Genomic DNA, 57,671 nt, shown 5'->3' with positions numbered 1-57,671 from the left:
ATTTTGCGCTTGTTAAGGCGTGGAAGGCTGACACACTTGGAAATCTGGTGTACCGCAAGACGGCTATGAACTTCAATCCACTGGCTGCAACTGCTGGTAAAATTACGATTGCAGAAGTAGAGGAAATCGTTGAAGCTGGCGAACTTACTCCGGAAGAAATTGATACGCCGGGTATTTATGTTCAGCGTGTACTTCTTGGGACAGATTATGAAAAGCGCATTGAACGCCTAACAGTGAGAAAAGCGTAAAAAGGAGAGATGAACATGACGGAAACACGAAATACGATCGTAAAACGTGCGGTAGAGGAAATTCAAGATGGTATGAACGTGAACCTTGGAATCGGTATGCCCACACTAGTAGCAAATGAAATACCTGATGGCATGACGGTATTATTACAGTCTGAGAATGGGTTGCTTGGTATCGGACCTTATCCGGTAGAAGGGCAAGAAGATGCGGATTTAATCAATGCGGGAAAAGAAACTATTACGACAGTTCCCGGTTCATCCTTCTTTGATAGTGCGGAATCGTTCGCGATGATCCGGGGCGGACATATCGACTTGGCGATTCTAGGTGGTATGGAAGTTTCTGAACAAGGAGACTTGGCCAACTGGATGATTCCGGGGAAAGTTGTGAAAGGAATGGGCGGCGCGATGGATTTAGTTGTTGGCGCTAAACGCGTGGTAGTCATCATGGATCATGTCAATAAACACGGTGAATCAAAGGTTAAGTCTACGTGTTCGTTACCGTTAACAGGTCTAGGCGTTGTAGATCGACTTATCACTGACTTGGCTGTATTTGATTTCACGGATGATGGTATGGTACTGGTTGAAACGTTTGCTGGTGTTACTATAGACGAGGTCAAAGAAAAGACAGAAGCATCCTTTACGATTTCATCTGATTTTAAGACTAGATAATATAAGTGGACGATACCCTTTAGTGCAGGTATCGTCCTTTGCATTCAAGTAATGAGTAGGGGGTAGACTATGGAAAGAATAGCGATTATAGGCTCCGGAACGATGGGTCATTCCATTGCTCTAAGTGCTGCATGGGCTGGATACGATGTGACAATGTACGGTATAGCTGTTAAAGAACTAGAGCATGCTCTTGCAAGTATCGATAGCAAGTTGCAAGTGCTAACAGATAATGACTTATTGGCAATTGAAGAAGTGCAGTTAGTAAGAGACAGAGTAACTATAGTCACAACAATGGAAGAAGCGATAAAAGATGCGACGTTCATTATCGAAGCAGTACCTGAACGTTTGGAGTTGAAGCAGCAGATTTTTAAACAATTGGACGAGCTTTGCGATCTGACAGTTATTTTGGCAAGTAATACATCAGCAATCAGTCCCACTGATATCGCTTCTAAAACCAAACATCCTGAACGTACGGTGATCACGCATTTTTGGCACCCCGCACATTTAATCCCATTAGTTGAAGTAGTTCGCGGGTCGAAAACAAATGATGAGACAGTCGAACGTTCTATGATGTTAATGACCGAGATGAATAAAAAGCCCATTGAGGTCAAAAAGGAAGCACCCGGTTTCGTAGGGAATCGTTTGCAGTTCGCTTTGTTACGTGAAGCACAGCATATTTTAGAAGAAGGCATCGCGACAAAAGAAGATATCGATGCAGCGGTGCTTTACAGTATCGGTAGAAGATTACCTATCACCGGACCATTTCTATCTGCAGATATGGGTGGCTTAGATGTGTACACGGATATATCGAATTATTTATACAAGGATTTGTCGAACACAAAACAATCTGCGTCTAGTATGCAAGAATTATTGGATGCAGGTGATCTTGGAAGTAAAACGGGCAAGGGATATTATGAGTGGAGTGCCGAATTTACGGAAGAGAAGAATACAGAACGAGAAAAAGAACTGATTCGTTATGTTAAAAAGGATCGAGGGATATAATGAAAACGCCAGAACTCCCATAAAGGGAATACTGGCGTTTTTCATTTCTTCAGCAATAAATAGCAAAAATACGGTGCGCCGATCAATGATACGATGATACCCGCGGGAATACCGCTAGGATCCAGAATGTTTCGTCCGATCGTATCAGCAAGCAATAGCAGAAAACTACCAAGTAGAATTGCGATAGGTAAATTTATGCGATGGCGCGGTCCGACCAGTGATTTGGCAATATGGGGTGCCATCAGTCCGATGAACGCTATGCCGCCTGTTACGGATACCGCAGAGGCCGCAAGAGCTACTGCAGTGAGTAATAACACAATACGCTCGCGTTCGATGGATACGCCAATTCCTGTAGCGACCGCTTCATTCAATCCCAACATATCGAGTCGATGTGCTTTAAACAAAGCGAAAGGAATCAAGAGTAGTAACCAAGGAGCAAGCGCCCATATATAAGGCCAATCAGTTCCCCAAATGTTTCCTGCTATCCATCTTGATATGAAATCTACCTTTTCCTGATCTGCAGAAGAAGTTAGTACGACCATCACGCCTGAGAGTGCCATCGAGAATCCAATACCAACCAACACCAGTCGCATAGGCTGTAAACCGGTTTTTCGGCTATACGCGAAAAGGTAAATTAGAATAGACGTGATAATTGCTCCAGCAAATCCTACTAACGGTAGCAAATAAGCAAATGCACCGGCTTCGATCGGAACAAACAGGAAGAAGATCGCAATCGCGACCCCAGCTCCGGAGTTAATGCCGATAATACCGGGATCCGCGAGGTCATTCCGTGTAATGCCTTGTAAAATAGCACCTGACAAAGCGAGAGCCGCACCAGCGAGTAATGTGATGATTATCCTTGGTAGGCGAATAGAAAACAGCACAAACTCCTCTTTAAACGTGCCTTGGCCGAAAAGGGTAGGAAGTAACCGACTCCACTCAATAGATGCATAGCCTAAACCAATAGCAAGAATACTTAAAGAGATAATTAACGCAATGAACACGACAACTAGAATTCGCTGCTTTCTTTTGACATATGGAAGAATCATGAGAAAGCACGACCTCCCTTGCGTACGATCAATAGGAAGAACGGTAATCCGATCACTGCGATCAACGCGGCGACAGGCGTTTCAAACGGCGCTTGCAACATGCGTCCGACCGTATCGGCAAGCAACATGAATGCAGCACCGATAATTGCTGAAACAGGGAGGATGAATCGATAATCTGTTCCTACAATAGCCCGCACGATATGAGGAATCATCAAACCGACAAACGCCAAGTTGCCGGCCAACGCCACAGCAGCCCCAGCCAATAAAATAATAATGATAAACAACATGACTTTTATTTTGAACGTGTTTTGTCCAAGCCCAATCGCTACTTCTTCATTTAGGCTTAACAATGTCAATTGACGTGATAATAGGAGTGCAACGAGAATTCCAATCATAATAACAGGTGCAATCGTCTGAAGTTGCCCCCATGATGTGCCGATCAATCCACCAGCCGTCCACATTGCCACGCCCTTTGAAATCTTAAAATACAAGCCAACACCTTGTGCAATGGCAAATAGAAATGTAGAAACCGCTGCTCCAGCTAATACGAGGCGAATGGGTGCAAAGCCCCCACGCTTTGCGGATGCAATGCCGAAAACGATCAGCGCACCGACAGCAGCCCCTATGAAGCAAGCCGTCATGATGCCGAAGTAATTAATCGTTGGAATGAATGCAAGTGCAATCGCAAGTGCTGCATTCGCTCCAGCCGTCAGCCCGAGCAATCCAGGATCGGCCAATGGGTTTCGTGTCATGCCTTGCATGATAGCTCCAGAAACGGCCAAAGCAGCACCTACAAACACGGCACCAACTTCACGTGGGAAACGAATTTCTTTCAGTATCAAAATGTTACTCTCTTGACTTGTCGTGAATGAAAGCAAGACGTCTTGCCATGAAGTGTGAGCGGCACCAAGCTTCATGGCAAATAAGAAACTGATTAGTAATAGTATTGCACTGGCAAAAAGTTTGAGACTAAACGGAATAGCTTTTCTAACCGGTTTTTCCATCCTTTTTATCCGCTCCTTTCTTGTCATGAAAAAAGGGGTTCTTCAATGAAGAAGAGCCCCATCTTGTTTAATTACTTAGTTCCTAAAAAGCTTTCGATAAAGAAATCGAGCTGATTATCAAGTGTATAGGCGTCGTTGAATGAGAATTCTGCTGTGTTTACCTGATAGACTTGATCGTTTTTGACAGCGGGAATACTCTTGTATGTTTCTGTTTCCAAGAATGAATTATCACCTGTGTCGCTTTTACTCAAGATGATATAATCTCCAGCAAATTCAGGCAAAACTTCTGCAGATAGCGCATAATATCCGTCTTTCTCAGTCATCTCTTTTACTTTTTCAGGCATAGCCAACTTCATTTCCTGATAGAGAATTTCTGTTCCTCTACCCCAGTTATCGCCGAAGACGTAAATTTGTTTGTCGAACTCTTCGATAACGGAAACCGTCGTATCTTCTCCGATCTTCGCTTTAATATCTTCTCCAGCTTGCTTAGCACGTGCTTTAAATGCATCTACCCATTCTGTCGCTTCTTTTTCTTTGTTCAGTAATTTACCGATTTCAATCTGTTGTGTTAAGTAGTCTACTTTGCCATATGTATACGTAACAGTAGGCGCGATTTCTTTGAATTTATCAATGTTCTTGATAGTAGATAGTCCAATGATTAAATCAGGATCTAGTTCGATGACTTTTTCGACATTCTCATCCGAAACTTCTTCAACATCTTTCAGGAATGAATCAAAAGCAGGATTATCTTTTGACCAAGATTCTGCTCCTACTAAGTTAACACCCAATTCATGCACAGTACCAGCAAAACTAGACAATACGACAACGCGTTGTGGATCGGCCGGTACCTCTACTGGACCTTCCTCAGATTCATACGTAATTGTGCTGCTTGTTCCTTCTTCTTTTGCAGGTGTATCTTCTTTCGCAGGTTCTTCCTGTTTATTGCCACAAGCTGCCAACGCAAGTACGATGAGCAAAAGGACAGGTAATAAAATTTTCTTCAACTGTTATTCGTCTCCTTTTAGTAGATCATATGTGATGCATAACGGTTTACCCGTTCGTGGATCCGTTCCAATTTCCGCGTCGATGCGAAATACTTCCCGCAAGATATCGGGGCGTATAACATCTTCGCACATGCCCGCACGAATAATTTCTCCGTCTTTCATCGCAATGATGAAATCGGCGAAGCGTGCTGCCTGATTCAAGTCATGTAATACCATGACGATCGTGCGTTGCTGTTCTCTATTAAGCTTTTGTAACAGTTCAAGAACTTCTAGCTGATGTGCCATATCCAAATAGGTAGTGGGCTCATCGAGGAATATAATGTCTGTCTCTTGGGCAAGAGCCATTGCAATCCAAACGCGCTGACGTTGACCTCCAGATAATGCGTCGACTTGACGATGTTTAAAATCTGTCGTATTGGTAACTTCAAGCGCCCAGTTGATGACATCCATATCGCGCGGAGTTAGACGTCCCATGGCATTTTGATAAGGAAATCTACCGTAGGAAACCAATTCTCCAACCGTCAATCCGCTGGCGGCTTCTTGTGTTTGAGGAAGAATCGCCATCTTTTGTGCAAGTTGTTTCGTCTTTTGTTTGACGATACTTCCGCCATCCAGCACGACCTCTCCAGCTTGATGTGGAATTAAGCGAGTAACGGCTTTTAAGAAAGTGGACTTGCCACATCCATTTGCTCCAATAATGGCAGTTACTTTCTGGTCAGGTATTCTTACCGATAGCCCTTTGACGATGAGGCGGTCATCATATGAAACTTGCAGATTTTCTGTGTACAAGCGAACCATTTTATGGGCTCCTACCTTTCCTACTAAATAATCATTGATAATGATTATCAGTATCAGTATAATGAAAACTATAAAATGAAATGCCAACGTTGTCAATTATTTTTTAAAGGGAGAAGATGGAATGAAACGAGATCAGCTACTGGATGTAACGGTAATCGGCGGTGGACCTGCAGGATTATATGCTACTTTTTACAGTGGATTGCGGGAAATGAAGACGAAAATCATTGAATACCAGCCGCAACTCGGTGGGAAAGTCCATGTCTACCCAGAAAAAATGATTTGGGACATCGGAGGTATTACTCCTGCGCCAGGTGCACAGGTAATCGAGCGTCTTGTGGCCCAAGGATTAACATTTGATCCTGAAGTAGTACTCAATGAAAAAATTATTAAAATTGAAAAGACAAAAGAAAACTACTTTGCTTTGCATGGTTCTTCCGGTACGATTCACTACAGTAAGACAGTAATAGTAGCGACAGGAACAGGTATATTAAATCCCCAGAAGATCGAAGTGGAAGGTGCGGAACGCTTTGAAGTATCGAATTTGAACTATACGGTAAAGTCTCTAGGACGTTTCAAAGACAAAACTGTTCTCATTTCGGGTGGCGGTAACGCAGCGATCGATTGGGCAAATGAATTACAACCGATAGCTAAAGAAGTATATTTAACTTATCGGAAAGACAATTTAAATGGCCATGAAGCGCAAGTGCGACAACTTTTGGAGAGTGGTGTTGTCTGCCACTTCAATACGAATATCACTCGGTTCATTGCGTCTGAAGATCATAGTGCGATCGAGAAAGTTGAACTGCAACATAATGACGATGGGACAGTCGTAACGATAGCAGTGGATGAAGTGATCATCAATCACGGCTATGAGCGCGATACCTCATTGATTGGCGATCAGCAGCTAGGTGTGGAGCTAACAGAGCACGACCAGATTGCAGGTACTTGCACGAGCGCTACGTCCATAGAAGGAATGTATGCGGCTGGTGATGTGCTAAGCCATGATGGCAAGTTGCACTTAATCGCGGGAGCATTCCAAGATGCAGCCAATGCCGTGAACTGCGCCAAGAAGTATATTGATCCTGAAGCGAACCAGAACGGCATGGTCTCTTCTCATAATGAACTCTTTAAAGAACGAAATCGTGAATTAGTGAAACAACTTATATAATAGAAAAAAGAACGAACCAACGATTTATCGTGTGGTCCGTTCTTTTTTAGTAGTCTGTAACTTTTCCAAACGTTTTATCAGCATATCTTTCCACTCGTCAGCTAGCGCATCGACGGCTAAAATTCGTTTTAAACCGTCCTGGTCTTTCGGACGTTGAAAGTATACTTCGTTAGCGTAAAGAATGGACACGTTGTTTGGATCACGTTGCAATAACGTAATTATAGAATTTGAATGAACGATTCCTTCTTTAACGACACGACATAAATAGCCTGTAAGTCCAGTTTTAATCATCTCTTTCATCAGACCAGGCAAACCTGTACGCTGACTGATTGTGTTACAAGGAACACGACCTTGTGTCACTTGAATGACCGCATTTCCCACTTGATAGATATCCCCTATACATACTTCATCCTCAAGCATTCCGCCTACTGTGAGATTTTCTCCAAATGTAGATGGAGACAATGTACAAGAAAACTGTTTTTCCCAAAGCGCATAGTGTTCATCTGAATACATACAGACTGCGCGGTCAGGTCCTCCATGATGCTTCGTATCCGCAATCCCGTCTCCATTGAAACCGTCCACTGAGAGAAATGCTTCATCTGCAGCCTGTTTACAAATGGCGCTCACAAAGTCTTTTCCGTCCCCTGTTTTTAATGACCGTGGCATCCCGATTGATAGCGCGTGCAATGTTCGTGCATTATTCAATCATAACCCCTTCTTTCCGCGTATTGATACAAGTAGTATACAACAAATAATAGGTATAGAAGGGGTGTTTATACGCCTGTTAGATTGCGGCCAAAATCAGCCAGAATATATGAACGAATAGCACTGTAATATAAAGAAACAATGCAGTTGTTAGCGAAATCCGTACAATTATACCCGATGCACGAATCGCCAAAATATATAAAAGAAGTAAAGGTAAGCCCAATTTCACTATATAAAATAAAGCAATACTTTGATCATACATAAACGCTACTAGCAGATTGGCTTCCTCTATATAACCGAGTCGCAGACCACAATCGGTGAAAACGGCGTCTAATAAACATAAGCAAACTAATAGAAAGGCTACATTCAATAATCTATTTCGCTGAATAGGAAAATCTTTTACTGTATTCATTTCATCCTCTCCTTACATACAGTATAAATAGCTAGCATGTGCAGAAAATGAAGCTTTTATTCATTGATCGTACTGTTTGCCAATATTTTTGTACTTTGGGATGCAAGGTCTTGAGCCTTGCATTTTTTATATTCATTTGCAAACTACTATAAAAACGAGTATAGTACATTACAACAGTAATGTACTGGGTAACCTAAAGGTGGTGAAGCTCTTGATCGACATGGATGGAGAAAAGCCGATTTATATACAAATTGCAGAATGGTTAGAGACAGAAATTATTGATGGTACGTTACAAGCGGACGATAAAGTGTACTCGCAGTATCAGTTGGCAGAGCTATTCAATATTAATCCTGCGACTGCGGGGAAGGGGTTGACAATTTTGCTGGATGCGGAACTTATTTATAAAAAACGGGGACTCGGTACATTTGTCTCCGCAGATGCACGCAATAAACTGCTAACGAAACGTAAAGACGGAACGTTGCGGCGGTTAGTACAGGAACTGCTGAATGAAGCCGCGTTACTCGGTTTGCAAGATGAACAGCTGATCGAATTAATTCAAGCAGAGCGAAAGGAGAGATCGTGATGCCGGTCATTACTCTAGAAAACGTAACAAAACGGTATCGTTCTACTACGATATTGGATCAATTGAATTTGGAGATTCGCGAAAACACCATTACAGGCTTAATAGGGCGCAACGGTGTAGGGAAGACAACACTCATGAAGATGATTGCAGGCTTCATCAAAGAGTCGGATGGGGAATTACGTGTGTTTGGCGAGCGTCCCTTTAATAGCCTTTCCGTTTCTGCAAACATGATATTTGTTGACGACATGATGGGCTTCCCCGACGCGATGACGCTAGAAGACTTACTTTTGGAGTTTAATCGCTTCTATGAAAACTGGGACGGCGAACTCGCTAAGCGTCTACTCAAATATTTTAGGCTGCCGTTAACATTGAACCATCGCGTACTGTCTAAAGGAAAACGTAGCACATTCAATGCAATCGTCGGGATCGCAGCACGTTGTCCATTGACGATGTTTGATGAACCGATTACAGGAATGGATGCCGGAGCCCGCAGTGATTTCTACCGAGCATTATTAAAAGATTATTTGGCTCACCCAAGAACCATCCTGTTATCAAGTCATCATATGGAAGAGATGGAAGACTTGCTTGAAGATATTTTATTGATCGAAGGAAAAGGCATTGCATTTCATAGTTCCATAACTGAACTACAAGAGAAGTTCATCAAGTTTCAAGGTAAAGAAAACGTATTGAAGCAGTATGCGAATCAATACGCTGTAATCCATCGAACTTCAACAGGTCCGTTGACAGAATGGATAGTTGACAATGAACATACGAAAGCAGAACTAACTGAATTAAAGCAGGCTGGAATCCGTGTGTCGGCCGTTTCAGCGAGTGAAGCGTATCTTGCTATGACAGGTCAGACGAGAGGAGGTGTAGATGATGTATTCGACACAATGGAGTATGAATGAACTTGCCACACGACAGTTTTTATTCAAACTGAATGCCAATGGCGCAATTTTCACGATGCTGATTATATTGCAGATTTTAGCCACTGTGTTCATCAGCGGTGCATTTACATCTACTTACACGAACGATTGGGGAGAGCCGATTTCCTTCGACTTCACTTCCATAACGAACGACAGTCAAGTAGGACTCACACTATTCTGGGCATTCATAGTCGGTTTCCTGTTGACGTCTGCCGCACAGCGAAATGAATCCTTTTCGTTTGTGACCAATCGTTTGACGTTTCAACTAGCTAATTTCTACTTCTTCTGTACTGCCGCGTTACTCGGCGGTGTAACGACCGTTTTACTTGGGTCGGTGATGAAGATTGTAGCGATGTTCCAAGATAATATGATTATTGAAACGTCGGGATTACTATCTTCACCACTGGATTTCTTTTCACGTATTTTTGCTATGACGGCTTATACGCTATTGCTTATGCTAGTTGGGTATACGCTCGGATCACTCATCCAATGGAGCAAATTGTTTGTCGCGCTGTTTGGAGTGATGTGGTATGCATTTACGCAGAGCACATTTGGTATAGCAGACAATGAGAATAGTGGATTGCTGTATTTCTTCCATGGGGAAACATCGATTCTATTATTCACATTGAAGATAGTAGGAGCCATTGCTGTTCTGTTTGCTATTAGCTTCTTCGTCACAAATCGCTTGGAGGTGAGGAACCCTTGATGCTTCTTACTATACTAGTACCCATAGTCCTTCTTCTAGGAGTATTGACGATTATACTGGTAACAAGGAATATGGGACGCGTACGGATAAAAAGATCCTTTCATTGGAAGTTTATTATTGGATACCTAGTGTTGTTAATAATTGGACTTGGCGTAGCGGAAACGATGGAACGGAAAGTAAAGGGTGTTAATCTTCCTGAGGCAGTGGAAAACGAAGTGGGATTTGATCTATATAGTGCGATTGTAGAAGAGTTACCAATTCCTGATAACTTAGTATTAGCAAAACGGTCGCATGAGGTGGAGGGGGAATTTTCCATCCCTTCTTTCTCCGGTGCGCATGTTCTGATCAAGCGTACACCGAGTACCAGTCGGATCATAGAAGAAACAGTCTATTCTCCCGAATTGATAGCCACGTTCAATGATGAAGAAAATACGTATTACGATTTATCCGATCAACTCAAAATCAATCTACCTGTCTGGGATAGCAAGTCCATGTCTATTCCGAAACAACCTAAAAACCATTTGGTATATACGTTTTATCATGACTCAAACCTCTTGAATCAGTTTACTGGCGAAAAGACATCTGGGTATTCCTCTGGTACTGTATCGGGTGTTATGACGGTTCACTTGTTGATTCCTGAATCAATTGAGATCGATATACCTGAGCTAGACGATGACCAAAATTACTATATAGACCTACTGGAATGAAAAAGACTGAAGCTTAATCGCCACGAACATTATGTGGGATGGGCTTCAGTCTTTCATTTTATCCGCGTTCTACCGGCATGGAACAACATCTGAACGAACCGCCTGATTTAATGATTTCAGAAAAGTCGACTTCAATGACTTCGAAACCATGTGCGCGTAAATCTTTATTCACTTGTTTGTTTTGAGGCAAACTGAATACTTTATTATTGCCTATTGAAAGTACGTTCGTACCAAGCGAGAATTGCTCATCTTCAGCGACTTCAATTAGTTCGTACGACGCGGCTAATTGATCGATCGTGTCTTGATCAAATGCTGCGGGGAAGTAGAGAGCCTTTCCTGAAGACAGGAGATTGAATACACAGTCCAAGTGCAAGTAGCGTCCGTCAAACGGAATTCGCTTGATGTAATGATCGGGCAGTTTTTCTTCGAGATTGCTGACTGCTTCCTCGGATGTACGGCTACTGATGCCGATGTAGATCGTATCGCGGTCAACAATGATGTCGCCGCCTTCCATTCGATCCGTCGCGGACTGATAGGGGATGTCTTGCGCAATAAGCCATTCTTTTAGCGTGATCTCTTCACCTTTTCGAATATTTGCGGCCAAATCGGCTATGAATACTTCATTGCCGATTGTGAAACCGATATCCCTCGTGAAGACTTGTTCTGGATATTTTTCAGAAGTAGGAAGTGTGATAACTTCTACTCCATTTTCTAGCAATAGTTTTTCAAATTCCGCATGCTGTTTCATCGCACGGGCTTTATCGATATTTTCATCTTCATACTTTTTCTGTACTTCGTTAATCACTTCGTCAATTGCCATAAACTCTGGCGGGCACAAAATGACTCTGCGTAACGTATCGTATTCCGTTATACATTTTATCGTATCTGTTTTTTGGACATTAGCTGTCAATGGCAGCGCGCCTCCCATTCTTGAAAGTACTTTATAGTATTCCCGTTATCAAAGTTTTATAAACGTATTCTATGTGAAGGGTTCGTGACTTCAGAAAACGCTTACAAATTTTGCGTTGACAAGTAATTCAGAAAACGCTTACTATAGATTAAACGACCATATAACGACATTTCGGAATTATCAGAAGATGGGTGGGGTGAATTATGGAAGCGAAAAGAGAAAAAAGAGAGATAGGTTTTTGGTGGGCTATACTGCCACTAGTATTGATGATTATAGTGATGCTTATCACCGTGGTGAAGCTAGAGCAAGGACCACATATGCCGTTAATAGTAGGTACTTCCATTGCGGCACTCGTCGCTTGGCGTTACGGTTACTCCTGGAAAGAAATCGAAGAAATGATGTACAAAGGTATTCGTTTAGCACTTCCTGCCGTCATTATCATTATGCTCGTTGGATTAGTGATTGGTTCGTGGATGGGTGGTGGGATCGTTGCTACGATGATATTCTACGGATTGAAGATCATTACACCATCTTGGTTCCTAGTTGCAATTGCGTTAATTTGTGCGCTTGTTTCGTTAGCAATTGGTAGTTCGTGGTCCACGATGGCAACGATCGGTGTAGCAGGTATGGGCATCGGGTTAAGTATGGGAATTCCAGCAGGTATGGTCGCGGGTGCTGTTATTTCAGGTGCGTATTTTGGTGATAAAATGTCCCCTCTTTCGGATACGACGAACCTTGCAGCAGGGCTGACGGGGACAGATTTATTCGATCATATTAAGCATATGTTGTATACAACGATTCCTGGTTTACTCATTGCATTGGCTGTGTTTACCTTCTTGGGAAGAAAGTTTGGATCGGGTGAAGCAGAATTATCATCGATTGCGAAAACATCACAAGTCATGCAAGAAAGCTTTATTATTTCACCTTGGTTATTGCTTGTTCCGTTGGCCGTCATTGTCATGGTCGCGTTAAAGATTCCTGCGGTACCCGCGTTAATTATCGGTATTGTGTTAGGGTTCATTTCGCACATAACTATTCAGGGCGGGACGTTTGCAGACGCTCTTCATGCTTTACAGAGCGGATTTGCTATTGAAACGGGCAATAAATTAGTTGATAACTTATTCAATGGCGGTGGACTCGATAGTATGATGTATACCGTTTCCATGACGATTGTGGCGATGACATTTGGTGGAATCCTTGAGTATTCCGGAATGCTACGTGCAATCATGCAACAATTGTTGAAAGTCGTGAAATCTACGTCATCATTGATTATTTCGACGATCGGTGCGTGTGTTCTAACCAACGCTACGTGTTCAGAGCAATACGTTTCGATTGTAGTGCCTTCTAGAATGTTTAGTAAAACCTATAAAGACATGGGATTAAGCTCCAAGAACCTGTCGCGTGCGCTTGAGGATGGTGGAACTCTGACTTCCGTATTCATTCCATGGAATACATGTGGTGTGTTTATTTTCGGTACACTTGGTGTCAGCGTTGTAGAATATGGTCCGTACGCTATTTTGAATTTCGCAGTTCCGTTATTGTCGATTGTGTATGCATTAACCGGCTTCAGCATTGTAAAAATGACATCGGAAGAAGTCGTAGAGATGAATGAACAAGAGGCACGGTTGGAGCCCGAAGTGCAAGTGGAATAATATAAAAAAGAAAAGCCGAGATTATTTCTACGGCTTTTCTTTCATTATGGATGGGGGAGTTTCATTTCATATAGAGCACGGGGGCGGCCTTGCGAATACGTCATTTCTTCACCAACTGCCTGTATGAATTGATGATCCATCAGCTTCTTGATCGTCCGTTCTGCGGTTCTTCTTGAAACGGCTAAATATCCGGCTAGATCATGTGCAGTAAAAGAAGTGGATTGCCTGAATTGATTGAACTGAATGATCTTGGAAATGACTGCAGGACTGAGAGTAGTCTTCTTGCTGATTGCTAGTAACTTAGGTCCCTCGAGCTTCATGGCGATGGAGGTGTTCGTAGAAGGCAACGGGCCGTGTAGCTGTTTATGTTCATCTAGCATAAAAATGCCTTCGTTTGAAGCGAGTTGCAGCGCACTCCATGCATTGTCGCTAGCTTCTACAATAGTTTGACCCAATCCAAAAGATAAAGAAGCTTCGGGTATAGAGTTGATAAATAGAACGAATGATTCCAGTGCCAACACGAACTCCACAGTACCTAGCGAAGTGTAGAAGTAATAGAAACCTTCACTTTCCGACCATTTTGCCTGTAAGTAATTGGCTAGTTTCACTACTGTTTCATGAGAGAGTTTCTGCTTATTATGAACTTTCAACAATCCGACTGCGATTTTGGTTGCTTTACTTCTTTCAAGACTTGCTTGGTGTGCAGCTTGTTCAAGCGCACGTAAAGTATTACTGACGGGATCGAGCATACGAAAAGCGGGAATCCCTGCTGCTTTCAGTTGGTTATAGACGGCATGCACACTGGTCACTGCCATTTTAGATTGCCCGCTTCTGAAGTGTTCCACGTGAAAGTTTACAATCGCTTGTAAATCACTGTTCCTCTGCAATTCATGTATAGCGGGTTTCTTACTAGGCGATAAAGTGTCTAGGTCACGCAAAATATGTTCAATATGAGAACGATCTTTTATATCGATAGAAATATCGTAAATCGCTAAATTCTTTTCTGAAGCAAGGTATAATAATGTAACAGCGATAGTATGTTCATTTTGTTGAAGATAAAGTACAGGAACGGAGATGGTCTTAAGAACATGCTCAGATGCCTCATACGGCAAGGATCCAGAAAACAGAATCGCATGACAAGGCTTCATCGTGTCGAGCAAACTCGGTGCTTCTGAAGGATTACGGTATTGATAACAATCAATACGGATGTTTTGCGGCAAAACAATAGTTTCTGCTTGTTTGCAAAACTCTTGTGACCCAATCAATGCAATGGTAACCTTCATATAGATACCTCCTCTTTCATTAACGACTATTTAACGACAATCATACAATACGAATGAAAGAATGCAAATAGGAAAGGAAGAATACATAATGAAAATAACTGAAATTGAAATATTCGCGATTAGATTGCCTCTCTACGAACCATTTGTGATTAGCTACGCGTCTTACGATGACATGCCGTCCATTATCGTGAAAATGACGACAGATACCGGACATGTCGGCTACGGTGAAGCGGTGGCGGACGACCACGTAACAGGCGAAAGTTGGGAAGGTACATTTGCTGTACTCCAACACACGCTCGCTCCTGCTTTACTTGGAGAAGATCCTAGTAGCTTTGGTAGAATTCATGAAAAAATGGATCAAGCAATCTACGGTGTACCTACTGCAAAAGCTGCACTGGATATAGCTTGTTTTGATGTAGTAGGAAAAGCATATAGTATCCCAGCTTACAATCTTCTCGGTGGACGCTATCATGAGAAGTTTCCAATTACACATGTGTTAAGTATCGCGTCTCCTGAACATATGGCACAAGAAGCCGCAGAACGTGTAGCAGCGGGCTATGGTTCATTGAAGATGAAGGTAGGTACCAATGCAACGGAAGACGTCAAGCGTATTCAAGCGGTACGTCAGCGTGTAGGTAAGGATATTGCAATTCGTGTTGACGTCAATCAAGGATGGGGCAACAGTGCGACGACATTACAGGCGATGAAGCAATTGGAAAGTTGTGAACTAGACTGGCTCGAGCAACCTGTGAAAGCGGATGATATCGATGCGATGGTAGAAATCAAATCGAAAACTGCAACGCCTCTAATGGTAGATGAAGGACTACGCGGTGTGCGTGATATGCGTGAGATTATCGCAAAACGTGCAGCGGATAAAGTGAATATCAAGCTCATGAAATGCGGAGGCATGTATCCCGCTATGAAACTTGCACATATGGCAGAAATGGCCGGAATCGAATGTCAGGTTGGTTCAATGGTAGAGTCGTCCATTGGCTCTGCAGCAGGTTTTCATGTAGCTTTCTCACAAAAAGCGATGACAAGCGTAGAATTGACAGGGCCTTTGAAATTCAGCAAAGATGTCGGTAATTTACGCTATGACGTACCGTTTATTGAACTCAATGAAAAACCAGGGCTCGGAATTGATGTAGACGAGCAAACTTTAGGGGAATTGACGGTACGTAAAGAAAAGGTGGTACTATGACGTTACAATCATCACTTTCACTGCTTACAGAAGATCAACTACCGGAAGTTTTGGCTTTGCAAGAACGGGTCATCGCAGTACTCGAGCAACCCGAATTCTTACAACCACTAACGGAAGAAGAATTTATATATATTTTACACGGTAACGGCGTGATGGCAGGAGCCTACGTCGATGACCGCCTCATTGCGTTCCGAGCTATGCTGGATCCTGGTGAAGATGACGAGCATTTAGGAATCGACGTAGGTGTAGCGCAAAAAGAATTGACAAGTGTACTGTATTCAGAAATCACATGCGTGGATCCAGCCTTTAGAGGTCATGGATTACAGACGATACTAGGCAAATGGCTGATGGAGCACATCGAGAGTGAGCGTTATCGCTATATTTGTACAACCGTTGCACCATTTAATATACCGAGCTTAAAGGATAAATTTGCACTTGATTTACAAATCAAAGCACTCCAAGTTAAGTACGGCAATAAACTACGCTATATTTTATTCAGAGATTTGCAGAAGCCTTTCAAAGAAGCTACGTCCGAACAGCAATCCGTTCCTATGCAGGCTATCGAACGACAACAACAATTGTTATTGAATGGTTGGACAGGAACGCGTATAGAGAAACATGATAATGAATGGCAAGTACTTTATGTAAAGTAATAAAATGAATCAAGTGAGGCTGTGCGATCTACGCTCAGCCTCTTTGTGCGTCAATAGGAATTTCAAGTGTTCAACAACTCTAGAATACAAACTCTATGGTAAAATTAAGGGACTACAAATGGAAAGGTTGATATCTGTAATGCGAAACTCTTCTGTAAAACTGACTTCATTATCTTCAAAAGGAGGGTGTGGGTGTAAAATTGGGCCTGCTGATTTGGCTGAAGTTCTACGCACATTACCCCCTGGCCTAACGGATCCCAACTTACTAGTCGGACTGGATACGAGCGACGACGCCGGCGTTTATAAAATAAATGACACGACTGCTATTGTGCAGACACTTGACTTCTTCACACCAATTGTCAATGATCCGTATGATTTTGGACAAGTGGCAGCGGCGAATGCGATCAGTGACGTTTACGCAATGGGCGGAACACCTATCACAGCATTGAATATCGTAGCCTTTCCCATTCATACACTCGATCGCAATATTCTAACGGAAATCTTGCGTGGCGCTGCAGACAAATTGAAAGAAGCTGGTGCAGTACTAGTTGGCGGACACTCAATTGATGATCAGGAACCAAAATTCGGTATGCAAGTAACTGGAACGGTGCATCCCGACAAGATCCGTACGAATGCTGGAGCGAAGCCTGGGGATCGTTTGATACTAACAAAACCAATTGGTGTAGGAATCATGACTACTTCCTTGAAGAACGGATTATTGTCTGAAGAAGAGGAAATTCACGTGACAAAAGTGATGACAACACTCAATAAAACAGCGTCAGAAGTGATGGATGAATATAGCATTCATGCTGCGACAGACGTAACAGGCTTCGGTTTACTTGGACATGCTTCTGAAATGGCAACAGGTAGTGGCGTTTGTTTACGTATAGATAACGAGAAAGTACCTGTTTTGCCGCGTACAAGAGAACTTGCAGAAGCGGGCTCAGTCCCAGGCGGTACGAAAAACAACTTTGCTCATATAGAGGACATCGTCGAATACCCCGAATCATTGGATCAAGTCGGTAGATGGATTTTATGTGACGCAGTAACTTCTGGTGGATTGCTTGTAGCAGTTGCAGGAGATGAAGCGGATCGTCTGCATGCACAATTACGCGAAGCTGGAGTCGATGCGCATATTATTGGGGAAGTGACCGATGAACATAGCGGTCGAATTATCGTGCAGTAAATCAAGGAGATGGGGAATCACATGGTACGAGACATTACATTGGCGGAAGCACTCGACTTGCAAAAAAATCATTCACACACTTTAGTCGATGTGCGTACGCCTAAAGAATTTGAAGAAGCTACTATTCCAGGTAGTATTAATATTCCAATCTTTACAAATGAAGAACGCGCAGAAGTAGGAACGCTTTATAAACAAGTAAGCAAAGAAGCAGCAATGGATCATGGACTGGCTATTTTCTCCAAGAAGTTGCCCGACTTCATTGACGAATTCAGGAAGATTGATACGCAGATTACCGTGTTTTGCTGGCGTGGCGGCATGCGAAGCAAAACGGCAATGACTGTGCTTGAATTAATGGGAATACGCTCAAGTCGGATCAGTGGCGGAATACATACGTATCGTCAGTGGGTTATTGCGCGACTGCAAGAACCTATCGCACCTAAATTACTTGTACTGAACGGCTATACTGGCAGCGGCAAGACGAAGATTCTTCACAAGCTGATGGAAGACGGTTGTCCGGTCATCGATTTAGAAGGAATGGCAGGTCATCGCGGTTCGATATTCGGACAGATCGGCGTCCGACCGAACAATCAAAAGAAATTCGAATTACTAGTTGCAGATAAGCTAGTAAAGTATGCGAATGAACCATATATCTTCATAGAAGGCGAAAGTAAACGCATTGGCCAAGTGCATATGCCTGAACTACTATTTGAGAAAAAAGGACAGAGCCCGCAGTGGATCATTCAACTACCTGTCAAAGTACGTGTTGAAGAAATCCTATCTGAATACGAACCCGAAAAACAACCGGAACTATTCCTGGAAGCATTTGCCCGAATTCGCAAACGGATTCACCAACCAATCGCCGCACAGATCCAAGAAGACTTAGAAAACGGACGCTTTGCACAAGCCGTAGAGCAACTACTGATCCACTACTACGACCCTCAATACGAACACTCCGTAGCCCGATTCGCCACAACCGGTGAAGACGTCATCCAAGCCGAAACCGTACAAGAAGCGTATGAAGAATGCTTGCGACGCTATCAAGAATTAATGAAATAAAAGAAAGTAGACTGCCTAATATAATTAGGTAGTCTTTTCTTTTGTGTAAAACCAACGATGCCTATCCTCTATTTCTTTTGAAAATCAACTGCCCTTAGAAGTTTGCCAAACAGCTAACTAGGGTATTCTTAAAACTATCATCAACAAGACCATCCACAAGAAAAACTGACATAGAAAAGAGGACAAGCCATGATCGAACTAAAAACGAATCTACCAGGAAAGAAATCGCTATTTGGAGATGCGACTAAAATTCTCGCAGAACATGACATTCAAATGGGAGGGAATTGGGACTTCGACAGAGGAAACTTCGACTCCATCCTGAATCAGGACGGCAGCGATACCATCTACTTGCGAATACCTTTCCGTGTAATCGACGGTGAACTCGATGAAGATAGCGCCATGATCGAATTCGACGTGCCATTTATCATCAATCATGTAGTCAATATTGGATTAGACGACGATGATAGCCCAGTTCTAGCAGCTGTCGGTCTCGATCAGTTCCAAACACCTGAAGACAAAGACGGCCCCATTGTTTACGATGAAAAGTGGGTACATGAAGGGGAAAAGCGCATAGCACAATTTTCTGATCATCCTACTTTTATTGCACCATTTATTTAATCTTTAGCAATAGTAGAATAAAACAAGCAAGTCCATTACACCTGGACTTGCTTGTTTTTATATTCAGATAAAACCTCGCCGTCTACTTGTCTTGGTGTGATAAGATGAGTAAAGCATAAAAAAGATTCATCTCTATACATAGCATAATGGCATAGACGTAAAGAAGGAGCGGGAAAGTTTCATGTCGAGATTACAAGATTATTCGTATTATGTAAATTCTGAAGAAGCGCAGAAACAACTCTACAAGAGATCTTTACTTGTCGTGATCATATCTCAAATATTTAGTGGGGCAGGACTTGCTGCAGGAATCACAGTGGGATCTTTAATCATACAGGAGATGACTGGTAACGAAAGTCTGGCGGGCATGCCGATTGCACTTTCCACATTCGGATCAGCTCTTTCAGCCTATCTAGTGGGCAGACTATCACAGCGGTACGGCCGGAGATTTGGCTTGGGAGCAGGCTTTATTACAGGTGGAATTGGAGCATTTGGTGTAATTCTAGCCGCTATGTCTGGAAGTTTGGCTATTTTATTTATTTTTCTTTTCATATACGGAGCGGGGACTTCTTCGAACTTACAGGCGCGCTATGCAGGAACAGATCTTGCTAATAAAAAGCAACGTGCTACAGCAGTTAGTGTGGCATTGGTTTCGACCACAGTCGGAGCAGTCGCAGGCCCGAATCTCGTATTACCTATGGGATACGTAGCGGATTTTATTGGAATTCCTTCATTGACAGGTGTATTTTTACTAGCAGGTGTCGCGTATTTATTGTCCGGTTTGACCTTCCTACTATTTTTAAATCCTGATCCGTTACTAGTGGCACGTGAAATAGAATTGGCCAACCAAAAAAATCAAGAAGAATCCGGTGAATTACAATTACAATTAGTTCACCAGCGTACGGCAAACAGAATGGGTATTTGGATAGGAGCTGTTGTTCTCGTTCTGTCCCACGGTGTCATGGTTGCCATTATGACCATGACGCCGCTTCATATGCAACATCACGGCGCAGAAATATCGGGTATCGGTATAGTTATTGGGCTGCACATTGCAGGGATGTATTTACCATCAGTCTTCACGGGAGTATTAGTAGACCGGATTGGACGTCCGGCTATGGTGATTGCTTCCGGTGTGACACTTGCAACCGCGGGTATTCTCGCAGCCTACGTAGCTGGAGGATCTATATTCTGGATGTCCGTAGCTCTCATATTACTAGGAGTTGGTTGGAACTTCGGGTTAATCAGTGGAACAGCTATTGTAATCGATTCGACGGATGTCTTGACTCGTGCGAAGATCCAAGGAACTATCGATGTGTTTGTCGCATTAGCGGGTACAGTCGGTGGCTTGGCTTCAGGAATTATCGTTGCATTCTCGGGCTTTTCCATGCTGAGCTTCCTAGGAACATATATCTCGTTACTGCTCATCCCACTCATTATTTGGATGCGTTACAAACAAAGAAACTCTTCAGCGCAAACTGCCTGACAAAAACGGATTATTTCCTCGGAAATAATCCGTTTTTCTATCGTAAACGACATACGTAGTAGAGAAACACTTTTTCACTTTGTAGCATAGATTGAGAGCGAAGAAGAAATGGGAGGGATCATCAATTGAATCAGCAAAATGAATATTGGATGAATCACTGGCAACATCCTCAATACCGCAGGATTTCTATGGAGCAGGCGAATGAAATTGCATTGCAAAGAGTACCGGGGCAAGTGGTGAAATCTGAGCTAGAGTTTGATGATGGTATATTAATCTACGAAGTAGATATACGCACTATGGAAGGGCATAAGTATGAAGTTAAAATAGATGCCGTAACCGGAGAGGTATTGAAGGCGAAATTAGATTGAGTAGAAGTGTGTAATGAAGTTCGATTACTTTTCCAACAACGTAATTCTGTGTATGATAAAAAGTAGATCTATACACAGAAAGCAGGGAAATGATATGTACACACCTATTGACTATTCCAACAATCTACAAGAGAAATATAAACAGCTTTCAACGCAATTGGACGCATTAGTGTCTGGAGAGCCAAATATGTACGCGAATTTAAGCAATGCATCTGCACTACTTAATCAATTCTTTGACCGGATTAACTGGGTAGGATTTTATTTGATGGATGGAGATGAACTAGTGCTAGGACCATTTCAGGGCTTACCTGCATGTATCCGTATTCCACTGGGCCGCGGGGTTTGCGGAACGGTTGCGAAGACGAAAGAAGGTCTCGTTGTAGCGGATGTCAACGCATTCCCAGGCCACATTGCATGCGACGCTGCATCCCGTTCCGAAGTTGTCGTGCCTATGATTAAGGATGGAGAAGTAATTGGTGTGCTCGATATCGACAGCCCTGAACTGGATCGTTTTTCTGAAGATGATTTAGCAGGATTAACGCTAGTGGTAGAAGCGCTTATGAAACATATCTAAGCTTTCACACGATGGGCGTGAGTGAAGCGTTACAAGCGGATGCGTTTGTTCCAACTAGAATATTTCCGACATAATGACATCAAGCTCATTGATTCTCTCTGAGCGCTCTATCAGGGACTTTAAGTGCTCTATGACAGCCGATTACCGCTCTATCGAGTACCGTCACTGCTCATTGACGCTGGATATCCGCTCATAGACACCTTGAAACTGCTCATAGCCCACTAATAAGTGTACACAAACTAAAAGCACGCCGGAGAGTTTCTCCGGCGTGCTTTTTACATACCTAAAATCCAAGTGAAAAATATGACTATAATCGCAATCGGTGCGAAGTAGCGGACGATCACTTTCCACAAAGTGTGAAGAGTGGGATTCATGCCTAACTCTTCCGCCGTATCCTCTTTCGTCAGAATAAAGCCGGCAAATAAAGAAACAGCCAACGCACCAAGCGGCATCGCAATTCTACTCGTCAGTAAATCAGCAAAGTCGAAAATGGAGTTACCGAAGATACTCACATCGGCTAGTAAACCGAAAGATAATGCACTTGGGATTCCTACCAAAAAGATCAGTCCTCCGAATACCCATGAAGCCCGTTTTCGTCTGTCATGCTTTTTGCGAATTCCTGTCGACACTACGATTTCGAGCATCGCAATGGCGGAAGTCAATGTTGCAAACAGCATGAGGAAAAAGAAGATGATCAAGAATACGCCACCGAACGGAATTTCATTGAAAATAGCCGGTAGGATAACGAAGATTAAACCAGGGCCCGCCTCAGGTGAGTGTCCCAATGCGAAAACTGCTGGGAAAATCACAAGTCCTGCTAGTATAGAAATCCCGATATTTAGCATCGAGACATTAAATGCAGACTGTCCAAGTTTTTCCTCTTTCGAAAGGTAAGAAGCATACGTCATCATAGCCGTTACACCGACACTCAGTGAAAAGAATGCTTGCCCTAATGCAACAAGGAATGTTTTTCCGTTGAGATAACTCCAATCTGGAACGAATAAGAACCGAACACCTTCCATTGCGCCGTCCAATGTTAACGAACGAATTGCCAATACAATGAAAGACAAGAATAATAGCGGCATAATCCAGCGACTTGCTCGCTCAATTCCTCCACGAATTCCGCTTTGAACGATGAAGATCGTCAATGCCATAAACAGAGCTTGCGCTAGTAATACTTCCCACGGGTTGGCAATCGTAGTATTGAATAAATCACCATAATCTATTCCGCCAAGTTTAAATGTAAACGCTCGTGCTAAATAGGAAAGTATCCATCCACCTACGACACTGTAAAACGATAAGATGATGAAAGACGATGCAAGTCCCATCCATCCAACCCATCCCCAACTCCGTCCTGTTGAAAGCTTTTTCAAAGAAGTCACGGCATCTGCATGTCCTCTTCGTCCAATGACAAACTCAGCCAATAAAATCGGTAGCCCGATCAATAATGTACAAATGATAAATAACAGCACAAACACGCTGCCGCCATTTGTTCCGGCCATATAAGGGAACTTCCAGATTGCACCTAATCCGATAGCACTGCCAGCAGCAGCTAAGATAAAACCAATCTTGGATGTCCATTGTTCACGCTGTTTCATAGAAGTCCTCGTTTCTTATACTAAATCACAAAGTCAATAAATCTTATCATAATTTTAAGAAAGAATCGATAGTTAGCGGGTTAACAGATAGTTTGGAAAATTCATTTGCCTTTATAGTATAGTTGGTGTAATATTACACCAATAGATATTAAATGTAACTACGGGGTGATCATGTGAATCAACAACAATTAATAGAATTGATTTCGTTAAAGCTACGCGTAGTCCGATTGGAGAGGGAATACTCCCAACAAAAAATGGCTGATGTATTAGGAATTTCAAAAAAGACGTTAATTCAAATTGAAAAGGGCAGGGTAGCTGCCAGTTGGACTGCAGTGGTAGCTGTTTGTGCATTGTTTCGAGAAAGTGATGTACTGCAGGCCGTAGTTGGTGGAGACCCGTTGGAAGTACTTGAAACGATTGCGCATAACGGTATTGACCGCCGAATGGACCAGTCAATGGGTGGGAAAGTATGGTGGCGTGAGTTGGAAACGAGAGGCCGTTTCCGTTTACAGCAAAACTTGATCAGTCAGCATTTCCGTATCTTGGATGAAGAACATTATCGTTGGTATAGTTCCTTTGATGAGGATGAGGCGTGGCATCGTTTGGATGAATTAAGTGGGAAATAAAAAGGAGGGATTAGCTATGATTGCACCTATGGCATTTTCGATACTACTATTGATCGGGATCCTATTTTTCACAGGCGTAGGTTTATTATATTTACTATTTATGGGGTTGGTTCATTATATTCCGTTAGTCGTGATCAGCGTGGTAGTTCTATACATTTGGATTGTCATGATGATATTTCATTACTTCCATACGAAAAAACGGAAGAAGTGGTTCGGCATTATTGCAAGTATATTCGTGTTGGGAGCTGCGGTATGGCCCATGATGCATCTGTATAAAGAAAGTATCTCGACTGTGGGTGCAGAAGTAGATGTATTTTACTACGAGCCATTTTCTATGGGACGAGAATCAAAGCTAGTGTCATTAGATGAAGCGGCTACATTAACGTTAGAAGACAATCTGCCGCGTATTGACGGGGCAACTGCATTATATCCTTTGTATGCTGCATTCGTTCATGCTGTCTATCCAGAAAAAGAATATAATCCGTACGATAGCGAAGTGATGGTCAATACTACGCCAGTTGCTTATGATAATTTGTTCAAAGGAAAAGTGGATATGATTATCGCGGCTGGACCTTCCGATGCACAATTGAAAACAGCTAAACAAAAGGGACTTGAGTTGAAATTAACGCCGGTTGGTCGGGAAGCATTTGTCTTCTTCGTTAATCAAAAGAATCCTGTTACTAGTTTAGAATTAAAGCAGATTCAAGATATCTATGCGGGTTCAATAACGAATTGGAAAGAGGTGGGTGGTAATAACGAACCGATTCGCGCATTCCAGCGACCGGAAGACAGTGGTAGTCAAACGGCTTTGGAAAGATTGATGGGGGATATTCCGATTATGGATGCCCCAGAAGAAAATGTACCTGAAGGAATGGGGGGGATAATTTCTGAAGTATCGAAGTATCGCAACTATAAAAATGCCATTGGCTATACGTTCCGCTATTACTCAACAGAAATGGTAGGGAATGATGAAATTAAATTGCTCGCAATCAATGGGATCGAACCAAACAAAGAGACCATACGCAATGAAGAGTATCCAATTTCATCTGAATTTTATGTCGTGACGGCTGGTACGGAAAATCCGAATGTAGAGAAATTTATTGAATGGATGCTGTCATCTCAAGGGCAAGAGCTAGTTGAGAAAGTTGGATATGTACCGGTGAAAAAACCGTAGAACGTGTATGATCATCTATAGAATCGAAAGGGGATAAGTGTGATGCAGGGAGAAAAGAAACAACTACTGTATACGATGCTCGCGTTTGTATGCGCTTCGGGTGTATTTTTAATGAGTATTTTATTTCAAAAGATGGCTTACTGGAGTGGGGGATTAACTTGGTATTGGGTAGGGGTTGCAATTACTTTTGCAGTAGGAATCGCTGGTACTGCGTTCATTCTTCAAACATTAAAAATAAAAGGATCTGAAGAAAAAACATTACTTACTACTTTACTTATTTCACTAAGAGCACTTGCAATTTTAGCAATTGGACTTGGGTTTTTGTGGACTACATTTGTAATCTCGGCAGGTATGTCGGGCTTTTAATAGTGAAGGTATGAAGCACTTTTTTAGTAGGGCTAAGGGGGAATGTTTTTATGAACAAGCGACACATAAAGACTCTGTGGTTTATTACGAGTTTAATACCTGCACCATTCTTATTTCATTTTTATGAATATGGTCAGTATATAAAGCGCGAAGACGCCTCTTATCTACTCCTGGCTTGTATCGTATTCATTATTATAACTGGTATATTATCAAGTACAGTGAAAATCCGTTACGTATTCTTAATTAATATCATTACAGCCGCAATTTCGCTCGTGTTAGCTATGAATTTCATCACGGAAGACGGTGGATGGTTCAAACCATTTGGCCGGGATGTCGTTATACTTCTAACGGCTATTCCGTTTTTCATCGGCCAAGTGCTAGTAAGGATGATAACTAAGCCCATAATCATTCGAGAGAAAAAACGACATGCCTAACTCGGCATGTCCACTTTACTGATTACTATCTCTATAATCTTAAAGCGGCACACCTCTAAATAGAGATGTACCGCTTTTACTTATTTCTTCAAATTATGTTTCTTACCTGCCTGATCCGTCACAACTAGCTGCGTAGACGTAACTTCCATGTCTTTTGCTAGTACATTTGAAACTTTACTAGTCTTCTTATCCAACAAATTATATTTATAAACACCTGTTTTGTTGAAATAATACATAGTAGATAAATCATACGCTACTGATTTATTGTTTTGGCTCACTTGATTACTTTTCGAATTAGCCTCTACTTCATCGAAAATCACACGAGCATCGAAGTTCAACAACGTTTTTTTGTTTTTGCCGTCCATAGTGACCGAATACAATGTCAATGGATCATCCATTGGCTTAGTAGGGTCGAACTTGGAATCAAAAACACGATCCTTGTTCTTTTCAAGAGTATAATAGATACGGTCATTCAAGATGAACATGTTACGAAACTTCTGGTCAAGTGGAATACTACCAATTGTGTAGCTCCAGTCATTCACGTTTAATTTTATTACATTGTAACCAGCGGGCATTTTACTACTTGCATTGATTAGGTTCCAATAGGGAATGAAGATTTCATCATTGTATAGAACCATCTGGTAACCGGACATTAATAGCTCACGATTTATACCGTTATCTGGCATTTTCGCACTATCCAAAATGGCTGAACGTGTTCCTGCCTTTTTGTTTTCTTTAAATAACTTCGTAGACTCCTTGTCTTTGGCAATTGTATATAAGAAGCCATTCTGTTCAACCGTCTTTCCTTTTACACTGACATATGAATGATAGTCTTTGAGTTTCATCGAGTCATCCAAAGCACGTACTAAAAATGCAGCAAATTGGGATCTTGTAACCGAGTCTGCAGGCATGTATTTACCTTCAGAACCGCCCGTAATTCCTTTTTTCGCAATCCCATTAATATCAGGGAATGACCAATGCGTTGGCGAAACGTCAACAAATGTTGCTTGGTTGTCTGTGGGTATTTTAAATGAACGTCGAATAATCGCAGCCATGTGCGCACGTGAAGTATCTTCACCAGGACGCATGAAACCATTGTCGCCTTTCATAATTCCTTTTTCGCTTACTGTTGCAAGGATCTGATAGTATGCGGACTTTTTCGAGACGTCCTTAAACTGAACTGTGGGATTTTTCACCAAAGGAATTTTCAATGCTTTAATAAGCATGGAAGATGCCTGCGCCCGTGTAATAGGGTCATTTGGCTTAAACGTGCCATCTGGGAAACCCCCTATAATATTACGGTCAGCCAGATACATAATTTCTGTTTTTGCCCAATGCTTATCTACGTCAGAGAACTGTGTGGCAGCCTGCGCTTGAAATGGTGTTGCTGCAAAGACTAATAAAACTGCTAACAACCCAACTAATTTATTCTTCATAAAGGTAGACCTCCTTTTAGATATTCTATTCATTATACAGGAATTTCGATGGAAAAATAAGGTCCTTTAAACATCGAAACCGACAAAAGAGAGAACTCTCTTGCCGTTTCATTGGAGATTATTTAGCGACAATCTCGTACGTTTTCACCACTTCAATACAACCGATAACAGATTGTAACATGGAACAATTCTTCTCTGTGAGTTCCATGATCCGAGGCATTTTCTCTTCTGAGATAGTCGATCCGATGACTGTGAAATGAAGATGAATCTTCAAGAGACGACTTGCATCATCTTGTGAACGTACAACTTCTTTCACTTCCACGGTAATATCATCTGCGGGGACACGCATTTTATCTAGAACTTTTCTCATAACACCACCACCACAAGCTGCAATCGAAGCGACCATCAGCTGGTATGGACGAAACCCTTTTTCTTCATTAGACGAAATGTGTAGAGTGCCAAATTCGGTTTCGGTGTCAAAACCATGTTCTGTCATATGGAATTTCATGTGATCAGCTCCTTATGCAGTTAGTATACGTGGTTTTAAGAAGAAAACCAAAGAAGGATAACTGATTAACGTGTTTAATTTCATCTTTTCGTGGAACACTGAAAGATAGAAGGAAAGGAGTGTTGAGGCTTGAGTGAAAACAAACCGCCACACAAAACACTAACAGAAAAGAATAATGGCCTTTCATCCGCGCAGGAAGTATTATATGCAAAAGATTACAAGCGAGCAGATAAGGCTACCGAGCAAGATAACAAAAAGAAGTAAAAGGAAAAGTAGTGAAACAGACGTGCCCCAGTAGTTGTTATCCAACTACTGGGGTTTTTCTCATGAAATCGTCATAACGTAATACTTGCTTTCACTGTACAATAAGAGAAAATGCTTAGACAAAGAGAACGAGGACATTGAGATGAGAAAAATAAGATGGAAAAAGGTTGTCTTTTTACTAGTCACTATCATTATCGTATTTCAGATAGCAGGAAGCTTTTTCTTCTACGACTTAGCTATCAAGCGTGGACCGAAAGACTTTCTAACAGGCAATGCGGATTTGAAAGTATCTGCTGAGACAATGGAAGTTTTTTTAAATGGAGATTGGCTTGACTGGGTAGATCAACAGGAATTTGAAGAAATTCATATGACATCAAAAGATGATCTGGACTTGATGGGTTATTTCTTGCCGGCACAAAAACCGACTGACAAATTGGTGATTTTAACACATGGTTATTTAGGGAACGCAAAACAGATGGGGTTATATGGTCAATTTTATTATGAGGAGCTTGGCTATAATATTTTCATGCCAAATGCTAGAGGACATGGAAAAAGCGGTGGTGACTATTACGGTTTTGGTTGGCCAGATCGTTTAGATCTCATTGATTGGACAAAGTTGCTCGGCGAAAAGCTGGGGGCGGATACGGAAGTGATCTATCACGGTTTATCGATGGGTGCTGCTACAGTTTTGATGGCGAGTGGTGAGCTACTTCCTGAACAAGTGAAAGCCATCATTGCAGATAGTCCGTATCAATCCGTTTATCAATTGTTTGCCTATCAACTGGACAGAATGTTTCATTTGCCGGCATTTCCGTTACTCGACAATATGAGTTTGTTGACGAATGCTAGGGCGGGGTATTCACTTAAAGAAGCAGATGCGTTGAGTGCGGTTAAACGCGCGACTGTACCGATCCTGTATATTCATGGCAAGGCAGATACATTCGTGCCAACAGAAATGGCAAAAGAACTTTATGAAGAGACAAAGAGTGATACGGCATTATTTTTAGTGGATAACGCAAATCACGGAGAAGCGTTTGTGATGGATCAGGAAGCATATAAAATGAAAGTGAAAAGTTTTCTGCAATAGTATTTAGTAATATTGAATCTGCAGATTGACCTCTCTCATTAACCGTCTTATACTAATTTTACACAATAGGGGAAGCGGTATTCTTCTCATTAAAGGTCGTGGTGTATTGGTAAAATCAACAGTAGAAAAACTTTGTAAACAGCATACTGAACTGACAGATCAAGATGTGAAAATTTTAGAGGAAATGGCGTTTAGCCTGCAGACGTATGCCGATTTGTCCGACTCCTATATGTTTATCGATTGCAAATTAAAACCAAGTAATCAGGCGATTGTTGTAGCGGAAGCCTTTCCAGTTGGTAGTACACCGCTATATAATAACTCAGTTGTTGGAAAGATCGTCTTTGAATCTTTTGAACCGGGTGTGTTTTATTCCTATCGCAATGGAAAGAAATCCATCATACGACAAGCTATGACACAAGAAGGTATCGTAGTGGATCAGACCGTAGTGCCCATTAAGAATACAAATCATCAAGTGATTGGCGTACTGATATCAGAGAAGCAGGTAGCGTCATCCACTTCAACAGATAATGCAAAGAGATTTTCGGTCATAACAGAAACAGCGGAGGACCAGATGACCAATTCAGGACTTGGCGTTGTTTCAGATTTATTAATGGAAATGCTTATTTTGACAGACGAAAGTAATCGATTAGTCTATGCAAATCCTTCAGGCTTAAAACTTATTACGGAAATGAGTAAGCAAGATGATGTACTAAATCGTGATTTATTGGAATTGTTACCTTTTTTACAAACAGTTTATACACAAGAAGATGATGTGTTCGTTTTCGAACTAACCATTGAGCGCAAAAACTTAATAGTGAAAAAGATAAGAATGCGTGAAAAAAATAAATCTCAGGAGACGTTATTAATTGTTCAAGACATTACCGAACTTCGCACAAAAGAAAAAGAATTAATGATGAAATCGGTCGTCATCAAAGAAATACATCATCGTGTGAAAAATAATTTACAAACAGTGGCAAGCCTTATAAGACTACAAATGCGTAGTGGAATGCCTGCGGAAAGTCGCTCTACTTTTGAAGAAACCCTTAATCGAATATATAGTATTTCGTCGGTTTATGAAATTATTCTTACAAAGGAACATGCGGACGATGATGATGTAAATATCATAAATTTGACGAGAAAAATATGCTCGACTATGGTGTTAAATGAATATAATTTGAAAGTAGACTTGATTATTGAGCCAAATGGCAATAAAATAGTAACAACCTCTAAGAAAGCGGTTTCAATTGCGCTAATCATAAATGAGCTGATTCAAAACTCTTTAAAACACGCATTTCAAGGCAAAGAAGAGGGAATTATTGATGTGGAATTTACTGTAGATCAAGACTTTGTAGAACTTCATGTATCCGACAACGGCGTTGGAATGAAGAATCCACAAACATCACTTGGTACGGAAATCATCCACAATTTGGTGACCAATGACTTGAATGGTGAGTTTCTATATGTGCCCAGGGAAATCGGGACTCATGCAGTAGTCAACTTTCCAGTGGGTGCGGAGGTGGAAATTTTTGATGAGTAAACGAATCTTGATAGCCGAAGATGAATCGATCATTCGCATGGACCTAAAAATGACCTTGCAGGACCATGGCTATGAAGTAGTTGGGGAAGCGGGCGACGGGGACAGAGCGATTGAGTTGGCCTTCTTGCATAAACCAGATTTGATTTTGATGGATATCAAAATGCCAAAGATGAATGGCCTGAAATCAAGCCGGATCATTGGAGAACAGCTAGATATACCCATCCTCATTATAACCGCGTATAGCCAAAAGGAATTCGTAGAAAAAGCGCAACAAGATAATATAGTGGGATATTTGGTCAAACCTATATCGGAATCTAATTTAATACCTGCCATTGAAGTAGCTCTTCACCAATCAAGTAAAGCCAAGCGACTAAAAAAAGATGTTCAACAGGCTAAGCAAGAAGTGGAAAAGCGAAAAGTCGTGGAGAAGGCAAAAGGTATTCTGATGAATATGGAACAATTAACCGAGCAGCAAGCATTTAAAAAAATGCGTGATACGAGTATGTCACGGCAAATGACAATGGAGTCACTTGCCGTGGAAATTATAGATTCGCACAAGTGAATAGATCTAAGCAAAGACGCTTAAAGAGATACATTCTTTAAGCGTCTTTTTGTTTTAATTTTTCGCGGATTGGACATGAATTAAATCAAAGGGTGGTGTCTTTTTAGCTGGCGCGTAAGAAACAATATTACAATTAAATAGTAATAGGAGGAAACCTAAATGGAAATGATCGGTACAGTAATTGTATATATCATTATGGCCTGTGCAGTGGCAGGGGCATTTGCATCAATAAAGAATCCTGAAGAGGGATTAGGTAAAGAATTTATGTCTGGGTTACACGCAGTAGGACATATCTTCGTTCCAGCAGCAGGAATCATGGCATCTATACCCTACTTAACATGGTTCATCAGTAAATTTATCGGACCGATCTTCAACTCAATCGGAGCAGATCCTGCAATTGCCGCAACTACTATACTGGCTTCGGATATGGGTGGTTATCAGTTAGCGGAAGCACTGAAAGTAACAAATGAAGGATGGATTATGGCGTTAATCGTCGGTTTCATGTCGGGAGCAACGATTGTTTTCTCTATTCCGATGGGACTTGCGATGCTTGATAAGCGAGATCATAAATACATGGCACTTGGTATTATGTCGGGTGTTTTGACAATTCCGATTGGCGCATTTATTGCCTCTGTTTTAGTAGTAATATTCAACACGGATGTGCGTGATGTGATTAGCACGACAGCTACATCTAATTATGAATTTGCAATTAGTTATTTACAGATTTTCATCAATTTATTGCCATTATTAATTTTTGTAGTATTGATTGCGGTCGGACTGAAGTTCGTTCCCCGCATTATGATTAACGGTTTTATGATTTTTGGACGCGTGATGGACGCTGCCATTAAATTAGTGTTAGTGTTTTCTATCGTTGAAGTATTTACAGGCATTTTCACTAAGATCTTTGGTGCGTGGGGCTTCGATCCAATTATGGCGGATGAAATAGACCAATTCCGTGCACTTGAAACAGCGGGATACATTGGTATTATGCTAGCGGGTGCGTTCCCAATGATTTATTTAATTAGAAAGTATATGGGCAAACCTTTAGAATCTGCTGGGAAAAAGATTGGACTTTCACCTGAAGGAAGTGCGGGTTTACTTGCGACTGTTGCGAATATCTTGGCGATGTTCTCATTGGTTCGTTACATGAGACCAAAAGACAAAGTCGTTAATATCGCATTCGCAGTTTGTGCGGCGTTCTTGTTGGGTGATCACTTATCATTCACGGCGAACTTCCAACCAAATATTATTTTACCGGTTATACTAGGTAAATTGAGTGCGGGTATCATCGCAATTATTATTGCGTATAAGCTTTCTGTTCCAACGGCATTAAAGCTAGAGAAGCAAGATCGTGAAGCTGGAATTATTAAAAAGGGCGAGTACGAAAATGAAAACGTTGAACCAGAAGCTCCTGCTGCTAAAGCATAAAACTATATAGGGAGTGTGTATAATGAGCGAAGAAAAGAAACGGTTTATACAGGAATTCGTTCCGGGAAAACAGCTTACACTCAGTCATTTGATCGCTAATCCCGATCCCGATATGTTTCAGAAGTTAGGTATACAGGAAGCGGGTGCTTTAGGTATCCTTACGTGTACACCGAGTGAAACGGTCATTATCGCTGGAGACTTGGCAACGAAAGCGGCCAATGTCCGCATCGGATTCCTCGATCGATTTACAGGCAGTCTTGTCATTGTGGGCAGTGTCTCAGAAGTAGAGATGGCGATGCTTGAGATTAACCGGTTTTTATCCGAGAAGTTGAACTATACGCCAGCGGAAATTACAAAGTCATAAGGAGTGAGGATGATGCGAAACAAGGCGATGCTAGTCGGTGCGGTACGAGCGGGGAAGTCTACATTAACAAATGCTTTATTGGGCCGAAAAGTAGAAGCTTTCAAAACGCAGACGCTCAATTATTATGATTGGATTGTTGATACGCCAGGAGAGTATTCGGAAAATCCGATGTTCTATAAAAACATCATGGCTACTGCACTTGAAGTGACACATGTACTGTACTTGCAAGATGCAACAAGTGAGAAACTTATATTCCCGCCAGGATTCAGCATGGGTATCCCGAAACTTCCGGTTGGTGTCATTACCAAGTGTGATCTACCTGAAGCTGACCTAGAGCGTTCACTCGACATGCTAAAAACCGTTATGAACCAAGGCCCCATCGTCATGGTTTCATCCGTAACAGGCATGGGGGTCGAACATTTGAAAGAATTAACAAAGCTAAACAACCTCACAGCAATGCAGCAATACGTAGAATCATCAGCCGATCCACACTTGATTTATCTCGGGTAATCTTCTTTACAGTTAGTAAGGAATTTGATATAGTCAATTGTATACAAGTGAATAAAAACGGCAAAGGTGCCTTTACATCCCGTGGGAAAATCCATGGGTTTGTAAAGGCGCCTTTTTTATATCAAAAGATCGAAACGACCCGAGGGACTGGCATCCGAAACTAGACACAATCAAAAGTGCATGACGCTGTCGAGCTCCGGCAGGCGTTGAAATATATAATCAGGAAGGGGTGTGGGAGTGAGCAATTTCAATAAGCACGAAACGATTATTAGTGCAGGCATTGATATTGGCACAAGCACGACGAAACTGATTATCAGTCGATTTTCGCTACGTAACGTGGCAGGCGCAACGCATGTGCCAAGAATAGAAATTACAAACAAAGAAATACTCTATAAAAGCCCTGTATTCCGGACGCCATTGCAAGACGCAGTGACGATCGATGTAGCGGGAGTCCAACAAATTATCCGCTCTGAATACGACAAAGCAGGAATTCAGCCTTCGCAGATTGAAACGGGTGCTGTTATTATCACCGGTGAAACCGCTACCAAGCGGAATGCCAGTGAAATGTTACATCAATTGTCTAACGAAGCGGGCGATTTCCTCGTAGCAACTGCAGGACCTGATCTAGAAGGCATCATTGCGGCTAAAGGTTCAGGCAGCTATGAATCGTCCGGAAAAAGCGGGCAGGTCATCGCCAATATAGACATCGGTGGAGGAACAGCCAATATTGCAGTGTTCAAGGACAAGCAGCTCCTTGGCACATGTACGATGCATATTGGAGGCCGATTAATCGAATTTGAAGGCGGCAAAGTGCGTACTATCTCACCGCCAGTCGAACGATTACTGCAAGAGCAAGGTTACACATTGCAAGTAGGTGATCCGCAAAATTCTTCAGCCGTAATATTCGTAACGACGTATATGGCAGAAGCAATGGGGCGAATCTTAAAAAAAGAAGTCCATGCACAAGATCGAGTACTACTACTCGGTCATGAACCGAATTGGTCGCCGGCAGTCGATACAATCGTCTTTTCAGGTGGTATTTCGGAGTGCATGTATCATCATGAATCCGGTGAAGTCCAAGAAGCACAATACGATGATATAGGTGTGCAGCTTGCGGAGGCCTTGTTGCGTAACACTTCACTACAGCATTTCACTTGGCAGGAGCCGATAGAAACTGTACGTGCAACCGTATTAGGTGCAGGAACGCAGACGACTGAAATTAGTGGAGCCACCATTCAAGTTGCTCCGCATGAATTACCATTAAAAAACATTCCAATTCATCAATATGATTTTAAAGAAGATTTAGCAACAGGTTTAGAACATTTTGAAGACGCAGTAAGGCAGGCGGTTACTTTATATGACTCAGCCAAAGAAGGGCAAAACTTCGCGCTCTACTTATGCAATTTACCCTATCTAGGGTTTCGGGATGTGCAGAAGCTTGCAAAAGCAGTTGTCCAAATCATGAATCAGCGGCCACGTCCTGAACAGCCCATTATCTTGGTCATTCAATCAGATCACGCCAAGGTGATTGGTCAGACACTCGCGGCATTACAAGTGAAACAAAGTATTATTTGTATAGATCAAATCAATGTGGAAACAGGCGATTACATCGATATCGGCAAAGCACTCACTTCGGGTGTAGTACCGGTTGTCGTGAAAACCTTAACTTTCCACACAACGTAAAGGAGGTCTCGTACGTGAATTTATCCACTACATTGGGCGGCGAACGATATGTGTTCCATGACTTAAAAGAAGTGCTAGCGAAAGCGAATGAAGAGAAATCCGGTGATCGCCTTGCAGGAATTGCGGCAGAAACGGTCCAGGAACGAATCGCTGCGAAAACAGTTGTCAGTGAGTTGCTAGTAAGCGATATCCGAAATAATCCACTCATTCCGATCGAAAGCGATGAAGTGTCACTTATTATCGAAAACGATATTAACGAGAAGGTTTACGGTGGAATCCAGAATTGGAGTATCGCAGAACTACGTGAATATATTTTAAGTAATGAAGTAGGCGACCGTGAATTAAAGCGTCTCAGTAGGGGATTGACTTCTGAAGTCATCGCCGCCGTTACGAAATTGATGTCCAACTTGGACTTAGTGCACGCAGCAAATAAAATCGAAATTCTATCTACATGCAATATTACAATTGGCCAAAGAGGTACATTGTCTTCACGTTTGCAGCCGAACCACCCAACTGACAACATCGATGGAATTCTTACATCATTGAAAGAAGGCTTGTCGTACGGTATTGGTGATGCAGTGATTGGGATCAATCCTGTAGATGATTCTGTAGAAAGCGTAAAGCGTGTACTGAATGCAACAAAGGATTTCATAGATGAGTGGGAAATCCCTACGCAAAACTGTGTACTTGCACACGTTACAACGCAAATGAAAGCGATTGAACAAGGTGCTCCTGCCGACATGATTTTCCAAAGTATCGCAGGAACTGAAAAAGCTCATCGTTCATTCGGTATTTCAGCAGAGCTAATAGCAGAAGCGAAAGACTTGTCATTAAAAATGGGTACAGGCACTGGTCCACAAACGTTGTACTTTGAAACAGGACAAGGTTCGGAATTATCCGCTGAAGCGCATTACGGTGTAGATCAAGTGACCATGGAAGCGCGTAACTACGGTTTTGCACGACATTACGATCCATATATCGTCAACACGGTGGTTGGATTTATTGGGCCTGAGTATTTGTACAACAGCAAACAAGTTATTCGTGCGGGCCTTGAAGATCACTTCATGGGCAAGTTACATGGACTACCGATGGGTGTAGATATTTGCTATACGAACCATATTAAAGCAGATCAAAATGATATTGAAGATTTAAGTATCTTATTATCGGCAGCAGGTGTGAATTTCATCATCGCAGCACCGATGGGCGATGACGTTATGCTGAATTACCAGTCCATGAGCTACCATGACGTAGCAACGGTTCTTCAGACGATGGGCAAAACACCAGCACCTGAATATTTAAAATGGCTTGAAAAGATGGGGATTTATGAAAATGGCATGCTAAGTAAGCGTGCCGGAGATCTCACACTCTTCAATCGATAGGAGGTGGATGAACTTGAATGAAGAACTGATTCAGCAAATCACAAAAATGGTCGTAGAAAAGCTAGAAGCTGCAAGCGGCAGTCAAACGGTACAACAGAATTCCGATGAGCAGAAAGTGGAGTTGTTTTCACAACAGCCTATTGGACATTTGAATGCAGAAACTGTGAAAAAGTCACCTAGTGGATTGGTGACATTCCATAGTACAGCGGAAGAGCCAAAGCGGAATATCGCTACGGTAAAACCAAAGCCAACGACGGCATACGGTAATCCGAAACCGAATCTAGAACCTGAAGCAGAGCCTGTAGAAGATAAATGGGCAGAGTATCGCAAGAAAACCCCAGCTAGAGTAGGGGTTGGACGCGCAGGTTCACGGCCGAAAACGAAGACATGGTTACAGTTTCGACTGGATCACGCGGCGGCAGTCGATGCGGTCTACGGTGAAGTGCCGGATGACTTGCTTGAGCAGCTAGGGTTATTCCAAGTGCAATCCAAAGTGGTGGACAAAGAAGAATATATTCGACGTCCGGATCTTGGTAGAAAACTTTCAGATGAAGCGAAGTCTGTTATTCAAGAACGCTGTAAAAAGTCGCCTGTCGTACAGATTGTCGCGTCAAATGGTCTAAGTGCGAAAGCGATTGAAGAAAATCTGGAAGATGTCTACTTGTCACTGGAACAATCGTTAAACAACTTGAATATCGAAATGGGAACAACATTCTACGTTGATAAAGGCCGAGTCGCTGTGATGGATGATATCGGTGAGTTATTGCAACCGGATGTAGTGGTCATGCTGATCGGAGAACGTCCTGGTCTAGTATCTGCAGAATCACTAAGTGCTTATATGTGCTACAAGCCAAGGCACGGCACGATAGAAGCAGATCGAATGGTTATTTCCAATATCCATAAAGGGGGAATCCCACCTGTTGAAGCGGGGGCATTCCTCGGTACGATCATACAGAAAATCTTAAAATACGAAGCGAGCGGTGTATCGCTCGTTCAAAAAGAAGGTTGAGGAAGGGGGAGGACGAATGAAAATCTACGCGGACATCTTGTCGATGCAAGTTATTCCAAACGTTAGTCCAGAGCTAGCTGAGAAGTTTAATCTGAAGCCCTATCAACGCAGTCTTGGGTTGGTGACGACGACAATTGATGACATTGGTTATACAGCAATTGATGCAGCTACGAAGCATAGCGACGTGGAAGTGGTCTACGCGAAAAGTTTTTACGCAGGTGCTGCACATTCTTCTGGACCGCTGTCTGGTGAATTTATCGGAATCATTGCTGGACCGTCACCGGAAGAAGTGAAAAGTGGTCTTGATTCGATTCGTATCACTATAGAGCATGAAGCGTATTTCGAAGCAATCAATGGAAATCCGGATCATGCGTTGTATGCGCATACCATTTCTAGCTGTGGCAGTTACTTAGCTGATATGGCGAATATACCAGTCGGCCAATCGATCGCATACTTGATTGCACCACCTCTTGAAGCGATTATTGGTTTGGATGCGGCCTTAAAAGCTGCAGATGTCACATTATGTGAACTCTATGCGCCTCCCTCCGAAACAAACTTCGGTGGCGGTCTGCTCACGGGTAGTCAATCTTCTTGTGAAGCAGCAGCTGACGCGTTCCGTGAAGCCGTACAGAACATGGCAGATCATCCGTTAAGTTATTGATAGAGAAGCATGTAGAAAGGAGTGTTTTAATTTGGTTCAACTAGTGGATAAGGATTTATTGGCTTTGCAGCAAATGCGCTTGGCCGTTCAAACTGCAAAAGAAGCACAAGAAAAATTCATGGGCTATACGCAACAACAAGTTGACAAAATAGTTAAAGCTGTAGCGGATGCCGCTTTTGAACAATCCGGCCGTCTAGCGCAATTAGCGGTAGATGAAACAGGCATGGGAGTAGCAGCCCATAAGAAAATCAAGAACGAAGTGGGTTCACGTGATGTCTATGAAAGCATCAAAGATTTGAAAACAGTGGGTGTCATCAAAGAAGATCATTTGAATAAAGTGGTGGAAATCGCTGCCCCATTTGGTGTTGTAGCAGCAATTATTCCAACGACTAATCCAACGTCAACAGCGTTCTTCAAAACATTGATTTCATTGAAGACACGAAATTCCATTGTTGTGAGTCCACATCCTTATGCAGTGGAGTGTACACATGAAGCATTAAAAGTATGTGATGCAGCAGCTGTTGCGGCAGGTGCTCCAGAAGGTTTAATCCAGTGTTTGACATTGGCTTCAATGGAGGCGACACAGCAATTGATGTCCCATAAAGACGTCAATCTAATCATCGCAACAGGTGGTAGTGCACTAGTTAAAGCGGCATATAGCTCTGGAAAACCGGCTTATGGTGTAGGTCCTGGAAATGTCCCCGTTTATATCGAACGTTCTGCGAAAATCGAAAAAGCGGTAAAAGATATTGTCGACAGTAAATCATTCGATTACGGTACGATTTGTGCAACGGAGCAAGCAATTGTTGTTGATAAGCATGTTGTAGACTTAGTTACACGTGAATTGAAGAAAAATGGTGCATATATTTTATCCGATGAAGAGAAGAAGATTATGGAAGGTGTCATCTCGCCGGTACCCGGCAAAGTGAATCCTAAAGTGGTCGGCAAAAGTCCGCAGTTCATTGCTAAAATGGCAGGCATTTCTTTACCAGAAGGCACTCGCTTGATTATCGGGATGGAAACAAAAGTGGGTAAAGACGTTCCGTTTTCATTGGAGAAATTATCACCGATCTTTGCGATGTATATCGTCGATGGTGTGAAGCATTCGAAAGCAGTATGCCTCGACTTGCTGAATCTTGGAGGACGTGGGCACAGCTTGGCGATTCACACGGAAATCGATGCAGTTGCACGTGAATTCGCCATGGAAATGCCTGTATCACGTATCTTAGTCAATACGATGGCTTCTATTGGTGCAGTGGGTGGAACGACAGGTTTGATGCCATCGCTCACGTTAGGATGCGGAACATTCGGCGGCAATATCACATCGGACAATGTTACAGCTAAGCACTTGCTAAACATTAAGCGAATGGCATACGGTACAAAAGAAGTTCAATTGCCGAAGCATTCAGAGCCTGTTGAAAGCTCAAATGATCAGCTTGTATCTAGTGTAATGAACAACGTTACAGCAGCGACAAACAGCAAGGTCGATCCAGCATTAGTACAAAGTTTAGTCAGTGAAATCGTTAAACAACTTACAAAATAAAACATTATTAGGAGGAAACAATTATGAACAGAGAAGGTACAGCATTAGGAATGGTAGAAACTAAAGGATTAATCGGGGCAATCGAGGCAGCGGACGCAATGGTGAAAGCAGCAAGTGTAAACTTAGTAGGTAAAGTACATGTCGGCGGTGGAATTGTAACAGTCATGGTACGTGGCGATGTAGGTGCAGTAAAAGCGGCAACAGACGCAGGCGCGGCTTCTGCACAACGCGTAGGCGAATTACTTTCTGTTCACGTAATTCCAAGACCACATAACGAATTAGAAATGATGTTACCAAAAAGCGAATAATCACTGCTGACACAGTAGAAAGGCGTGAACTAAATGAATCAGCAATTGATTGAGCAAATTGTCGGAGAGATTCTTGGACAACTGGGGAAATCCCCCGTTCAATTGCCGGAACGAGCGGTGCCCATTGCGGTTTCCGCCCGTCACGCACATTTACAGCCTGAACATGTGGAAGTATTGTTTGGCGCAGGGTATGAATTGACACAACGGTCCGAGCTATCGCAGCCGGGCCAATTCGCCGCCAATGAAACGGTGATGATTGCGGGACCTAAAAGTAGCATTGAACGTGTGCGTATTTTAGGACCTGTCCGAAAAGCGACCCAAGTTGAGGTCAGCTTTACGGATGCCATGAAGCTCGGCGTTAAGCCTCCACTTCGGGAATCCGGCAATATTGAAGGATCCGCACCGATTACTCTAATCGGACCAAAGGGTAGTGTGCATATAAACGAAGGTCTTATTATCGCACAGTCACATATCCACATGGCTCCCACGGACGCTTCACGCTTTGGCGTGGTAGACGGGGAGTACGTGACGGTCGAAGCAGATGGAATCCGTCCTATTGCTTTCCGCAATGTGCGGATACGGGTGAATGAACGCTATCGTCTTGAAATGCATATCGATACGGATGAAGCCAACGGTGGTTTCATTACACAAGGGTCTATTGGCCGTCTAGTGAAACCAAATGATACAACATCAGGACAAGCTGTGGGAGTAACAGAAACCGTTATAACGCCTGAACCTGTAAGTGTGCCACAGTCATTTGAATTTACTAAAAGACTATTGTCAGCTGAAGATATCGCTTTGATTTCTGAGCAGGAGATTTTAGTGAATAAAGGCACGATTGTTACAGCACTTGCGAGAGATACAGCACGGGAACTCGGTAAAACGATAACCAATAGAAAGTAGAAAAAGGTGATTTCGCATGCGAATGGGTAGAGTAATTGGTAATGTGTGGGCAACCCGCAAAGAAGATGGATTGTCAGGGCTTAAGCTGCTAATCGTCCAGCCGATTGATGCACACGGCAATAGTATACAGTCGCATATGGTCGCGGCGGATCGAATCGGGGCAGGAGTCGGTGACGAGGTACTTATTACGAGTGGTGGTTCCTCACGCTTCATTTTACCGAAAGAAAACCCGATCCCAATCGACGCGGTCATTATCGGTATTATCGATTCAACAGAAGTAAAGAGAGGTGATATACATGAGTCAAGCGATCGGAATGATTGAAACAAAAGGATTGATTGGATCGATTGAAGCTGCAGATGCTATGGTGAAAGCATCTAACGTGGAATTGGTATCACAGGAGATGGTGGATGGCGGAATTGTCACGGTCATCGTTCAAGGTGATGTCGGAGCAGTACAGGCAGCTGTCGATGCAGGTCGCGACGCAGCAGCGCGTGTTGGCGAGTTATTAGGTGCACATGTGATACCGCGTCCCGATGATTCAGTATACGGCATGGTGAAACCCTTAGTGCCGCCCACTCCAGAAATTCCGCAAATAAAGAAGTCTGCAGAGGCTAAGAAGGCACCGAAAAAAGACTGACGGTTGCTTATTAGCATATTTTCCATAATGAAAACTATAGAAAGGAGTGGTTTCCATGGCTTTCAAACGACATAAAATAGCAGTCATAGGAGCTGGCCACACCGGCTCAACCGTAGCATTGATGGCAGCGCAGAGGGAATTAGGCGACATCGTGTTGGTTGATATTCCGGACCTCTCCAATCCGACTAAAGGTAAAGCGCTAGATCTTCTTCAGACAAGTCCTGTGCAACAATTCAATTCCCGTATTACGGGTACATCCAATTATGAGGAGATTGAAGACGCTGCAATGGTCATCATTACAGCAGGCGTTGCGCGTAAACCAGGTATGAGTCGTGATGATCTAGTGACAACGAATGCTAAGATTATGCGTTCCGTTTCCGAACAAGTGAAGCGTTATGCGCCAGACAGTACTGTGTTGATTTTAAGTAATCCGGTAGATGCGATGACGTATGTATGTTACAAAACAACAGGCTTTCCTAAAAACCGTGTAATTGGACAATCGGGTGTACTTGATACGGCGCGTTTCAATACTTTCGTTTCGGAAGAACTGAATATTTCCGTAGAAGATATTTCGGGCTTTGTACTAGGTGGACACGGAGATGATATGGTTCCACTTGTGCGTTATTCATATGCTGGCGGCATTCCGTTGGATAAAATTATTTCGAGCGAAAGACTAGAAGCAATTGTCGAACGCACTCGAAAAGGCGGCGGCGAGATCGTCTCTTTGCTAGGTAATGGCAGCGCGTACTATGCACCAGCAGCAGCTTTGGTGGAGATGGCTGAAGCGATTATTAAAGATAAAAAACGTATCATGCCATCCATTGCCTACTTAGAGGGCGAATACGGCTATCAAAACATCTATTTAGGTGTGCCAACTGTTTTAGGAGGCAATGGTATCGAGAGTGTAATTGAACTTCCATTAACAGAAGAAGAACAAGCTGCGCTCGATCATTCAGCAGACTCTGTCAAAACAGTCATCGCGATTTGCGAAAAGCAACTGTCTTAACCACTACAAATCTCTCTAAGTCGTAACCAGGACTTAGGGGGATATTTTTATAGGTAGGGAAGTTCTCTTAGTCATTGAATGAGTGGGAAGTCATGCATATGCATTAAATAACTAACAAAAGTTAATGAAAAATCACAATTATAGTTTACTTTTATTTATGGAAATGGTACAATAAACAGAATTCATTGAATTAAAAAACATGCGTTTAGTACACGCACCTGGGAATATATATGAATTCATTTCTTTTCGCTTTCTAAATGTAAGCGCTACCAATTAGCCTTTTATCAATAAAAGCGAAGAAAGTGTTCTTTTATTTCCTAACAAGACATATACTATGAAAAATACAAAATTCAGGAGGTAATTTTTATGAAAAACAATAACTATCAAAACAATTCAGCGTTACCAGAGCAAAATGAGACATTCTATTTAATCACAGGCTACACGGAAAATGGTTTCATCCATGGAATCACTTGGGAAGAAGCATATGTTCAAGGATTGGCGGAGTGCGGCTGTCTATGCGAACAACAACTAATGTAAGTAATGAAGAAAGCTCAATACAGGGTGCCTAGCAAAAAACGATTGTGGATGTGATCCCAGTGGTTTTATGCATAGGCACCCTGTTTAATTTTGTCTTCGTACATAACCCAAACAAACGCTACCACCCTCTACGATATCCATGATAAAATAAAAGTAATCAAATACATGAGTTTGCACGATATATAGGTACCTATCGAGGTGTAAAAGGGAATCCGTAAACCGGAGCTGTCCCCGCAACTGTATACACGGACGACTGCCAAATCAGCCACTATGGAGACATGGGAAGGCGTGGTGGAAGGATGAAGTGGAGCCAGGAGACCTGCCTACGTATCGTCAAAGCTACACTTTCTTCGGGGGTTGAGAGGTGGGGGCAAAAAGGTCTCTCCTATCCATGCTTGTTCATGGGTTATGTTAGAGCTGCCTATTTTTGTTTCCTCATTCACAACTATTGCAATCATCTTGCCGAAGGGGCGGAATGATTGTTTTTTGTTGTTTACGAAAGGAGACGGCGACATGAGAAATCTTCAACAAACAGATGAACGAACGCATCAACGTGCATTACTCCATGTATTATACAATCAAGCAGAACAACTACGTGGCAAACCGATTTACAAAGGCTTTCATCAATTGGTTCGTAGGCTAATGCAGGATGGATTATATGGACAATGGATCCATTGCTATTCGGCAAATGAAATTAAGTGGTTAGGTTTGCAGATTAAAGCTGAACGGGATCAACTATTGTCGACTGAGCAACTTCAACAATATATGAATGAGTTTATAACGTCTGATTACTCAGATCAGCGTATTGGGTTACCGCAGGAACGACTGATGCTCATTGCGATGGCTGCTATGCAGAATGAAGAGATAGATCGTCTGAAGAAAGTGCATGATGCCTATTGGGTACTTAGTCAAGGTTATATCACCTTGCCTGACGATGTCATGACGTTCTTTGGCAAGACATTTCATCAACGACATGCCAAAGTACAACCTCATTCGATGCACCTAACAGATAGTAGGATACCCGCCTTTTTATCCAGCAAAGTAAAAGAGAAGCATATACTCGTCCCGGATCAGTTTATGGAACAAGTAAAGGCATGCGGTTCTTGGCTGTTATTTGACCGTTCTCTACATCAAGTTTCAACCCATTCTCTAGTGAAGAAAAAGGTCTCTGCGATAGGTTTGATGAAGCAGTTGCTGGCTAGTGAAGGGGTCGTCTTGCATTTTAACCAAGTTGTACATGCTAGGGCTGACGCATTAGATTCTTACATTCAATTAGATCGAGTCGTACAAAGAACAGATTTGGCAAGTGTTTGTACTATACTTATACGTTTGCTGAGTGGTATTGAAGATGTGTGGAATTACAGTTGTAGAATTAAAGTGGCGGGGTGGGAAGCGACAATAGCTCATCAACGAATTGGTTTACATTCGGAAGCTGCAGTGGATTATATTGAAACAGTATCGAATGAAATAAATTCGTATTTAGAGACAGCTGCTTTTCAAAGTGGAAAAAAGATTCCTTTGCGTAAAGCGTCAGACGTGATGAACCGGTCCGCATACCCAGCGACAAAGCATCAACAATTCTCAATGATTGATCGAGTAATGGCTGAACAACGTTATACCGATTTAGGCGGCTCTGTCACATTGGAAAAGTCCCTTCTTATCGAAACGGCTGAATTATCCCAGTTGCTCATGAAAGCGTGGAGCTGTGGAGTTCTAGAAGTTCAGCTTGTCTGACTCTCCTCTGTTGTAGTGAAAACTGAAGTGGCGTAAGATATTAGTAACTAGCAGTTTTCAGCTGAGGTGAGACAGATGTTTCAATTTGATACATTAGGACATGAAATCGTAACGGAGTTATCTAACTTGATACAACAACAGGTGATTTTAACTGATCGTCGGGGCTTCATTCAAGCGAGCACAGATCCTGGCCGGATCAATCAGTTCCATGAAGGAGCTTTATTGAGCATGCGTCAAAAATCAGTGCTGCGTATGGGGGAGAAAGAAGCAGGGCATCTGCACGGTGTTCGTGAGGGAATCGTGTTACCTATCATTATTGAAGGAGAACCGATTGCTGTGCTTGGCGTTACGGGTAATCCTGACGTGATTCATCCTCAAGCACAACTAATTTTACGGGTAGTAGAGCTCTTTATACAAGATTCGTTAAAGCGTAAGCAAAAGGACGAAAGAGTTCGTGATGTAGAATTTTTCGTTTTTGATTGGTTGACTGGTACTAAGAAAGATGAACGGTTCGTGGAAAGAGGAACACTACTTGGAATGGACGTGACGCTTTATCATCAAGTAGCGGTTCTTGAAGTGTTGGATTTGCTAGAACAGTTTTCGGTTGAGGAAATGGAGACATTCGCCTCGATTCAAAATATCCATTCATCCATGAAGATGATTCGCTGGGCGCAGAACAAAATTTTGTTGCTGTTGCCTGAAATGAATCAGGACACGTTAAAAAGTGAGTTGGAATTTCTTTTGTTGCATATCAAACGACGTAAAAAGGTACGAGTCGTTGCGGGTATAGGTGCACCGGTACGATACTTCGATTTAGCGAAGTCCTTTGCACAGGCAGAGCGTGCGGTAAGTGCTGCTAAGGTGTCGGGTGAGATTGTCTTTGAGCATGAGTTAAAGCTAGAGATTGTTTTGCAAAGCATTCCGAATGCGGTCAAGCAAGATTTTCTGAAGCGCACGGTTGCGCCGCTTGCAGATCATGAGGACTTGCTGAATAATCTGGCGGTGTGGTTCGAGGAGAATCAGTCGATGCAGAATACGGCGCAGCGTTTACATATACATAAGAATACGTTGTCTTATCGTTTGCAAAAGGTCGAGCAGTTAACGGGATTGTCTGTCTCCAGCACACATGATGTGTTTTTGTTGTACTTGGCATTGAGTTTGTTGGAGGGATAAGTGCCTGGCGGTGAATAGGATCTTAGTGTGGTTAGTAATAGTGTTGAGGAGGGGGATTTCCGTTCCGAGCGGACGCTTTCCTGCGGGCATGGCTTGAGCCTCCTCGCTTCGCTGCGGGGTCTCAAGACTCATGCTATTCCCGCGGGAGTCGCCGCTCTGCACTCCAATCCCTAACTTGTAAGTGAAATACACTTATTGTTGTGCATTGAAGTTAGGATTGTAATCGATATTGAGCTTCTGTACTTGAACTTAAATAAGTTAAAACAAAACAATAATTCACGCGCTACCTACGACGAGTGAACTTAGTTCCCCAACTTAATAACTAGGATGGAAGCGGAAGCTGGCGGCGACTCCCGATGGATCAGCCTGATCAGGTGAGACAACCAAAGAGAGCAAAGCGAACTGGTTGGCTCACCGCAGGCCCATGGGAAAGCGTCCGCCAGCTGGAGCTTCCATCCCATTGTACTCACAAATTCATTCACTATTCCTAGTCCCTTGCATTTTATTATAAACTAACTAAGACAGTGGCAACGAGGAGGATTTCGTTTTGAATAGAATTACACATGCACTTAAAAACACGGCCGCTTCGAAATGGGTTGTGTACTCCATACTGGCTGTTTGTTTTGTTTCTTCCATCCTACTCGTCAACAACAACCACTCCTTTTACGATCGTACCATCGCCCAAGTGACGAAAAATGAAGTCGTCGAGACAACCGATGTGACGGACATGCATGGGAACAAAGATACGCTCTTTATCCAGAAGCTCGAGACCAACGTCAAGAACGGTAAAGAAAAAGGCAAGACGATATTGTTGAACAACGAATATTCTTCTTCAGGTGCATACGATCAGCAATATGACGTAGGTAACGAACTGTTTGTCTCTATCGATTCTACGATGGGAAATGACTTGGTAGGCAGTATCACGGACGTGAAACGCGATAAATATGTACTAATTGTAGCCTGGATTTTTGTCTTCGTATTATTGATCGTCGGCCATAAGCAAGGATTGCTTGCGATTGTTAGTTTTGCCATCAACGTGATGATATTGTCACTCGCTTTGGACATCTATGTAAAATATTATGACGTCAGTTTATTGGTTGTCTGTGGGATTTGTATTTTGTTATTCACTGCCATTTCACTTCTGCTGGTCAGTGGACGCAGTGAAAAGACCTATGCCGCAATTGCAGCTACATTGATTGCGACAGTAGTATCACTCTCCATTGTGTCCTTCGTCATTTGGATCACATCAGGAGATGGTCTGCGCTATGAAGAAATGCAGTTTTTGACGCGACCTTATCACACTATATTCATGGCCGGATTATTTATTGGATCACTGGGCGCCATTATGGACGTGGCGATTACGATGTCTTCCTCTTTGTTTGCCTTGTATGAAAGAGATCGGACAATATCTGTGAAAGCGCTGAGGAAGTCAGGCATTGATATAGGCAAGGACGTAATGGGAACCATCACAAGTATTTTATTCTTTGCATATATCAGTGGTTCGATTCCGATGCTAATTCTTTATTTGAAAAACGCCTCGCCAGTAGGATTTGCACTTTCGATGAACTTGTCGCTCGAGTTGGCCCGTGCGTTGGCTGGAGGAATCGGGATTGTGTTGACGATTCCGATTGGCCTATACATTACAATATTCTTCATTGAGCGAAAGAGGGCGAGAGTATGAATGTATTAGTATGGCTCGCAATTATTTTACTCGTCTTAATGGTATGGGTCGGTGGAAAGAGTGGAGTCAGATCATTCTTTTCATTATTTTTTAACTTCGGTGTAGTCTTCTTCACAATGTTCTTTATGCTTGATCCGAATACGAATCCAATTGTCATTACGTTCATTGCAAGTAGTGTAATTGGCTGCATCAGCCTTTTTTATATTAACGAAGTAAATAGTAAAACGGTGCTAGCGTTCATTTCTACGATGATTACAATCAGTATCTTATTATTTTTCATTGTATTTGTTTCACAGAAGCTGATGATTCAAGGGTTCGGTGAAGAGGGGGAGGAAGCGATTGCTGGGTTGTCACTTTATATTGGAGTGGACTTCGTGAAAATTGGAGCATCGGTCATTATTATGAGTACAATCGGTGCGATCATGGACGTTGCGATTTCCATTGCCTCAACTATGCACGAAGTTTTCAAGCATACGCCTACCCTCAGCAAGAGAGAATTATTCAAGTCAGGTGTCAGTATTGGGCGCGATATCCTCGGAACGGATACGAATACTTTATTCTTCGCATTTTTTGGAGGATACTTGGCGCTACTCATTTGGTTTAAGGATTTACACTATTCAATTGGTGATATCATCAACTCAAAAATCTTCAGTTCTGAAATGATTTTGATACTATGTGCAGGTCTTGGGATTGCGTTAGTCATTCCCATTGCTTCTTGGATGAATGCTTATTATTTAGTGCGTACTAGAGAAAAAATTGAAAAGATGTGAGAAGAGGGGGCTACCGTTAGCTCCTCTTTTTTATATTTGTTTACAAGAAAGTAGAGAATTTCCACTTTACTAGAGAACAGGTTATTATAAAACCCCTATAAACATATAATTTGGATGTTATCACAATATTCAAGTGGTTTATACGAATGAACATTGTGCAAAAGTCTATATGAATTAAATTATTAGACTATTACAATTATAATCACTAATCAAACGTTTCGGATAGATAATTTACTTTCTTTGCTTTCACATCGTGTAATCTATTGTTCGTTGATAAAAAACTGGGGGTAAGGACAAATGAGAATGAAGAAAAAGAGTGTACTAGGAGCAATCGGTTTATCTGCCATGCTGATGCTGGCGGCTTGTTCATCGGATAAGGAAGAATCCAAGGACAGTGGCGGAGAAGCGGAAGCAAAATCATACGACCTGAAAATGTCTGTCACAGTAAATGATTCATCCACTTGGTATCAGGCGGCGGACAAGTTGGCGCAAGACTTGAAAGACCAAACGGATGGTCGTATCAACATTGAAGTATTCCCGAACGAGCAATTATCAAATGGTGATCAGGGGAAAGGTGTCGAGCTTTTAACAAAAGGACAAACCGACCTAAGTCTTCACTCGACGATTATCTACTCAATATTGGATGACCGGTTTGGTGTAGCAAGTGCGCCATTCTTATTTAAAGATAAAGATGGTGTAGATAAAGTATTTGATGGGGCAGGAGGAGAGGCAATCGCAGAGATACTCAATGAAAAGAACGTTGAATTACTTGGTTTCGGAGAGAACGGTTTCCGACAGATCACGAATAGTAAAAAAGAAATTAAATCACCAGCAGATATGAAAGGCTTGAAAGTGCGTATTCCAGGAATCACAATGTACACGGATCTTTACCGTGCTTTAGGCGCTGACCCGACTACAATGGCATTCTCGGAAGTCTTTACATCACTTCAACAAGGAACAATCGATGGTCAAGAAAATCCAATCGACGTAATCCACTCCTCTAAGCTAAATGAGGTACAGGATTACTTGACGACTTGGAACTATTCATATGACCCGCTAGTACTCGGAATTAATAAGAAGTTATTTGATTCCATGAGTGAAGAAGATCAGGAGCTTGTGAAGAAGTTAGGTAAAGAAGCTGCGGAATTCCAAGTGGAAATGGCACGTGAAAAAGAAGAGAAGCAAATCGCTGAGTTAAAGGATGCGGGGATGCAGTTCTACGCACCGACAGATGAAGAACTAGCTGAGTTTACAGAAGCAGTACAACCGGTTTACGAAAAGTATGAAGATATTTGGGGTAAAGATTTGCTAGATAAGTTCCAAGATCAATAAGGACTGGAGGGTGGATATATGGGAAAAATATTCAATAGATTAGAAGAATGGATTGTCGTCATTGTACTGTCCATCATGTCCACCATCGCATTCGTCAATGTGCTATCCAGAGGGTTTGCTAACTATTCATTTTCTTTCACGGAAGAAATTACAGTCAATTTGTTCGTTATGTTAACATTTGTCGGAACAGCCATCGGTGTGCGCAAGTATGCACACCTTGGCTTTACTTTGATTTATGACAAAGGTAATTTGCTGTTAAAGAATATTATTACGATTTTGGTTGGATTGATGATGGTGCTATTATTTTTCATTCTTTTTTATTACGGTTTGAAGATGGTGCAATATCAGATGGAAATGGGGCAGAAGACGCCTTCACTTGGTTGGCCGCAATGGTGGTTCTCCATGTCGATGCCAATAGGTGCACTGTTTTGTTTGATCCGTTCCATTCAAGTAACTATTACTGAATTCCGTCAGCAAAATGGGAAGGGAGAGCAGCCAGTATGACAGCGATTATATTATTCGGTGTATTTTTCCTTCTAGTTATGCTTCGCATGCCAATTGCTGTGGCCTTGGCAATCTCCTCCATCGTGGTGCTATTTACGGGCAGTGGATTGTTCGGTTTGGAATTGGTTGCGGACATTATGTATACGAGTGTAGCGAAGTTCACATTGCTAGCGATTCCGTTTTTCATCTTGGCGGGTGTCATTATGGAGCACGCAGGCATTTCAAAACGACTGATTGATTTTGCGCAAGCATTAGTAGGTCATCGCAAAGGTGGAATTATCTTTGTAACGGTTATGACGGCTATATTTTTTGCAGCAATATCAGGGTCAGGCCCTGCTACCGTTGCAGCTATCGGAGGTATTTTGATTCCGGGGATGGTTAAGAACGGTTATAAAACAGAAACAGCGGCTGGACTTGTCGCGAGTTCGGGTGCGATTGGTATTATCATTCCGCCAAGTATTGCTTTTATTGTCTTTGCCGTAGTGGCAGGCGATCAGATTCCGGTATCAATTGGGCGTATGTTCATGGCAGGAGTGATTCCTGGTTTACTACTCGGTATTGGATTTATTGTCGCGGCTATGTTCGTTAGATATCGACAGGAAAAGCGTGAAGGTCCAATTTCGGAACAGTACATAATGCAACCGGCAACAAGTGCTGAACGATTTAAAGCCTTCGGTAAAGCGATTTGGGGCTTATTAATTCCCGTTATTATTTTAGGTGGCATTTATGGTGGGTACTTTACACCGACAGAAGCGGCGGTAGTAGCCGTATTTTATAGTTTGTTCATCGGATTCTTCATTCATCGTGAATTAACATTGAAAAAGCTTTATGACATTTTAGTAGCTGCGGGTATTCAGACGGCAGTTGTGATGTTCATCGTCAGTGCAGCGAGTGTGTATGCATACATCATCACAACAGAGCAAATTGCCACACAGATTTCCGATGTGATGCTAAATATTTCAAGCAATAAAATCATCATCTTATTATTGATCAATGTCATTTTATTAATTGCGGGCATGTTCATTGATGCCATATCTGCATACTATATTTTCATTCCGATTTTGTTACCGATTGTACTGTTGTTCGATGTAGATCCGACAGTGTTCGGTGTCTTCATGACAGTCAACTTGGCGATTGGGCTTTTCACACCACCAGTCGGTCTCAACTTATTTGTAGCAGCTGGTATATCAAATACTTCCATAGGACAAATATCAAGAGGGGTCTTTCCTTTCGTTGTTTCCTCTGTCATTATTCTATTACTCATTACGTATATACCGCAGATTTCTACATTTTTGCCGGACTTATTAAACATCAAGTAGGTTGGGAGGGGGTGCTTGTGAAACTGAAAGGGCAGACGGCAATCGTCACAGGGGCTGCTAGTGGCATAGGCGCCCAAACGGCTCTCCTTCTTTCGCAGGAAGGTGCCAATGTCGTTTTGGTAGATTCGACGAGCTGCGCACAGACGTTGCAAGCAATTCAAACGAACAGAGGCAAAGCGGTGTATTTGGAATGTTTAGGAGAAGTGCATGACGTAGAGTTTATGAATGCAGTCGTCGCGAAAGCGTCAGACGTATTTGGAGAACTGCATGTATTAGTGAATAATGTGTGCATATGCAGTACCCGTAATGAAAACAAGCCTAGCCTTGATCAATGGGAGCGTGAGGCAGACGGCAATGCACAAGCTACTGCTTTATTTATTCATGCAGTGTCACCGTACATGATTGAACAGCAGTATGGACGCATTATCAATATTAGTTCTGTTTCAAGTTGTACTAATGAACAAACGTTTAAGGCTTCTAAAAATTCAATTGGTACACTGACGAAGCAAGTAGCTAAAGAACTAAGTGAGTTCAGGATCACATGTAATTCAGTTGCACCTGTATGCACAACAAATTTAGATGAAGCGACAATCAATCAAACGGGCACAGCGATTAGCATCGCGCAAGCCGTTCTGTACTTCGCCTCATCAGAATCCAGTTATACGACAGGACAAATTTTAAAAGTGGATGGAGGGTATTGTATTGAACCACCAAATTCAAGCGGTGTATGACGAGAAATCGAATCGAATCATCGGTCGTTTGAAGAAGGACGTCGATTTATTTGAAGGGATTCTTGCAGTATGTGCGCAATATGGCGTGAAGGCGGCTCAATTTCAGTGTATCGGCTCGCTCGCGTACGCAACGATTGTGCAGCCACAGCAAAATCCCGATAAAAGCTTACAGTATTCTGAACGGATCGTAACAGACACGCCTGTCGAACTGCTTTCAGGGACAGGATTTATTGGCTACGACGAAGAGCGGAAGCTGGATATCCACTTTCACGGACTATATGTAGACTGTGATAAACAACTAAATGGTGGTCATTTTCTCAGAGGTGAAAACCCTGTAGCGATTACAGTGGAATTTATTATATTCCCAGTGGCAGATACAGGTGTTCAACGGAAGCCGGATGAGTTTTCGGGCATTCCACTATTCCACTTTACAAATAAGGAGTGATTGACTTTGGAGACAATTGGAAAACTGGCAATGAAATCAGCGGCGGCCTATCCAAATAAAATTGCTGTGAAAGATGATCGACGCTCTTTTACATTTAAAGAAGTGATGGAACGAGCACTCGCGTTAACTGCATACTTTGAAAAAGCCGGTCTTCGAAAAGGGGACCGTTTTGCTATTTTACTGTCCAATCGTCTGGAGCATATTGAAATGGACGTGGCGGCAGCAATTTCAGGAGTTATCAAAGTACCATTGAATTACCGACTTCATCCGAAAGAGCATGAATATATGCTAGAAGATGCGAGCGTTCAGCTAATCATTGGCGAATCGGAATTGATCGACCCAATTGATACAACGATTCAAGCTTTGACGATCGGTGAAAACTATGAAAGAGCTATTGAACAAGGAATTGGGGCTACATGTACAACAGAAGTGAATGAGGATGATTTATTCGCGATTATGTATACATCCGGTACGACAGGTAATCCGAAAGGCGTCATGCTCAGCCATCGCAATATCATCTCAGGTGCATTGTCTCTCGCGCTTGCTTGCGAAACGGATTATGACGACATCATTGGGCATGTGGCACCGTTGACGCACGGCAGTAATTTCCTCTCACATGTAGCATGGCTATATGGTTTAACACAAGTCGTGTTCAATACATTTGAACCAGAAGAATTCGTTCATGATCTCACACGAGAAAAGGTCACAGTGATCTTCCTGGTGCCGACGATGGTTAACTTAATGATTCAGCATCCGAATTTTGATCCGAAGAATTTATCTACGATTAAGAGTATTAATATGGCTGGTTCACCGATTGCCGCGAGCAAACTTGAGCAAGCACTCGCACTGACAGGCCCCATTTATGCGCAGACATTCGGCCAAGTCGAAGCGCCAATGTGTATTACGATGATGCCCAAGCGTGAACTCGGTGATCATCTCGAATCATGCGGACGTGTCGGACCTTTCGTTGACGTGAAAATCATGAATGAACAAGGTGTAGAATTAACTGCCGGGGAAGTAGGAGAAATTGTCTGTAAAGGTTCACTTGTCATGCAAGGCTATTGGAATAATGAGCAAGCAACAAATGAAACATTACAAGACGGTTGGCTGCAAACCGGTGATCTCGGTTGGAAGAGTGAAACTGGATATGTGCATATCGTAGATCGCAAAAAAGACGTCATCATCTCGGGAGGGGTTAATATTTATCCGAGAGAAGTCGAGGAAGTCCTCAATAAGCATCATGGAGTTAGAGAAACTTGTGTAATAGGCGTTCCCGATGATAAGTGGGGCGAGAATGTCATTGCGTATGTCGTTCCAAATGGCACGATACCTGTAACAAATGAAGAACTATTGCAATTATGCCTTGATCATATGGCGAGCTTCAAAAAACCGAAGGAGATCCATATTGTCGACGAATTGCCGAAAAGTTCATACGGTAAAATATTAAAACGTGAATTACGTAATCAGCACGGGGAGGTGCATTCATGACAAACGTCTATATAGAAGGAATCGGCATGACGAAGTTCGGGAAATTTATAGATAAATCAATGAAGCAACTATTGGTTGAAGCATCTATAGAAGCGCTTGAAGACGCAGGGAATCCGAAGGTCGATGCAGTCTTTGTCGGAAATTTCATGGGTGGATCCATTGGGAATCAAGAAATCCTCGGTGCGTTAGTAGCGAATGAACTGGGTCTTGGCTATATCCCTACTGCGAAGGTCGAAGGTGCTTGCGCGTCAGGTGGCATAGCACTTCGCCAAGGTATTATGGGGATTGTAAGTGGAGAATACGATACGGTCCTAATAGCAGGTGTGGAAAAGATGAAACATGCTTCGACCGCGGATGTAACGCAAGCAATTAATGCCGCCATGGATAACGATTCCAATGAAAAGCAGGCAGGTCTGACATTCCCAGGATTCTTTGGTGTATTGGCAAATCGCTATTTTCATGAAACAGACGCTACGAAAGAACATTTAGCCATGATTGCATTGAAGAACCGTGAACATGCATTGCATAATCCACTCGCACAATTCCAAAAGCCGACAACGATGGAAGAAATCATGCAGGCACGAATTATTACTTCTCCACTCGGCTTATTTGATTGTTCCCCGACGACAGATGGTGCAGCGGCATTGGTGATTTCACGAAAAAAAGGAGCTATTCATATCCGCTCCTCTGCACAAAGTTCAGGTCCTACGCAAATGCAAGACGCGGACGATTTACTTTCATTACCCGCAGTGCGAGAGTCAGGTCGCTTAGCTTATGAAAAAGCAGGAGTAGGCCCTGAAGATATCGATGTTGTGGAAATCCATGACTGTTTCTCGATGACAGAAATGCTTGCAATCGAGGAACTTGGATTTTTCAATAAACGAGAAGGTTGGTTAGCCGTGGAACAAGGGAGAACGAAAGTGACGGGCGATAAACCGGTAAACACAAGTGGCGGATTACTGTCACGAGGTCATCCGATTGGTGCAACAGGTGTTGCGCAAATATATCAGCTTGTACGGCAACTGCGTGGCACAGCACCGAACCAAATAGAAAAAGCTCGTCTTGCTTTGGCACAAAACTTGGGTGGAACAGGTTCATACTCTACTGTTCATATTCTGGAAAGGTTGTGAAAAGATGAATATCTATCAATGCGATCAATGTGAATATGCCAGTGTTTCCAATAAATATCGCTGCCCTAGTTGTGGAACTGGGAAATTACAGGAGCAAGATATTTCCACGAAGGGAACGGTCTACAGTTATACCGACATTCATATCGCGCCCGCTGAATTTGCTCATCTTGCACCTTATACAGTGGCGCTTATACAGTTAGATGCGTCTAAAGCGAAGGTTACCGTTAGAATGGATGCAGTTGTTGAGATCGGGGATACAGCGGAACTTCATCATATAGAGGATGGAGCGTATATTTACCGTAAGTGCTGAGTAGCAAGTGCAGGTGTATGTGATAGCTTTAAAGGATGCTCATTGATTCGCGTTAAGTGCTCATAGTTACAACTTAACCGCTCTATTGCATACCCCAAGCGATCATACTCGGCTTCTAACCGCTCATAGTCATTCGATAATCGCTCTTAGCCATAATTCCACCGCTCATAGAAAATACATACGGACTTCCTCGTAAGGAGGAGAAACACGTGAAAGCTATACAAACTATATCTAAAATTATTTCAAAGTATTTACCGCTTTGGATCGTCCTCTTATCTATCATTGCCTATGTCATTCCGGATACGTTTATTTCGATTCGGCAATTAACAGGCTTCGGATTAGGCACGATCTTCTTTCTGATGGGGCTATCGCTTTCGTCGGAAAAATTGCTTGAAGTGATTAAAAATCCAAAACACGCTTTACTTGGCGTTTTTTTGAAATGGACCATTATGGTGGGTGTATCCATAGGGGTTGCTTATCTATTCTTCAGAAACCAAGCGGAGATAGCAACCGGGATTATTTTAGCGGGTACGGTACCAAGCGGGACGTCTGCTAATATTTATACATTTATAGCCGGTGGGGAAGTCGCGCTCAGTATTACGATGGCGACATTGGACACATTCATTTCACCTGTACTGACGCCGGTCCTACTGCAGACATTCGCGGGACGATTTATACCGATTGAATTCTGGCCTTTATTCCTAAATATTATTTACATCGTCTTTTTCCCATTAGTTGCGGGTTTATTGATCCAGTGGAAATTTCAGCGCCAAGTGGAGAAGGTCAAACCGTATACGAGTGTCTTGTCTCAACTTGCGTTATTTCTAGTCATCCTTTCGGTTATTTCAAATGCTCAACAAGCATTGTCTGAGAACTTAACCATTCTACCCCTCGTATTCGTGGCGGTTACACTACAAGTCAGTATACCGATGGGCGCCGGCTACTTTATCTCGAGATGGCTAGGCGTACCAGAGCGCAATGCTCGTGCAATTTTATTCCATACAGGCATTTGCAACACTGCACTCGCTGCAACACTTGCAATGGCACACTTCGGATCACTCGCCGCAGTACCTGCAGTTGCCAATATGGTGATGAATTTAACTATTGGCGCGTTGATGGCAAGTCTATTTGAAAATAAATTTCGCCTTGAAGCAGAATGATATCAGCTAGCACCCTAAATCAAACTAAGTGATTTGGTTAATTAATGACAAAGATATGTTTTTCATATATGGAAATGATATACTTACTGTATGAACATTAATAATTAGAATAGAGTTATTAGTAAGTGGAATAGTTAATTTTATGTAACTTATTGTGCGGTAGGACGTACAGATAAGTGAAGTAGGTTGTTCAACAAACGGGCCATTTTGTAGCAAAATGACGTGAATATTAGGGGTTGATTTACCGTGTGGAAAAAGATATTAATAGTTTTCACAGTGGCAATTGGGGGTTTTATGCTTTCGTTGACGATTAATAGTTTGGGCGACACAGGTAATAAAATAATGCATTTCGGAGCAGGTTTGTTGATGTTCTC

Annotated in this window: 63 protein-coding genes and 1 riboswitch (1 of these 64 running past the window's edge); of the genes, 52 read left to right on the top strand and 11 right to left on the bottom strand. The window is 42.4% G+C overall.

From position 1 onward, the window contains the following. The 3 genes from Q7P97_RS09235 to Q7P97_RS09225 all read left to right on the top strand — a co-directional run. Window positions 1-248, top strand: partial view of a CoA transferase subunit A gene (locus Q7P97_RS09235; RefSeq protein ID WP_303968910.1) — the 3' end only. It extends 448 nt beyond the left edge of the window; only the last 248 of its 696 coding nucleotides appear in the window; the start codon falls outside the window, past its left edge; its stop codon occupies window positions 246-248. Window positions 249-263: 15 nt separating this feature from the next. Beyond that, window positions 264-914 carry a 3-oxoacid CoA-transferase subunit B gene (locus Q7P97_RS09230; protein ID WP_099693300.1) on the top strand — a complete coding sequence of 217 codons (651 nt, stop codon included), beginning with the start codon at window positions 264-266 and terminating at the stop codon, window positions 912-914. Between the two features lie 69 nt (window positions 915-983). Continuing rightward, on the top strand, window positions 984-1,916 hold the full coding sequence (locus Q7P97_RS09225; protein WP_303968909.1) for a 3-hydroxyacyl-CoA dehydrogenase family protein: 933 nt from the start codon (window positions 984-986) through the stop codon (window positions 1,914-1,916). Between the two features lie 41 nt (window positions 1,917-1,957). Here the strand turns inward: Q7P97_RS09225 and Q7P97_RS09220 are convergent, their stop codons facing one another. The 4 genes from Q7P97_RS09220 to Q7P97_RS09205 all read right to left on the bottom strand — a co-directional run bounded on the left by Q7P97_RS09220 (window position 1,958) and on the right by Q7P97_RS09205 (window position 5,771). Further along, window positions 1,958-2,965, bottom strand: coding sequence for a FecCD family ABC transporter permease (locus tag Q7P97_RS09220; protein ID WP_303968908.1), 1,008 nt, complete (start codon window positions 2,963-2,965; stop codon window positions 1,958-1,960). Then, a complete protein-coding gene (locus Q7P97_RS09215) occupies window positions 2,962-3,969 on the bottom strand; it encodes a FecCD family ABC transporter permease (protein ID WP_303968907.1) in 1,008 nt (335 codons plus the stop codon). The genes Q7P97_RS09220 and Q7P97_RS09215 overlap by 4 nt, the downstream gene beginning before the upstream one ends. 71 nt (window positions 3,970-4,040) lie before the next feature. After that, window positions 4,041-4,973, bottom strand: a complete 933-nt coding sequence (locus Q7P97_RS09210; RefSeq protein WP_303968906.1) for an iron-hydroxamate ABC transporter substrate-binding protein — start codon at window positions 4,971-4,973, stop codon at window positions 4,041-4,043. Between the two features lie 3 nt (window positions 4,974-4,976). Next, complete coding sequence (locus Q7P97_RS09205; protein ID WP_303968905.1) at window positions 4,977-5,771, bottom strand: ABC transporter ATP-binding protein; 795 nt, start codon at window positions 5,769-5,771, stop codon at window positions 4,977-4,979. 121 nt (window positions 5,772-5,892) lie between these two features. Between Q7P97_RS09205 and Q7P97_RS09200 the strand changes: the two genes are divergently transcribed. Next, window positions 5,893-6,939, top strand: a complete 1,047-nt coding sequence (locus Q7P97_RS09200; RefSeq protein ID WP_303968904.1) for an NAD(P)/FAD-dependent oxidoreductase — start codon at window positions 5,893-5,895, stop codon at window positions 6,937-6,939. A gap of 24 nt (window positions 6,940-6,963) precedes the next feature. Here the strand turns inward: Q7P97_RS09200 and Q7P97_RS09195 are convergent, their stop codons facing one another. Then, a complete protein-coding gene (locus tag Q7P97_RS09195) occupies window positions 6,964-7,605 on the bottom strand; it encodes an MOSC domain-containing protein (RefSeq protein ID WP_303968990.1) in 642 nt (213 codons plus the stop codon). Window positions 7,606-7,723: 118 nt separating this feature from the next. Further along, entirely contained in the window at window positions 7,724-8,056 is a 333-nt protein-coding gene (locus Q7P97_RS09190) for a DUF5658 family protein (protein ID WP_303968903.1), read from the bottom strand. A gap of 220 nt (window positions 8,057-8,276) precedes the next feature. On the opposite strand from Q7P97_RS09190, the gene Q7P97_RS09185 reads away from it, so the two are divergent. The 4 genes from Q7P97_RS09185 to Q7P97_RS09170 all read left to right on the top strand — a co-directional run bounded on the left by Q7P97_RS09185 (window position 8,277) and on the right by Q7P97_RS09170 (window position 10,978). Then, complete coding sequence (locus Q7P97_RS09185) at window positions 8,277-8,639, top strand: GntR family transcriptional regulator (RefSeq protein WP_198166270.1); 363 nt, start codon at window positions 8,277-8,279, stop codon at window positions 8,637-8,639. Further along, window positions 8,639-9,547 carry an ATP-binding cassette domain-containing protein gene (locus tag Q7P97_RS09180; RefSeq protein WP_303968902.1) on the top strand — a complete coding sequence of 303 codons (909 nt, stop codon included), beginning with the start codon at window positions 8,639-8,641 and terminating at the stop codon, window positions 9,545-9,547. Before Q7P97_RS09185 ends, Q7P97_RS09180 begins: the two co-directional genes overlap by 1 nt. Continuing rightward, entirely contained in the window at window positions 9,519-10,271 is a 753-nt protein-coding gene (locus Q7P97_RS09175; RefSeq protein WP_303968901.1) for a hypothetical protein, read from the top strand. The genes Q7P97_RS09180 and Q7P97_RS09175 overlap by 29 nt, the downstream gene beginning before the upstream one ends. Before the next feature lie 131 nt (window positions 10,272-10,402). Continuing rightward, window positions 10,403-10,978, top strand: coding sequence for a hypothetical protein (locus tag Q7P97_RS09170; RefSeq protein ID WP_303968900.1), 576 nt, complete (start codon window positions 10,403-10,405; stop codon window positions 10,976-10,978). Between the two features lie 58 nt (window positions 10,979-11,036). Here Q7P97_RS09170 and Q7P97_RS09165 read toward each other — a convergent pair whose 3' ends face one another. Next, window positions 11,037-11,888 carry a dimethylarginine dimethylaminohydrolase family protein gene (locus Q7P97_RS09165; RefSeq protein ID WP_483315744.1) on the bottom strand — a complete coding sequence of 284 codons (852 nt, stop codon included), beginning with the start codon at window positions 11,886-11,888 and terminating at the stop codon, window positions 11,037-11,039. A 203-nt stretch (window positions 11,889-12,091) separates the two neighbouring features. Here Q7P97_RS09165 and nhaC point away from each other — a divergent pair, with 203 nt between their 5' ends. Next, window positions 12,092-13,540, top strand: coding sequence for a Na+/H+ antiporter NhaC (nhaC, locus tag Q7P97_RS09160; protein ID WP_303968898.1), 1,449 nt, complete (start codon window positions 12,092-12,094; stop codon window positions 13,538-13,540). A 44-nt stretch (window positions 13,541-13,584) separates the two neighbouring features. On the opposite strand, the gene Q7P97_RS09155 is transcribed toward nhaC, so the two are convergent. After that, entirely contained in the window at window positions 13,585-14,823 is a 1,239-nt protein-coding gene (locus Q7P97_RS09155; RefSeq protein ID WP_303968897.1) for an HTH domain-containing protein, read from the bottom strand. 88 nt (window positions 14,824-14,911) lie between these two features. Here Q7P97_RS09155 and Q7P97_RS09150 point away from each other — a divergent pair, with 88 nt between their 5' ends. From Q7P97_RS09150 to Q7P97_RS09115, 8 genes are all read left to right on the top strand, one after another. Further along, complete coding sequence (locus Q7P97_RS09150; protein WP_303968896.1) at window positions 14,912-16,024, top strand: mandelate racemase/muconate lactonizing enzyme family protein; 1,113 nt, start codon at window positions 14,912-14,914, stop codon at window positions 16,022-16,024. Beyond that, on the top strand, window positions 16,021-16,677 hold the full coding sequence (locus Q7P97_RS09145) for a GNAT family N-acetyltransferase (protein ID WP_303968895.1): 657 nt from the start codon (window positions 16,021-16,023) through the stop codon (window positions 16,675-16,677). Before Q7P97_RS09150 ends, Q7P97_RS09145 begins: the two co-directional genes overlap by 4 nt. 139 nt (window positions 16,678-16,816) lie before the next feature. Continuing rightward, window positions 16,817-17,863 (top strand): selenide, water dikinase SelD, encoded by a 1,047-nt coding sequence (selD, locus tag Q7P97_RS09140; protein WP_099624896.1) that lies wholly within the window; start codon window positions 16,817-16,819, stop codon window positions 17,861-17,863. Between the two features lie 21 nt (window positions 17,864-17,884). Then, window positions 17,885-18,919, top strand: coding sequence for a tRNA 2-selenouridine(34) synthase MnmH (gene mnmH, locus Q7P97_RS09135; protein ID WP_303968893.1), 1,035 nt, complete (start codon window positions 17,885-17,887; stop codon window positions 18,917-18,919). Between the two features lie 189 nt (window positions 18,920-19,108). Then, on the top strand, window positions 19,109-19,537 hold the full coding sequence (locus Q7P97_RS09130) for a YugN family protein (protein ID WP_303968892.1): 429 nt from the start codon (window positions 19,109-19,111) through the stop codon (window positions 19,535-19,537). 181 nt (window positions 19,538-19,718) lie between these two features. Further along, complete coding sequence (locus tag Q7P97_RS09125) at window positions 19,719-21,017, top strand: MFS transporter (RefSeq protein ID WP_303968891.1); 1,299 nt, start codon at window positions 19,719-19,721, stop codon at window positions 21,015-21,017. A 125-nt stretch (window positions 21,018-21,142) separates the two neighbouring features. Continuing rightward, complete coding sequence (locus Q7P97_RS09120; protein WP_303968890.1) at window positions 21,143-21,385, top strand: PepSY domain-containing protein; 243 nt, start codon at window positions 21,143-21,145, stop codon at window positions 21,383-21,385. Window positions 21,386-21,479: 94 nt separating this feature from the next. Then, complete coding sequence (locus tag Q7P97_RS09115) at window positions 21,480-21,959, top strand: free L-methionine (R)-S-oxide reductase MsrC (RefSeq protein ID WP_085427599.1); 480 nt, start codon at window positions 21,480-21,482, stop codon at window positions 21,957-21,959. 275 nt (window positions 21,960-22,234) lie between these two features. On the opposite strand, the gene Q7P97_RS09110 is transcribed toward Q7P97_RS09115, so the two are convergent. Beyond that, complete coding sequence (locus Q7P97_RS09110; RefSeq protein WP_303968889.1) at window positions 22,235-23,557, bottom strand: sodium-dependent transporter; 1,323 nt, start codon at window positions 23,555-23,557, stop codon at window positions 22,235-22,237. Between the two features lie 173 nt (window positions 23,558-23,730). On the opposite strand from Q7P97_RS09110, the gene Q7P97_RS09105 reads away from it, so the two are divergent. Genes Q7P97_RS09105 through Q7P97_RS09090 form a run of 4 tightly spaced genes read left to right on the top strand, consistent with a single transcriptional unit; the run spans window position 23,731 to window position 26,157 of the window. Beyond that, a complete protein-coding gene (locus Q7P97_RS09105; protein WP_303968888.1) occupies window positions 23,731-24,183 on the top strand; it encodes a helix-turn-helix transcriptional regulator in 453 nt (150 codons plus the stop codon). Between the two features lie 16 nt (window positions 24,184-24,199). After that, on the top strand, window positions 24,200-25,357 hold the full coding sequence (locus tag Q7P97_RS09100) for a PstS family phosphate ABC transporter substrate-binding protein (protein WP_303968887.1): 1,158 nt from the start codon (window positions 24,200-24,202) through the stop codon (window positions 25,355-25,357). Between the two features lie 42 nt (window positions 25,358-25,399). Continuing rightward, complete coding sequence (locus Q7P97_RS09095) at window positions 25,400-25,723, top strand: hypothetical protein (RefSeq protein WP_303968886.1); 324 nt, start codon at window positions 25,400-25,402, stop codon at window positions 25,721-25,723. Window positions 25,724-25,773: 50 nt separating this feature from the next. Further along, window positions 25,774-26,157 (top strand): hypothetical protein, encoded by a 384-nt coding sequence (locus Q7P97_RS09090; RefSeq protein WP_303968885.1) that lies wholly within the window; start codon window positions 25,774-25,776, stop codon window positions 26,155-26,157. A gap of 80 nt (window positions 26,158-26,237) precedes the next feature. Here Q7P97_RS09090 and Q7P97_RS09085 read toward each other — a convergent pair whose 3' ends face one another. Both Q7P97_RS09085 and Q7P97_RS09080 read right to left on the bottom strand, forming a co-directional pair. Further along, entirely contained in the window at window positions 26,238-27,593 is a 1,356-nt protein-coding gene (locus Q7P97_RS09085) for an S-layer homology domain-containing protein (RefSeq protein ID WP_303968884.1), read from the bottom strand. Between the two features lie 118 nt (window positions 27,594-27,711). Next, on the bottom strand, window positions 27,712-28,101 hold the full coding sequence (locus Q7P97_RS09080; RefSeq protein WP_303968883.1) for an OsmC family protein: 390 nt from the start codon (window positions 28,099-28,101) through the stop codon (window positions 27,712-27,714). Between the two features lie 129 nt (window positions 28,102-28,230). Here Q7P97_RS09080 and Q7P97_RS09075 point away from each other — a divergent pair, with 129 nt between their 5' ends. The 31 genes from Q7P97_RS09075 (at window position 28,231) to Q7P97_RS08925 (ending at window position 57,297) form a co-directional block, all read left to right on the top strand. After that, window positions 28,231-28,365 (top strand): YfhE family protein, encoded by a 135-nt coding sequence (locus tag Q7P97_RS09075; protein WP_303968882.1) that lies wholly within the window; start codon window positions 28,231-28,233, stop codon window positions 28,363-28,365. Window positions 28,366-28,507: 142 nt separating this feature from the next. Beyond that, a complete protein-coding gene (locus Q7P97_RS09070) occupies window positions 28,508-29,452 on the top strand; it encodes an alpha/beta hydrolase (RefSeq protein ID WP_303968881.1) in 945 nt (314 codons plus the stop codon). A 106-nt stretch (window positions 29,453-29,558) separates the two neighbouring features. Further along, the gene (locus tag Q7P97_RS09065) at window positions 29,559-30,989 is read left to right on the top strand and encodes a GAF domain-containing sensor histidine kinase (RefSeq protein WP_303968880.1); all 1,431 of its coding nucleotides are present in this window, start codon (window positions 29,559-29,561) and stop codon (window positions 30,987-30,989) included. Then, a complete protein-coding gene (locus Q7P97_RS09060) occupies window positions 30,982-31,551 on the top strand; it encodes an ANTAR domain-containing response regulator (protein ID WP_303968879.1) in 570 nt (189 codons plus the stop codon). Before Q7P97_RS09065 ends, Q7P97_RS09060 begins: the two co-directional genes overlap by 8 nt. Window positions 31,552-31,710: 159 nt before the next feature. Further along, a complete protein-coding gene (gene eutH, locus Q7P97_RS09055; RefSeq protein WP_085427589.1) occupies window positions 31,711-32,979 on the top strand; it encodes an ethanolamine utilization protein EutH in 1,269 nt (422 codons plus the stop codon). Between the two features lie 22 nt (window positions 32,980-33,001). Further along, on the top strand, window positions 33,002-33,343 hold the full coding sequence (gene eutS / locus Q7P97_RS09050) for an ethanolamine utilization microcompartment protein EutS (RefSeq protein ID WP_085427588.1): 342 nt from the start codon (window positions 33,002-33,004) through the stop codon (window positions 33,341-33,343). 12 nt (window positions 33,344-33,355) lie between these two features. After that, window positions 33,356-33,853 (top strand): EutP/PduV family microcompartment system protein, encoded by a 498-nt coding sequence (locus tag Q7P97_RS09045; protein ID WP_303968989.1) that lies wholly within the window; start codon window positions 33,356-33,358, stop codon window positions 33,851-33,853. Window positions 33,854-34,090: 237 nt separating this feature from the next. Further along, complete coding sequence (locus Q7P97_RS09040; protein WP_303968878.1) at window positions 34,091-35,536, top strand: ethanolamine ammonia-lyase reactivating factor EutA; 1,446 nt, start codon at window positions 34,091-34,093, stop codon at window positions 35,534-35,536. 14 nt (window positions 35,537-35,550) lie between these two features. Then, window positions 35,551-36,915 (top strand): ethanolamine ammonia-lyase subunit EutB, encoded by a 1,365-nt coding sequence (locus Q7P97_RS09035; RefSeq protein ID WP_303968877.1) that lies wholly within the window; start codon window positions 35,551-35,553, stop codon window positions 36,913-36,915. Window positions 36,916-36,922: 7 nt separating this feature from the next. Then, a complete protein-coding gene (eutC, locus tag Q7P97_RS09030) occupies window positions 36,923-37,924 on the top strand; it encodes an ethanolamine ammonia-lyase subunit EutC (protein WP_483315743.1) in 1,002 nt (333 codons plus the stop codon). A gap of 16 nt (window positions 37,925-37,940) precedes the next feature. Beyond that, window positions 37,941-38,585, top strand: coding sequence for an ethanolamine utilization microcompartment protein EutL (eutL, locus tag Q7P97_RS09025; RefSeq protein ID WP_303968875.1), 645 nt, complete (start codon window positions 37,941-37,943; stop codon window positions 38,583-38,585). A gap of 73 nt (window positions 38,586-38,658) precedes the next feature. After that, the gene (locus Q7P97_RS09020; protein WP_303968988.1) at window positions 38,659-40,128 is read left to right on the top strand and encodes an aldehyde dehydrogenase family protein; all 1,470 of its coding nucleotides are present in this window, start codon (window positions 38,659-38,661) and stop codon (window positions 40,126-40,128) included. 23 nt (window positions 40,129-40,151) lie between these two features. Then, window positions 40,152-40,436, top strand: a complete 285-nt coding sequence (locus Q7P97_RS09015; protein WP_085132129.1) for a BMC domain-containing protein — start codon at window positions 40,152-40,154, stop codon at window positions 40,434-40,436. A gap of 33 nt (window positions 40,437-40,469) precedes the next feature. Then, window positions 40,470-41,339, top strand: coding sequence for a phosphate propanoyltransferase (gene pduL / locus Q7P97_RS09010; RefSeq protein WP_303968874.1), 870 nt, complete (start codon window positions 40,470-40,472; stop codon window positions 41,337-41,339). Window positions 41,340-41,355: 16 nt separating this feature from the next. Continuing rightward, the gene (locus tag Q7P97_RS09005) at window positions 41,356-41,661 is read left to right on the top strand and encodes a EutN/CcmL family microcompartment protein (RefSeq protein WP_085132127.1); all 306 of its coding nucleotides are present in this window, start codon (window positions 41,356-41,358) and stop codon (window positions 41,659-41,661) included. Continuing rightward, window positions 41,636-41,977, top strand: coding sequence for a BMC domain-containing protein (locus Q7P97_RS09000; RefSeq protein ID WP_303968873.1), 342 nt, complete (start codon window positions 41,636-41,638; stop codon window positions 41,975-41,977). Before Q7P97_RS09005 ends, Q7P97_RS09000 begins: the two co-directional genes overlap by 26 nt. Before the next feature lie 55 nt (window positions 41,978-42,032). Beyond that, a complete protein-coding gene (mdh, locus tag Q7P97_RS08995; RefSeq protein ID WP_303968872.1) occupies window positions 42,033-42,983 on the top strand; it encodes a malate dehydrogenase in 951 nt (316 codons plus the stop codon). Between the two features lie 366 nt (window positions 42,984-43,349). Beyond that, entirely contained in the window at window positions 43,350-43,520 is a 171-nt protein-coding gene (locus tag Q7P97_RS08990; RefSeq protein ID WP_303968871.1) for a hypothetical protein, read from the top strand. A gap of 167 nt (window positions 43,521-43,687) precedes the next feature. Beyond that, window positions 43,688-43,861, top strand: a riboswitch (cobalamin riboswitch). 172 nt (window positions 43,862-44,033) lie between these two features. Further along, window positions 44,034-45,254, top strand: coding sequence for a hypothetical protein (locus Q7P97_RS08985; RefSeq protein ID WP_303968870.1), 1,221 nt, complete (start codon window positions 44,034-44,036; stop codon window positions 45,252-45,254). A gap of 75 nt (window positions 45,255-45,329) precedes the next feature. After that, entirely contained in the window at window positions 45,330-46,427 is a 1,098-nt protein-coding gene (locus tag Q7P97_RS08980) for a CdaR family transcriptional regulator (protein WP_303968869.1), read from the top strand. A 547-nt stretch (window positions 46,428-46,974) separates the two neighbouring features. Next, complete coding sequence (locus Q7P97_RS08975; RefSeq protein ID WP_303968868.1) at window positions 46,975-48,108, top strand: YibE/F family protein; 1,134 nt, start codon at window positions 46,975-46,977, stop codon at window positions 48,106-48,108. Next, complete coding sequence (locus Q7P97_RS08970; RefSeq protein WP_303968867.1) at window positions 48,105-48,878, top strand: YibE/F family protein; 774 nt, start codon at window positions 48,105-48,107, stop codon at window positions 48,876-48,878. The genes Q7P97_RS08975 and Q7P97_RS08970 overlap by 4 nt, the downstream gene beginning before the upstream one ends. A gap of 297 nt (window positions 48,879-49,175) precedes the next feature. Then, a complete protein-coding gene (locus Q7P97_RS08965) occupies window positions 49,176-50,210 on the top strand; it encodes a DctP family TRAP transporter solute-binding subunit (RefSeq protein ID WP_303968866.1) in 1,035 nt (344 codons plus the stop codon). A gap of 18 nt (window positions 50,211-50,228) precedes the next feature. Beyond that, window positions 50,229-50,714: a TRAP transporter small permease gene (locus tag Q7P97_RS08960; protein WP_303968865.1), complete on the top strand. Its 486-nt coding sequence runs from the start codon at window positions 50,229-50,231 to the stop codon at window positions 50,712-50,714. Then, window positions 50,711-52,033, top strand: coding sequence for a TRAP transporter large permease (locus Q7P97_RS08955; protein WP_303968864.1), 1,323 nt, complete (start codon window positions 50,711-50,713; stop codon window positions 52,031-52,033). The genes Q7P97_RS08960 and Q7P97_RS08955 overlap by 4 nt, the downstream gene beginning before the upstream one ends. A 17-nt stretch (window positions 52,034-52,050) precedes the next feature. Next, window positions 52,051-52,764 carry an SDR family NAD(P)-dependent oxidoreductase gene (locus Q7P97_RS08950; RefSeq protein WP_303968863.1) on the top strand — a complete coding sequence of 238 codons (714 nt, stop codon included), beginning with the start codon at window positions 52,051-52,053 and terminating at the stop codon, window positions 52,762-52,764. Beyond that, on the top strand, window positions 52,736-53,209 hold the full coding sequence (locus tag Q7P97_RS08945) for a PPC domain-containing DNA-binding protein (protein WP_303968862.1): 474 nt from the start codon (window positions 52,736-52,738) through the stop codon (window positions 53,207-53,209). Before Q7P97_RS08950 ends, Q7P97_RS08945 begins: the two co-directional genes overlap by 29 nt. Window positions 53,210-53,215: 6 nt before the next feature. Then, window positions 53,216-54,697, top strand: coding sequence for a class I adenylate-forming enzyme family protein (locus Q7P97_RS08940; protein ID WP_303968861.1), 1,482 nt, complete (start codon window positions 53,216-53,218; stop codon window positions 54,695-54,697). Further along, on the top strand, window positions 54,694-55,827 hold the full coding sequence (locus Q7P97_RS08935; RefSeq protein WP_303968860.1) for a thiolase C-terminal domain-containing protein: 1,134 nt from the start codon (window positions 54,694-54,696) through the stop codon (window positions 55,825-55,827). Before Q7P97_RS08940 ends, Q7P97_RS08935 begins: the two co-directional genes overlap by 4 nt. Window positions 55,828-55,831: 4 nt before the next feature. After that, entirely contained in the window at window positions 55,832-56,137 is a 306-nt protein-coding gene (locus Q7P97_RS08930; protein WP_303968859.1) for a Zn-ribbon domain-containing OB-fold protein, read from the top strand. A 209-nt stretch (window positions 56,138-56,346) separates the two neighbouring features. Beyond that, window positions 56,347-57,297, top strand: coding sequence for a bile acid:sodium symporter family protein (locus Q7P97_RS08925; RefSeq protein ID WP_303968858.1), 951 nt, complete (start codon window positions 56,347-56,349; stop codon window positions 57,295-57,297). Window positions 57,298-57,671: the final 374 nt, after the last annotated feature.

This window comes from Sporosarcina ureae (assembly GCF_029267015.1).
In the GTDB taxonomy this organism is placed as follows: domain Bacteria; phylum Bacillota; class Bacilli; order Bacillales_A; family Planococcaceae; genus Sporosarcina; species Sporosarcina ureae_D.
The sequence above is the reverse complement of the archived record's forward strand: the minus strand, read 5'-3'. Positions and strand labels throughout refer to the sequence as shown.

Bases quoted from the DNA above. Each gene is read 5' to 3' on its own strand.
- Q7P97_RS09230 (WP_099693300.1), top strand. From the start codon at position 264: ATGACGGAAACACGAAATACGATCGTAAAACGTGCGGTAGAGGAAATT.
- Q7P97_RS09225 (WP_303968909.1), top strand. From the start codon at position 984: ATGGAAAGAATAGCGATTATAGGCTCCGGAACGATGGGTCATTCCATT.
- Q7P97_RS09220 (WP_303968908.1), bottom strand. From the start codon at position 2,965: ATGATTCTTCCATATGTCAAAAGAAAGCAGCGAATTCTAGTTGTCGTG.
- Q7P97_RS09215 (WP_303968907.1), bottom strand. From the start codon at position 3,969: ATGGAAAAACCGGTTAGAAAAGCTATTCCGTTTAGTCTCAAACTTTTT.
- Q7P97_RS09205 (WP_303968905.1), bottom strand. From the start codon at position 5,771: ATGGTTCGCTTGTACACAGAAAATCTGCAAGTTTCATATGATGACCGC.
- Q7P97_RS09200 (WP_303968904.1), top strand. From the start codon at position 5,893: ATGAAACGAGATCAGCTACTGGATGTAACGGTAATCGGCGGTGGACCT.
- Q7P97_RS09195 (WP_303968990.1), bottom strand. From the start codon at position 7,605: ATGCCACGGTCATTAAAAACAGGGGACGGAAAAGACTTTGTGAGCGCC.
- Q7P97_RS09190 (WP_303968903.1), bottom strand. From the start codon at position 8,056: ATGAATACAGTAAAAGATTTTCCTATTCAGCGAAATAGATTATTGAAT.
- Q7P97_RS09185 (WP_198166270.1), top strand. From the start codon at position 8,277: ATGGATGGAGAAAAGCCGATTTATATACAAATTGCAGAATGGTTAGAG.
- Q7P97_RS09180 (WP_303968902.1), top strand. From the start codon at position 8,639: ATGCCGGTCATTACTCTAGAAAACGTAACAAAACGGTATCGTTCTACT.
- Q7P97_RS09175 (WP_303968901.1), top strand. From the start codon at position 9,519: ATGTATTCGACACAATGGAGTATGAATGAACTTGCCACACGACAGTTT.
- nhaC (WP_303968898.1), top strand. From the start codon at position 12,092: ATGGAAGCGAAAAGAGAAAAAAGAGAGATAGGTTTTTGGTGGGCTATA.
- Q7P97_RS09155 (WP_303968897.1), bottom strand. From the start codon at position 14,823: ATGAAGGTTACCATTGCATTGATTGGGTCACAAGAGTTTTGCAAACAA.
- Q7P97_RS09150 (WP_303968896.1), top strand. From the start codon at position 14,912: ATGAAAATAACTGAAATTGAAATATTCGCGATTAGATTGCCTCTCTAC.
- Q7P97_RS09145 (WP_303968895.1), top strand. From the start codon at position 16,021: ATGACGTTACAATCATCACTTTCACTGCTTACAGAAGATCAACTACCG.
- selD (WP_099624896.1), top strand. From the start codon at position 16,817: ATGCGAAACTCTTCTGTAAAACTGACTTCATTATCTTCAAAAGGAGGG.
- mnmH (WP_303968893.1), top strand. From the start codon at position 17,885: ATGGTACGAGACATTACATTGGCGGAAGCACTCGACTTGCAAAAAAAT.
- Q7P97_RS09130 (WP_303968892.1), top strand. From the start codon at position 19,109: ATGATCGAACTAAAAACGAATCTACCAGGAAAGAAATCGCTATTTGGA.
- Q7P97_RS09125 (WP_303968891.1), top strand. From the start codon at position 19,719: ATGTCGAGATTACAAGATTATTCGTATTATGTAAATTCTGAAGAAGCG.
- Q7P97_RS09115 (WP_085427599.1), top strand. From the start codon at position 21,480: ATGTACACACCTATTGACTATTCCAACAATCTACAAGAGAAATATAAA.
- Q7P97_RS09110 (WP_303968889.1), bottom strand. From the start codon at position 23,557: ATGAAACAGCGTGAACAATGGACATCCAAGATTGGTTTTATCTTAGCT.
- Q7P97_RS09100 (WP_303968887.1), top strand. From the start codon at position 24,200: ATGATTGCACCTATGGCATTTTCGATACTACTATTGATCGGGATCCTA.
- Q7P97_RS09095 (WP_303968886.1), top strand. From the start codon at position 25,400: ATGCAGGGAGAAAAGAAACAACTACTGTATACGATGCTCGCGTTTGTA.
- Q7P97_RS09090 (WP_303968885.1), top strand. From the start codon at position 25,774: ATGAACAAGCGACACATAAAGACTCTGTGGTTTATTACGAGTTTAATA.
- Q7P97_RS09085 (WP_303968884.1), bottom strand. From the start codon at position 27,593: ATGAAGAATAAATTAGTTGGGTTGTTAGCAGTTTTATTAGTCTTTGCA.
- Q7P97_RS09080 (WP_303968883.1), bottom strand. From the start codon at position 28,101: ATGAAATTCCATATGACAGAACATGGTTTTGACACCGAAACCGAATTT.
- Q7P97_RS09070 (WP_303968881.1), top strand. From the start codon at position 28,508: ATGAGAAAAATAAGATGGAAAAAGGTTGTCTTTTTACTAGTCACTATC.
- Q7P97_RS09060 (WP_303968879.1), top strand. From the start codon at position 30,982: ATGAGTAAACGAATCTTGATAGCCGAAGATGAATCGATCATTCGCATG.
- eutH (WP_085427589.1), top strand. From the start codon at position 31,711: ATGGAAATGATCGGTACAGTAATTGTATATATCATTATGGCCTGTGCA.
- eutS (WP_085427588.1), top strand. From the start codon at position 33,002: ATGAGCGAAGAAAAGAAACGGTTTATACAGGAATTCGTTCCGGGAAAA.
- Q7P97_RS09045 (WP_303968989.1), top strand. From the start codon at position 33,356: ATGCGAAACAAGGCGATGCTAGTCGGTGCGGTACGAGCGGGGAAGTCT.
- eutC (WP_483315743.1), top strand. From the start codon at position 36,923: ATGAACTTGAATGAAGAACTGATTCAGCAAATCACAAAAATGGTCGTA.
- eutL (WP_303968875.1), top strand. From the start codon at position 37,941: ATGAAAATCTACGCGGACATCTTGTCGATGCAAGTTATTCCAAACGTT.
- Q7P97_RS09020 (WP_303968988.1), top strand. From the start codon at position 38,659: ATGCGCTTGGCCGTTCAAACTGCAAAAGAAGCACAAGAAAAATTCATG.
- Q7P97_RS09015 (WP_085132129.1), top strand. From the start codon at position 40,152: ATGAACAGAGAAGGTACAGCATTAGGAATGGTAGAAACTAAAGGATTA.
- pduL (WP_303968874.1), top strand. From the start codon at position 40,470: ATGAATCAGCAATTGATTGAGCAAATTGTCGGAGAGATTCTTGGACAA.
- Q7P97_RS09005 (WP_085132127.1), top strand. From the start codon at position 41,356: ATGCGAATGGGTAGAGTAATTGGTAATGTGTGGGCAACCCGCAAAGAA.
- Q7P97_RS09000 (WP_303968873.1), top strand. From the start codon at position 41,636: ATGAGTCAAGCGATCGGAATGATTGAAACAAAAGGATTGATTGGATCG.
- mdh (WP_303968872.1), top strand. From the start codon at position 42,033: ATGGCTTTCAAACGACATAAAATAGCAGTCATAGGAGCTGGCCACACC.
- Q7P97_RS08990 (WP_303968871.1), top strand. From the start codon at position 43,350: ATGAAAAACAATAACTATCAAAACAATTCAGCGTTACCAGAGCAAAAT.
- Q7P97_RS08985 (WP_303968870.1), top strand. From the start codon at position 44,034: ATGAGAAATCTTCAACAAACAGATGAACGAACGCATCAACGTGCATTA.
- Q7P97_RS08980 (WP_303968869.1), top strand. From the start codon at position 45,330: ATGTTTCAATTTGATACATTAGGACATGAAATCGTAACGGAGTTATCT.
- Q7P97_RS08970 (WP_303968867.1), top strand. From the start codon at position 48,105: ATGAATGTATTAGTATGGCTCGCAATTATTTTACTCGTCTTAATGGTA.
- Q7P97_RS08965 (WP_303968866.1), top strand. From the start codon at position 49,176: ATGAGAATGAAGAAAAAGAGTGTACTAGGAGCAATCGGTTTATCTGCC.
- Q7P97_RS08960 (WP_303968865.1), top strand. From the start codon at position 50,229: ATGGGAAAAATATTCAATAGATTAGAAGAATGGATTGTCGTCATTGTA.
- Q7P97_RS08955 (WP_303968864.1), top strand. From the start codon at position 50,711: ATGACAGCGATTATATTATTCGGTGTATTTTTCCTTCTAGTTATGCTT.
- Q7P97_RS08935 (WP_303968860.1), top strand. From the start codon at position 54,694: ATGACAAACGTCTATATAGAAGGAATCGGCATGACGAAGTTCGGGAAA.
- Q7P97_RS08930 (WP_303968859.1), top strand. From the start codon at position 55,832: ATGAATATCTATCAATGCGATCAATGTGAATATGCCAGTGTTTCCAAT.